This is a genomic window from Photorhabdus laumondii subsp. laumondii (genome assembly GCF_003343245.1).
Taxonomy (GTDB): Bacteria; Pseudomonadota; Gammaproteobacteria; order Enterobacterales; family Enterobacteriaceae; genus Photorhabdus; species Photorhabdus laumondii.
On record NZ_CP024901.1, the window covers coordinates 4382341 to 4440011 of the forward strand.

Consider the following 57671-nt stretch of genomic DNA (forward strand, 5'->3'; position numbering starts at 1 on the left):
CTGGGTGATTTTAGGTAAGGCGGTCCCTTCATTGCGGTACTCTTCCGGTGCCGGTTGTGCGCCAAACCAGCGCATGCCCTGTTGATAAGTCACCCGGGTATCCAGCGTCGCGCTGCCGATAAAGTGATGATGGGACAGCCCCAGCTTCCAGCCCGCGGTTTCCCGGCGCTGAACGTCGATTTCAGTGTTATCAATAAAATTGCGAGACGCCCGACGATAAATTTCACCGTTAAGCAGGGTTTTCTGGTCGGCATTACGGTGCAGCACCCGGCTAAGCTGAACCGCCAGGTTTTGGCTTTTGCCCCGATATTGGATCGCCTGATTCAGCCCGGCTATTGTCTGGGTATAATCGTAATGACTGGCCGTCACGCTCGCCATCCAGTAGCCGAAGGGCAAAGAGTAATAGAGCGTGTCATTTTGGCTGCCTTTCCCGGCAGACGAATGAATATCGCGTCCACCGGAGAGATAAAACAGGTCGCTGAGCGCCAGCGGATTATCCAGAAAGAAGGTGAGTCCGCCCTGATAACGTCCGGTGCTTTTGGAGCCGGTATCATCCAGATACGTGGCGACTCGCCAGTGCCGGGACTGACGCCAGTCCAGCACAATATCGCTCTCCCCCGGCTGCTCTGCCGGGACAATATTCATATCCGCCTGCACGGTGGGGAAACGTTGCAGATTTTCCAGTCCCTGCTCGATATCCCGTAAATCCAGTAATTTTCCTTCACGCGCGGGAAAGGGGGTTATCCGCTGGATATAGTTCCCGCTGTCAGGGGTATAGCGGATATGCCGGATTTTTCCCGGTATCATCACCAGTTTTAAGGTTTGGGTACGCAAATCCTGACGAGGAACCAGAACCCGGCTGGTGACATAGCCGTGATTAATGAGCTGATCTTGCAATTGGGTTATCAGCCGGCTAATGCCTTTATCGCCCAGACAATGGTTTTCGCCCTGTTGGGCGACAAGCCGGAACGGTAACCAGTGCGGGAAATTTTCGGTACCTGCCAGTCTGACGTGGGTAATGGGAAAACACGGAGTTTCCACCGCAAAGGCGGATGATTCCCCGGTTTCCGGTACCGACAGGTGAACCTCCGCAGGCGGCGGGGCTAATTGCGTCTCCAGGGCTTGCTGGCGGGCCTGTTGATGAATGAGTTGTTGATCTGCGATGTCGGCGGCTTGACTACCTGAGACTGCGCTACAAAAAACTATTAATAATACAATACTGCTTTTCATTGACTTGCTATTCCACAATGTTGAAACAGCATTAACCACGAATTTAACTTAGCGATCAATATTTAGTGTTGATTATCAACCGGGCAACTAAAATAGGGAGTTGGTCAAGATAGCAGCAAAAACAAGAGGTTATATGACAAAGCAAAAAACAGGCCAATGTGATTATTTTGTGACAGGATTGTATAAAAAACAGATTAATATTAATCATTTAATAATCAACATTAATAATTTCAAATTAATTTTATTGTTTTATTTTCATTGTGTGATTCGTATCACATTTTTATCTTTTTATTTCTGTATGAAATTACTTTTAATGTGATGATTATCGTAAATTTGTGATTAGGAATTACCTTTTATGATTATGTCAGATGATGACTTTTAGCTCGGTTGGCAGAACTGAGCGCTAATTTACGTCACATTTTTGTCTTATTACAAACGGCAGTAGCTTTTAAAATTTAGGCTTTCGTGATGATAAAATATCTTCTTTTCTCATTTATCATAGATATACGAATATACCCTATGGATTTCAAGATGCATCGCGACGGCAAGGGAACGAATCCCCGGGAGCATAGGTAACGATGTGACCGGGGTGAGTGAGTGCAGCCAACAAAGAGGCAACTTGAAGGATAACGGGTATAGATAGTTCTTAGGCGGTAAGAAAGGATATTTACTGCCGTTTCTTCCTTAAAACGCACAGTAAAGGAGGTTATTGCGTAATAAATCATGCCCGCTTTTTCCGGTAAATACGGCATATAACGATAACTCAGTTCGTCTATTTCCTCTTGTGAGCATCGCTAAAATTTGAGACTTAAACCAGAATACTGCTTTCAGGACGTAAAAATCTTTCTGGTACATAAAGATCATAATTATTAAAACGACAATATTCCTCCAATTGCTGAGCAGACCTAACACCAACCTTTCTGTATATTTGTGCTGTATAGTGTTCAACAGTACGGTAGGAAATATTTAATATTCTGCCAATTTGTTTACTGGTATATTTATGTAAAGAGAGAAAAACAACATCCCATTCACGCGGAGTAAATAAATCAGTCGGTGGCTGAAATATAATGGAGGCAGGGAGTTTTCCATAAAATAGACGGGTTAATGAAAAATCCTGGACTTCCCACCCGTGGAAAATGACTCCGACACATTCGTTTTCATTATTATATAGTGGGTATTTTTCACAAAAATGAGATGATAAGAATTTATCGTTCCCATACATATGTGTTTCAAGCGAACATACTGTTGTTTCGCTCTTCATTACACTTTGATCATGAAGAACGAATTCTTTTGCAAACTCAGCGCCACTCCAAGGAAGTTCATAATCATACCACCCTTCGTAATCAAATGAGTCTGGAAGGTTTTCAAGATGTTTAAGTGCCTTATTGCCATAAATAAAGCATGAATTTTTATCTTTGATCCCCCAAGGCTCATTACTTTGCTTCATTGTATTAATGACTTGAGGTGAAATAATTAGTTTATTATCCATGTTACTACTCCTTTTTTCGCTAGCCTTAAAGTTAGATTCTTGATATTTTATAATCAATTTAACTCTCTACTGCCAATAGTGACAAATCTTGCTGGAATATAAAGATCAAGTTTATTTTCTTTACAGAAATCTTTTAATTCTGCATGTAAAGGCAAATTGAATTTTTGGTAAATTGATTGGATATGATTAATCACATCTTCGGAACTTATCATTAATTCTTCACTAATTTTCTCTTCATCTAATGAACACAGAGTTAGAAAGAGAACCTCCCATTCAAATTGCGTCAGTGTGTCATTAGGTGGGGTGAATGCCAGTGTTGCCGGAGGAGTTTTTTCATAATAGTACGAAACAGAAAAATCTTGAGTTTTATACATATGAAAGAAGATCCCAATGCAATCATTATTCTCATCATAAAGTGGAAATTTATCACAAATATAAGTTTGTTTAATGTTATGCTCCCCAAACTGATGTGTTTCCAGTGAAGTGACGCGTTGCATAGTTTGAATGGTTTTTTGGTCCTGACGATGGAATTCTTCTGCATATTCGGCAATAGGCAAGGGTAATTCCCCCATAGATAGCCCTATAATATCGAAATATTCAGGAAGGTTGAGCAGTTGATAAAAAGCAGGGTTAGCATAAATAAATCTTGACTCGCGATCTCTGGCTCCCCAAGGTTCATCGCTTTTATCCCACATCAGCGTTAATTGTGGTGTAATATGATTGGTTTTTTTTCTTATATTTGACATAGTAACTCCTTAATTATCATTTAGTCATTATCTGAATGAATTGTTTTCTGATGATACAAAAAATAATTTAACTATATAATGTAGTATAACAATTATCCAGCCAAAGACTGTATGTTTATTAATTTTATTATGGTATTATAAATACCAAACAATATAAGGAAAAATATTATTTTTATTGGAGATTATTTAAGTGATTTATTTTTCCAGTTAAAAATTGCACGCACATAATAATTTATTAAGGCTCCCAGTGTTCACTCTTAATCCAGAAAAAAATGGCTCATAGATTTAAAGTATTTTGGTGGAATATAAAGATCATAATGATTTTTTTCGCAAAACAGTTTCAACTCAATAATTGATCCGATTAATAATTTCTCATAGATACTTTGGAAATACTTTTCCAAAGTACGACATGAAATTTTCATTTCATTAGCGATACATTGATTACTGATTCCACGGCAGAATAAAAAGATCACTATCCATTCTTTTTCTGTCAATATATTATTAGGTGGTCTAAGCTTAACAGATATATACCCAAGAAACTTCAAGATGCAGTTTTTAGCACCTGAAAATGGTCGTTAATTCTAGACATCAGCGAGTCCGCTATATCCGGTAGCGTTGTGGTGAAAAATTTGAAGACGTTGTCTCGAAATTCATGTTTATCCGCAAAATAACGGTTATTTCGAACCTGTTCATTCATGACCTTCCATAATCGCTCTATTGGGTTTAAATTTGGGCTATAGGGAGGAAGGTAATGTAACTCAATATTGCTAACATAAGCCCACTCCTTAACAAGATGAGCTTTGTTGTAACCCGCCCCATCCACAATAAGATGAATTTTTTGATGATAGTCAGGATAAGACTTTCTTATTTCATTGAAAAAACAGCAAATGTTGTAGTCATTGATGGTTTGATATTCCTGGAACACCGTACGACCAATGGCATTCAGGTTGAGCGCGCCCAATATATTCAGGCGAGTCCGGCTTCCTGTTGTTTTTACTGTTTTTTTCTCGCCTTTTCGCATCCAGCCATAACCGAGTTTGGTGCCTTGAGTCGGGTGAACAGCATCAAGAAAAAGGATGGGTTCGTCTTTCGCTGTGACTTTAAGATTCTCATAATATTCAATAAATTGTCGCTGTTTTTCTGCGTCGAATTTATGAGGGACGCCACAAGGTTTTTTATAAGAAAAACCCTGACGGTGTAGCCATTTATTCATGCCGGGAATGCTAAAGGTAATATTCCAGAGCTGAGCAACATAGGCCACGATTTCATGGGTGTGATGGAAAAGATGTTGAGATAAGTGATTGATTAAAAAATCAGTTTGTTCTTGAGAAAGCAAACTATCAGACCCCCCATTATCAGATTTAAGTTTACCTTGATTAAGGTAATCGCTGATATGACGGTTAACGGTCATTTCATGAAGACGCAGGGCCTGAGCGATCATCACTGAACTCCAGCCTTCAGAGGCCAGCAGGACCGCTTTGATGCGATCACACTCCCTCTTATCACGGCAGGTGTGATGGAGATGTTCAAGTTCGGCTTTTTGTTCATCGGTAATGAATATTTTCATAGCGAGGATAATGATCTCCATTTCGGATAAAATCAAGCATCTTCAATGATTACGGGTATAGTTGTATCATTTTTAATATAATGATGTACTGAAAAATGATTTATTCTTTTAATGTGACAAATTATTCCAATACATTGATTCTTTTCATCCATCAATGGGTATTTTTCACAGAGACAAGGATTAAGCTGTTGACCATTGCTTTTAAGATGAGCCACAATAATAGATGATACTCGTTGCATAGACTGTAAGACTTTACGATCATGTTCTTCAAAAAAGTGAGCAAGATAATTAAATGGCGTCGATAATTCTTTAACAGAATATCCCATGATATCAGAGTCTTCAGGTAACTTACTTAATTTAACAAATTCTTTATTGGCATATATAAAACGAAGCTTCTTATCTTTTACAAACCATGATTCATGACTTTTGTCCCACATATTTTTTAACTGAGGGGTGATTTGACTCATATATGACCTTCAATAAGGTTGAATATAAATATACCCGTTATCCTTCAAGTTGCCTCTTTGTTGGCTGCACTCGCTCACCCCGGTCACATCGTTATCTATGCTCCCGGGGATTCTCTCCCTTGCCGTCGCGATGCATCTTGAAATCCATAGGGTATAGAAAAACATTTCAACAATCGGCAAAAAAGCGATTCATTTTTGCCACCCTGTTGGGTTCAGGTATAGAAAGTGCATTTAATGACGCTTTCATTCGACCACCAATCTTCCTCCTTTATGGTGGTTACAGCAATGTAGGGTAAATACCTGGCCCAATGGGCAATCCAGCAAAATACCAACCTATAAGCAGCAATATCCAAACGGCAAAAAACACCAGCGGATAAGGTAATACCAACGTGTAATAAGTACCTAGCTGAGCCCCCTTATAGTACCGTTGAAGAAACCCCAAAAAAAGCGGTAGAAAAGGTGACATCGGTGCCAACGGTAATACTGCGGAATCAGAAATACGGAAAATGATCTGTGCAAAGGCAGGGTGAAAGCCAAGCAGGACAAACATGGGAACAAAAATAGGTGCCAGAATCGACCAAATGGCAGAACCACTTGCGATGAACATACACAAAAAGGCAGATAAAAACATTAATCCAATGAAGGCAGGAACACCTGTCATACCCAAGGCTTCTAGCATATCGGTTAGCCCTACCGCCATAAATTTGCCCATGTTGCTCCAGTTAAAGAAGGCAACAAATTGAGCCAGAGGGAAGACCATTATAATGAAGCCAGCCATGTTTTTCATGGGATCAACGAGTAAGTCTGGAATATCATTAGACTTTTTTATCTGTTTTGTGGAAACGCCATATGTAATCGAAACCACGAAGAAAAACAAAATAATGACTGGCACGATCCCTTTTATGAATGGCGATGGAATGATTGAGCCAGTCTGTGGATCACGCAGTAGTGCATTTTCGGGAACAACTAGCAACGCAACAATACCGATGAAAATTAGTGCAGATAGACCGCTCATTAGCAGCCCGCGATTTTGTTGTGGCGTGAGCTTTGCTAACTTCTCATTGTGACTTCCTTTCCATGCTGGAAGGCGTGGCTCAACAAATTTATCCGTTAAGATAGCGCCTGCAATCGTCAGTACAATCACTGATGTTGCCATAAAATACCAGTTATCGATGACACTGACGTGTAAGTTGGGATCAAGCATTTTAACCGCTTCAGTACTGATACCAGATAACAGCACATCGGTAGTGACAATCAATAAGTTCGCCGTAAATCCTGAAGCAACACCAGCAATAGCGGCCAGTAGGCCAGCAACGGGGTGGCGACCAACCGCAATAAAAATTAGCGCGCCTAATGGAGGCATGACAACGAGTGCGGCATCCGAAGAAATATGGCTAAAAAAGGCAATAAATAGCACCATATAGCTGGCGTAACGTTTATTAATACCAGAAGCCATTTTATACATCAGGGTTTGTAACAGACCGACTTTTTCTGCCAGCCCTGCACCAATGACCAAAGCTAATATTGCTCCAAGTGGTGTGAAGTTACTGAAATTTTTAACGATATTAGGCAGGATCCACTGTAATCCTTCGGCGCTAAGTAAGTTTTTAACTCTAATGAACTCTCCATTTGTAGGGTTTTTTACGGCCAAGTCAAACCAAGACAAAATAGCAGTCGCTATCATTAAAACAGCTATTAAATAGATAAATAAAATAAAAGGATTCGGAATTTTATTTCCAACTCTTTCGATCCAACCAAGAATACGTCCTGGGCTCTTATTTACAGAGATAGTTGTTTCACTCATGATTTTTTCCTTTGTGTTTGCTCTCGTTATTATTTTTTGATTATGTAAATGACTGAACGCTAGCTGCTAGCTTGCCGCTGTAAGCAAGCCAGTATTTATCGAAGCAAAGTTATTTCAAAGGTGATGGTTTAATATCGGGCGGAATAGGACACTGATAGGGATGCTCATCCCGTTGGTGTTTGAACTCAGACTGGACCTCTGCTAGCAGAGCAGGGTCTATTAATAATTTAAGTGCGGTGGCGGCCATAATTTTCCCGGCAAGACACATCCCTTTGTGAGCAATGGATGAACGCCCTTGTGCGACTAATTGCCAAGTATGCAGTGGTGTGCCAAAGGCGAAGCAGGGACTGAAACATTGCGCTGTGGGTGTTACCCAACTGACATCACCGACATCGGTAGATCCATACAGTAACTCTTGCGATTCTATATAGGGTAAGACTTCATCTGTCAGTGCTTTTTCCCCTTGTCGCTCACTCCAGCGTTTACCCTCTTCGCCCGCTGTTCGCGCTGCATTGAGTTTGGCATTGCGTAAATCATCTTTTGTCAGTGTTTGATGAATTTTTTCGGCAAATTGGCATTCCTCATCAGTATATTCAGGAATACCAAAGGCTTGAATATACTGATACATCACTCTTTCCATCGTGCGGTTAGGAATATAGTTTGAACACGCCTTATCAAAGCGAATATTCAATTGCGTGCCGGTCATTAAGGCAGCACCTTTAGCAATATCAATGACTCGTTGATAAATATCTTGAGCCTGATCCAGTTGTGGGGCGCGAACAAGGTATAAAACTTCGGCATCAGCCTGTACAACGTTAGGTGACACACCACCGGTATTAGTCACTGCATAATGAATTCGTGCTTCCTGAATGATATGTTCACGAAGAAATTGAACACCCACATTCATCAGACTAACTGCATCTAAAGCACTTCGACCCAAGTGAGGGGAATTGGCGGCGTGTGAAGCAACTCCTTTAAAATGAAATGCTGTTTGGATATTTGCCAGAGACTGGACATTAAATACACTACTGAATGATTCAGGATGCCATGTAATTGCTGCATCAACATCATCAAAAAGACCTTGCCGGACCATAAATGTTTTGCCGGAACCCCCTTCTTCCGCCGGGCAACCGTAAAACCGTACAGTTCCAATTTGTTGATTTTTTTGCAACCAGGCTTTCACTGTAAATGCCGCAGCGAGTGCGGCTGTCCCCAGTAAATTATGTCCACACCCATGACCGTTACCGTTTTTAACCATAGGATTAGGTTCACAACAGCCTGCTTTTTGGCTTAAACCAGCCAGCGCATCATACTCACCAAGTAAAGAAATCACAGGGTGTCCACTGCCATAACTGGCGATAAACGCGGTCTCAATATTGCCTACCCCACGCTGAACAACGAACCCTTCATTTTCTAACGCATTTGCGAGCAGTTCAGCAGAAAAGTTTTCTTCAAAATTGGTCTCAGGGTGTTCCCAAATCTTATCGCTAAGGTAAGTAAAATCACTTTGGCGTTGCTCAATGTATTCATTGATGAATTCAATCAACGAGTTATTCATGATGAACTCCGAAATCAGGTAGGTTAAGGGCGATAGTGGCTAATGTTTTCACTGCGGTAGTCATCACGTTTTCATCAAAGTCAAACCGTTCATTATGATGACCTGCGCTGAGTGCTGTACCGAAAATAAGGTAAGTGGCTTGACCACCATTCGATTTGACGTGTTCCATAAAATAGGTCGCGTCCTCAGATCCGGCAGCTTGCTGACGGCTTTTGACAACAGATGAAAGCTCTGGGATATATTGTTGAGCCTGTTGATAAATGAAATCGACCCATACTGGGCTAGGCTGGCTACTTTGAGCGGCTCCCATTAACTGTATTCCATATTCAACCCCCTGCATTTTTGCCGCGCCTTCAATGATATTGAGAGCTTGACGGTAGACAAATGCATTGATCTCATTAGTTTCACCGCGAGTTTCCACTTTCATTAATGCATAGTCAGGAATAACGTTACGGCCAATGCCTGCCTGTAGCACTCCGACATTAATGCGTGAGCTGCCTTCGCTATGGTGAGAAATAGCATACAGCCCTAAGGTTGCTTGAGCTGCGGCTAACAGTGCATTTTTTCCCGCTTCTGGTTTTGCACCAGAATGGGAGGCCACACCACGATAAGTAACATCGATTTTGGTAGTAGCAAGAAAATTATTACTCCCACAGACCAATTCGCCTTGAGGTACACCAGTGCCGATATGAATAGCGATAAAGAAATCAACATCATCGACAACGCCCGCTTCAACCATTGATTTTGCACCACGAGTTCCTTCTTCCGCAGGCTGAAAAATCAGTTTGATTTTTCCAGTCAGTTGGCTTTCATATTTTTTCAATATACAAGCGAGTCCTAATCCAATCGCTGTGTGACCATCATGACCACAGGCATGCATCATATGTGTATTACAAGAGGAAAAGCCTTCAGCATAAGGGCGGTGCACGTGAGTTTGTTCCTCATTCAGGTCAAGCGCATCCATATCCACCCGAAAAGCCAAGGTTGGTCCAGGTTTTCCGGTATCGAGTGTCGCGACAATGCCAGTAAACCCGCCTGAAAAATGGGGTAGCCATTCAGTCAGAGCGCCCTGTTTAATAGCACGCTGTTCTTGCGCTTGTAATGCCTGTTTTGAAGGTAAGCCCATTCGTGCATCAGCCTTGATAACATCTTTTCCCATTTTCAGGCTATAACCCAGACGGTGCAGCTCATCCACCACAATCGTTGCTGTTCTGAATTCGAACCAGCCTGATTCAGCAAAATGGTGGAAATCGCGACGCCAGTTTCGTAATTGTTCAGCAATTTGCTGAATAGATTCGCTTAATAAAGTGCCCATAATAATTATCTCTTTTAGTTATCGCGGAGAAGAAAATATATTTAGTTTATTTCACCAAGATTGATTTTGTTAAAATATTTATTTAATTTTGATTGAACTAGTTTATTTTTTAAAATTTTATTGTTTTAATAATTTAAAAATATTTTTGTTGAATTTTAAATTTAAATACAGCCCGATTTTTCATTACTGATTTTTAATGTATACAATAAATTTTGTTCAAGTAAGATACAATTATCTTTATCTATATAATTAAAAGTTATCGCAAGAGAGAAAAATGACGACACCAATAAAACTCAATCAACTGCGCGCTTTTGTTGAAATTTACCGTCATGGCAGTATCAGAGCGGCTAGTCGGTTTCTGTTACTCTCACAACCTGCTTTGACCAAATCGATTCGCGAACTAGAAGATTCACTTGGTGCAAAATTATTTATACGCAGTAACCAAGGTATTCATTTGACAGGGTGTGGAAAAAGTTTTTTACAACGCGCCTGTTTGATACTTGAGGAGCTTCGAATTGCACAGGAAGATATTCAACAACGAGTTGGCTTGATCGGTGGTGTAGTCAATATTGGCGTAGCTGGCAGTATTGCACGTACGATTATGCCAAAGGTGATTACACAGTTTCACCGTGATTATCCTACAGTAAAATTAAGAGTTGTTGAGGGACAGTTATTGACTATGCTACCTCAGCTCAGACAAGGTGAACTGAATTTTACCGTGAACACCTATTATCCCGGTAGCTTAGATGCAGAATTGAGCTTCGAAAAATTGATGGAAAAAGAGTACAAAGTGATTGTACGAAAAGGGCATCCAAAAGTGAATGCAACCTCTTTAGACGAATTAATTGATTGTGACTGGACCATGCCAACACCGAAAGGCACCTACTATCGCAGGTTATTTGAGATGTTTACATCGCTGGATAATCCACCTGTCTTTAGTGTCACGTGTGAAACATTAATGGCTTGCATGAGTTTAGTCTCCGAAAGTGACTTTGTGACTATTGTAGCTGTGGATGTGGTTGATGAGACTCTGTTTAACCAGCAATTTGTGGCGTTAAACCTTAAAGAGGAGCTTCCCTTTGCAACTTTTTGCCTTGTTCAACGAAGAGATACAAAGTTAACTCCCGCAGGAGAACATTTGGCTAGACTTTTTCGGATGTATTGTCGTGACTAATTTTTGCACCTGAAGTGGGAATTAGGGAGGAGCTGAGTAGACCCGCCGGTCCGACTGGATAAACTAAATAAGCTTCCATATGGTGGTACACTTATTTTTTCACTCCAGATTGTTGTTGCAACGAAAACGCTTTCTATAAACTCTTCCACATATTTAATTTAAGTAACTGCCACATATACTGACAACAATGATTTCGTGTTACCGCTTCATGTAATAATTACCACAAGCGTTCAATTTTGTTTAGCCCGGTATTGATTGCCCCGTCCTTCCTTAAACGGGTAGTAAAAAAGATCATAGTGTGCTGGTCATGTTCGCTTTTTCCGGTAAATACGGCATATAACGATAACTCAGTTCGTCTATTTCTTCTTGTGAACATCGCTAAAATTTGAGATTCAAACAAAAATACTGCTTTCAGGGCGTAAAAATCTTTCTGGTACATAAAGATCATAATTATTAAAGCGACAGTATTCCTCCAATTGCCGAGCAGATCTAACACCAACTTTTCTGTATATTTGTGCCGTATATACCCAAGAAACTTCAAGATGCAGTTTTTAGCACCTGAAAATGGTCGTTAATTCTAGACATCAGCGAGTCCGCTATATCCGGTAGCGTTGTGGTGAAAAATTTGAAGACGTTGTCTCGAAATTCATGTTTATCCGCAAAATAACGGTTATTTCGAACCTGTTCATTCATGACCTTCCATAATCGCTCTATTGGGTTTAAATTTGGGCTATAGGGAGGAAGGTAATGTAACTCAATATTGCTAACATAAGCCCACTCCTTAACAAGATGAGCTTTGTTGTAACCCGCCCCATCCACAATAAGATGAATTTTTTGATGATAGTCAGGATAAGACTTTCTTATTTCATTGAAAAAACAGCAAATGTTGTAGTCATTGATGGTTTGATATTCCTGGAACACCGTACGACCAATGGCATTCAGGTTGAGCGCGCCCAATATATTCAGGCGAGTCCGGCTTCCTGTTGTTTTTACTGTTTTTTTCTCGCCTTTTCGCATCCAGCCATAACCGAGTTTGGTGCCTTGAGTCGGGTGAACAGCATCAAGAAAAAGGATGGGTTCGTCTTTCGCTGTGACTTTAAGATTCTCATAATATTCAATAAATTGTCGCTGTTTTTCTGCGTCGAATTTATGAGGGACGCCACAAGGTTTTTTATAAGAAAAACCCTGACGGTGTAGCCATTTATTCATGCCGGGAATGCTAAAGGTAATATTCCAGAGCTGAGCAACATAGGCCACGATTTCATGGGTGTGATGGAAAAGATGTTGAGATAAGTGATTGATTAAAAAATCAGTTTGTTCTTGAGAAAGCAAACTATCAGACCCCCCATTATCAGATTTAAGTTTACCTTGATTAAGGTAATCGCTGATATGACGGTTAACGGTCATTTCATGAAGACGCAGGGCCTGAGCGATCATCACTGAACTCCAGCCTTCAGAGGCCAGCAGGACCGCTTTGATGCGATCACACTCCCTCTTATCACGGCAGGTGTGATGGAGATGTTCAAGTTCGGCTTTTTGTTCATCGGTAATGAATATTTTCATAGCGAGGATAATGATCTCCATTTCGGATAAAATCAAGCATCTTCAATGATTACGGGTATAGTGTTCAACAGTACGGTAGGAAATATTTAATATTCTATCAATTTGTTTACTGGTATATTTATGTAAAGAGAGAAAAATGACATCCCATTCCCGTTGGGTAAATAAATGAGTCGGTGGTTGAAATATAATGGAAGCGGGGAGTTTTCCATGATATAAACGTGTTAATGAATAATCTTGAGCTTTCCACAAGTGATAGATAATTCCAAGACAATCACCATTTTCATGATAAATAGGTTGTTTTTCACAGAAATAGGAGGATAAGGTTCTTATTTCTCCCCAAATATGGGTTTCGAGTGAAACATATGATTTTTCTTCTTTCATTACCTTTTGGTCATGATGAATATATTCTTTTGCAAACTCGGCACCATCCCAAGGAAGCTCATCATCATAAAGCCCTTCGAAATCAAATGAATCAGAAAAACCTTTGATGGAGTTCAGCGCTTTATTGCCATAAATAAAACAGGAATTTTTATCTTTTATTCCCCAAGGATCGTTACTGATTGCCAATGTGTTAATAACTTGAGGTGAAATGATTAACTTATTATTCATGTCATCGTTCCTTTATTATATTTTACATAGTGACTACTGAATTATCATTAAGAAATTATCTGAATGAATTGCTACCTTAATTATAATCGAGACAGCTTAACTATATAATACAGCACAACAATCATCCAGCCAAAAAGTGTATTTTTATTAATTTTACGACAACATTATAAGTACTATAAAATATAAACAATGTTATTGTTTTAAACAATAATCATTTATATGATTTATTTTATTAGTTAAGAAGTTTTTAAAAAATTGAACGTACATAACTTCGCAACTCATTAAGATTAATGGTCTTATTAATTCACTGAGCTAACTAAGTTGGTGTCATTCCCTGTAACTGAATAGCTTAAGACATTCATTAAAGTATTTCATCCGCTTTCAACATTTCCAAAAATAACTAAACTTTTTGAATATATTAGCGATCTAAAAAGAACATTTCTGAACATTTAAAGTTCAATTTTGAACAATCAGAGTTCATTTAATAACATTTTTGTCGTTAGACAATTTTCTATTCGGAGAATATTTGGCTGTACTTGGCGGGGTTTAATGTCTTAGTACAGCTATTTTTTAACATTCTGCGCCTGCGCGGACTCAGGGAAAAAGCTGTAGAAATATAAAAATATCAAATTGAAGAGAGAGTATGAATATAGCACCTTGAATAACCAAACTGAGGAGAGAAGAAAGGAATGATTGTAAAAAACGACTGGCACCCAGCGGATATTATTGCGGGACTTAAAAAACGGGGAACGTCGTTATCTGCTATTTCAAGAGAGGCGGGGCTTGCATCATCTACCTTAAGTAATGCGCTGCACCGTCCGTGGCCCAAAGGCGAACGACTTATTGCTGCCGCTTTAAATTGTGATCCTTGCGAAATATGGCCGAGTAGATATTTTAAATGAGTTGTCATTTTCAAAATTAATATGAACTTCTCATATAAAAATCAATGAGAGGATACTCATTACCTGAAGCTTTTCTTGTGGAAAGCTTCAGGTATGAATATAGAATTAATACAGGGCTATTTACCTTTTTATTTTATGATGTTATCTGAACTAAACCACCTATTGCCTTTTCAAGATATTCGCGGGGACAACCTAAGTTTATTCTGATAAATCCTTTCCCATGATTACCAAAACTCGATCCCATTGAAACGGCTATTTTGGCTTTTTGTAATAAAGCACGTTGCAAAGCATCATCATCCAAGTTTAAATCGCGGCAATCCAGCCAAGCCAGATAAGTACCTTCCGCTTTGGTCATTCGACACCAGGGAACAACAGACGTTAAAGCCTGCTCAAACCAACAACGGTTTTCCGCCAGATAATGCTGTAGTTCATCAAGCCATACGTCCCCATATTGATATGCGGCTGTAGCCGCAGTCATCGATAGTGCATTGAATACATCTAGTCCATGCGCATTCAACCGATCGATAAAGGCACGTCGAAGTTCAGGATTGGGAATGAGAAAATTGGAGATACGGAGTGATGAAAGTCCAAATGCCTTACTTGTTGAGGTGGCGGCAATGACATTGTCATGCCATTCACTCCCCAGATGCAGTATTGAGGTGAATTTCCCCCACGGTAAAATTAAATCAGCCCAAATTTCATCGGAAATTACCGTCGTCCCGTACCTTTTACAAAGCATTAATATCTGGAGTAGTTCGTCACTATTCCAGCATCTACCAGTAGGATTATGTGGGTTACATAACAATAACAGAGGCGGTCTGTGTTGCTCCAATATCTGTTCCAGATGATCATAATCAATTTTATAACCTTCCAGACTTTCAAGAAGCGGGTTTTCAATCACCATCCTGCCGTTCATAGTAATAATTTTGGCGAATGAAGCATAATAAGGCCCTTGCACAACGACACCTTCCCCCGGTTTACTGAGCATCTGTATCAGTAAAGCCAATCCGGGTATGACGCCTTCTATTGATGTAAACCAATCGCGGTGCAAGGTCAGTTTATGACGCCTTGAAAACCAGTCTATTGCTGCTTGATAATAGAGATCGTCGCGTTCGCTATAACCAAAAATACCATGTTCAATTCGGGAGTAGAGTGTTTGCAAGACTGCTTCCGGGCATTGAAAATCAATATCAGATACCCACATTGGCAACAGGTCAGTCTTATTTAAGTACAAATCACGACCTAAAAAGTCCCACTTCACAGAGCTTGTATTGTGGCGATCGATTATCTGGTTGAAATCAGGCAATTTCACGTTGGATTTCCTTTTTATTCAGGGAGTTCTCCGGCGTGATTTTTGCGATACCGAAACCAGTAAAGCCATAAATGAGAGCAAAGAAGATGGCAGAATAGCACTGGATAGCCCAAGGCAGTAGCTCAAGCGTACTGACACCCAATGTCGTCGCCATATAAATGCCAGCGGCAGTCCAAGGGATCAACGGTTCTATGACGGTACAACCATCTTCTATTGTTCGTGACAGATTTTTATTATCCAGCCCCATGCGACGATAAGCATCTTTGAATAGCTCAGCCGGGATGAGGAGAGCCAGCTTTCCATTGCAAGTTGCGCCGGTTACCAGAATAGTTGTTGCCAAGGTTGCAGCGATAAGTTGCCCGGTTGTGTGAACAACTTGTAGAAGCCGGTTAATGATGATGGTCAAAGCACCAGTGAGTGCTAAAGCACCAGCGAACGCGAATGCACAAAATGCAAGCAGGATAGTACTCATCATCGAGAACATGCCACCACGATTGAGCAGACGGGAGACATCGCTAACAACTCCGGTAATGTTGTGTCCCTGGTCAGAGAACATCGAGAGATTGAAACCGTCTATCAACGCATTAAGGCCCTGTTTAAGGGTGAGCCCTTGGAGACCTATGCCAAGTACAATAGCTAATGCACAGGCAGCAAGCATGACGGGTATCACCGGACGTTTTGTTATTGCTCCCCATAAAACCAATATCGGTGGCAAAATCAGCAATAAATTGAAGTGATACAGGCTTTCAAGAGATTGCACAATTTCTGTAACTTTTTCCGGTGTTGCCACGTTACCTGTTAAGCTTGTATGACCCACAATAAAATAGACAATAGCGGCTAAAACAAAGCCGGGAATAGTGGTATACATCAAATGTTGAACATGACTGTAAAGATCAGTATCGGCAACGATGGCAGCAAAGTTTGTTGAGTCAGATAACGGTGAAATTTTATCGCCGAAATACGCACCTGAAACAACCGCTCCGGCTGCCGCGGCCAAAGATACATCAAGGCCAGCAGCGACGCCCATCAGAGCAACCCCCACTGTGCCGGCTGACCCCCATGACGTACCGGTACAAACCGAGATAACGCTCGTGATAAAAAAAGCCGCAATCAGTATGTATTGGGGGCTAATCAGTTTTAACCCCCAATACACCATATACGGTATGGTTCCGCTGAACATCCAAGTCCCAATTAGCCCGCCTACGCAAATCAGTATCATGATCACCGGCATCGCTTTAGCCAGCTTTGTCACAATAGCATCGATAATGTCATTCCAACGATAACCTTGCCAATATGCCAAGGTAGCTGCTATTGCTGCTGATATCAGTAATAGGGATTCGATGCGTAAATTCAGTTGACCATATCCAATAACTAACAATAAGAGCATTGCTGCGATTGGCAGTATAGCGAGTCCCAAATTAAGCTTTTTCTTGTCATCCATATTAAAACTCCAGTTTCAGATGGGTTGTTGAAACAGAATAGAATAATGAATTTATTTTGAATGAAATGTGACAGATATTACTTGTTCATGTAATTGGTTTCATAAGATGTGAAATGTGATCTGTATATCGCTTTTACGCTTATTACGACGCTTTTCATTACTCGATTAAAAAAACGGAATCTCTGATAACGAGTTCGGCTGAGAACATATTCATCTGTGGAGTTATTTCTTTTTTGGCACTGAGTTGCAATGCCAGATTAGCCGCCCGCTGAGCCATTCGTTCTATTGGATTATGTACGGTAGTTAAGGGAGGATAAAGATATCGGGCCGGGACAATATCATCAAACCCAACAATCGACAGTTGTTCCGGTAATTTGATTTTCCGTTGATGTAGGGAGCGCATCATACCAGCAGCCATAACATCATTGAATGTTACTGCCGCGGTAAAGCCGATGTCGCTGTCTAAGAGCTTTTCTGCTGCCAGTTCTCCACCCTTTTCATTAAATGGAACACTGATAACCCAATCGCCAGGTACTGTAACACCCGCATTAGCCATTGCTGCATAATATCCCTCCAGACGGAGCCTTCTATTATCAATCGGTAGATTTGCCGTTACACAAGCAATTTTTCGATGGCCGTTTTGAAGAAGATAGTTGGTAGCAATCTGAGAAGCGCTGACATTATCTAACCAAATGCACCGGTTGGCGATAGCAGGGAAATATCGATTGATAATCACCAATCCTGGTGTATGAGCGGCATAACGTAATACATCTACATCACTCATCCTACTAACATGCGCTACTATTGCTTCGCATCCCTGATTAATTAAAAAATCTAAGGCAGATTTCTCAAGTTCAGCTTGATATCCGCCACTACAAACCATCAGTTTTACTTTTTCTTGTCGGGCAACTTTTTCAACCCCGCGAGCTAAAAGCGAAAAAAACGGATCAGCTAAATTACCGGTGAGTAAACCCAACATATTCCCGCACCTTTTCGCTAATGCAAGTGCGGCAGAATTACGATGATAATTGAACTCACGCATAGCTTTCTCTACACGCTCACGAGTGCCCGGTTCGACATAAGCGGTATTATTAATGACACGGCTTACAGTGGCTACGGATACTCCAGCTTGATGGGCTACGTCTTTCATTGTGGTCATGCTCTCACCTCAGCGATTATGTAAAATAAATCATACCCCGACTAATAGAAGCGGTTGGGAGTATGAATTGGATTCTCAATATACCGACAATAAAGATCTTAACAACCAAATCTACGACCTAACTTTGAAAATGAGCTATGAAGCTGATTTGCATCATGGACTTATTAAGTATCATATTCCATCGTTTACCCTGACTAAGTGACAGAATATATGGAACTCAAGGATCGTTCTTAATCCAAAAAAAAATGGTTCATAGATTTAAAATATTTTGGTGGAATATAGAGATCATAATGATTATTTTCGCAAAATAGCTTCAATTCAATAATTGATCCGATCGATAATTTTTCATATATACTTTGGAAATACCCCTCCAAAGTACGACATGAAATTTTCATTTCGTTAGCAATACATCGATTACTGATGCCACGGCAAAATAAAAAGATTACTATCCACTCTTTCTCTGTCAATATATTATTCGGGGGGCTATGCTTAACAGACATAGTTGTGTCATTTTTAATATAATGATGTACTGAAAAATGATTTATTTCTTTAATGTGGCAAATTACTCCAATACATTGATTATTTTCATCCATTAACGGGTATTTTTCACAAAAATAAGGCTTAAGCTGCTGGCTATCGCTTTGAAGATAAGCCCCAATAGATGATATTCGTTGCATCGCCTGTAAAACCTTACGGTCATGTTCTTCAAAAAGGTGAACAAGATGATTAAACGGTGTAGGTAATTCTTTAGCAGTATATCCCGTGACATCAAAGTGTTCAGGTAACTTACTTAATTTGATAAATACTTTATTTGCATACATAAAACGAAGATTCTTATCTTTTACAAACCATGATTCATGACTTTTATCCCACATATTTGTTAGCTGAGGGGTGATTTGACTCATATATGGCCTTCAATAAGGTTGAATATCAATGGAAAAATATTTCAATAATTAGCAAGAATAGCTATTCGTTCTATAGGGAATTCCCTCATAGTCAGAAGTATAGAATAATGAATTTATTTCAAATGAAATGTGAGATGAGTTTGCGGTTCATGTAACCGGTTTCATGAAATGTGAAAATGTGACCTATGTATCGATTTCTGATCTTGCTTATAATCCATTGCCAGATATCAAAAAAATTTTGAAGATAAAGTAAGTGGAACTCGTATAAAATGTTCCGGTTTATCTAAAACACCGGAAATTTAAGGTTATGATTAAGTAACTAGTCCCATTTAAACATTACACTTAATTCTCCTATAATAAAAAATTATTATTAAAAACAGGTAGGTATTCAATATGGAAGATTATTTAGCAGAGCTGTTTTTCATAGCCGTTCTTTAATATGGCCTGCTGAATATTTAGATAATAATAAATCGATAAACCGGAAGAATTATTTCACAACGATAATATCGTAATAATATATTATTAATTATATAAAATATCATTGAGAACATAAAATGCACTTTATATACCTTATAGATTTCAAGATGCATCGCGACGGCAAGGGAGCGAATCCCCGGGAGCATAGAGAACTATGTGACCGGGGTGAGCGAGTGCAGCCAACAAAGAGGCAACTTGAAAGATGACGGGTATATCAAATATCACTCTACAATTCATTAATATATGGAAAAAAGGTTACAAACCGTGGGGTGTAAAAAATGGTTATCCATATTTTATTTACGGTAATTTAGCAACAAAAGAATTTACTTATAATATTGAAAAATTATTTGATTGGAGAAAGTCTTACAATCATGAGCTTCCTTGGAATGGATCTGAATGTGTAAGATAATCAATTAACCAACAAATGTACTTTTTAACTAACAGATTACCAAGTATTACCTATAACCCATTGTTTTAAATACGATAAACAGTAAATTAAAACAATAAACAACAATTCGATCTGCCATAACATATAAAACTAGAAAATTCTTATGAAAAAAGTCAATTTTATTGCTATATCCCAGAAAACACGAGGGAATCCAAAAGTAGAACGTTTATTTAATCTTCAAATTATTAAGGAGTCTTTATGAAGAACTGTACGATATCACCTCAGATTATCAATACAATGGAAATAAGTAATGAACCTTGGGGAATAAAAGATAGTTCTTCATGTTTTATTTATGGTAATAAAGCGTTAAGTTCTATCAAAAATTTCTCACAATCATTTGATTACAGCGGGCTTTATGATCATGAACTCCCTTGGGATGGCGCTGAATTTGCAAAGGAATATATTCATCATGATCAAAAAGTAATGAAAACAGGGAAAAATATATGCTCACTTGAAACACATATATTTGGTAAAGAGCAAATTCTATCATCTTATTTCTGTGAAAAGATGCCTTTTTATCATGAAGATGGAAGTTGTATAGGCGTTATATATCATTGCTGGAGGATAAAGGACTATTCATTAACCCGTCTGTATCAATATCATAATAAACTTCCCTCATCCATTTTACTCCAACCACCGACAGATCTTTTTACTGAGCGTGAATGGGATATTATTTTCCTTTTCTTACAGAAATACACCATAAATCAAATTGGAATAATCTTGAATCTTGATTCTAGTGTAATTGAAAACCATACGGACAGGATATATCATAAAATAAACATAAACTCCACTCTTCAATTAGAAGAATATTGTCGAGTCAATAGTCTTTATCACTATATCCCTGAGAAATTTTTATTAACTTAAAGGGCTTCTTCTGCGGACGCAATTGTCCTTATGACGCTCGTCACTAATCATGCCTGGGGTAAAATAGAATTTTATTAAAACCTCAGGCATATTCAATATGATAAAAAACACCTATTACACCACCACAAATAAATTTTAAATTAAAAAATAAACCATTTGAAAATATATCTAAATAATATCGATTAATTACAAATTAAATAAATAAACTCATTAAAATAGAAAATAAATTATTTTATTAAATTATTTTTAATATATATTTTCACTCTATTAAACCCGTTCATCTTATTCATATTAATTGATAGTAAATTCGATATTAAATATATAAAACATTAAGTTAATTTAAATAAACATCCTATTTAAACCCCTAATAAAAAGATATTAAACAGCATTCTTTCATCTAACAATATAAACAGAAAACCAAGAATTTTTAATTACCATTACAGATGAAATATAAATAAAACTCTTTTTAAATCAATAAGATACCCAATGAATATGGGCATCTTATTGGTAATTTTAAACGAGTTCTGTCATCACTAATTTCGCTATTTCGAAATAGATAATCAGCCCTGTACCATCAATAAACGTGGCAATAAAAGGAGCAGATACAACAGCCGGATCAACAGATAGCCTTTTCAATACCATTGGAATAATGGAAGAAACAATGGCACTCCAGAGGGTGATTGCAATGATGGCCAAACTAACAGCAATCGTCACTTCAATACCGACACCTAATATCCAGGCACGGATAAGCGCGGCAAAACCTATCGTTATTGCAACTAAAAATGAAGTGGAAATCTCTTTACGCAACACAGCCCATAGATTACGCAAACTCACTTCCCCCAATGCCATTGCTCTGACCAAAGTTGAGGTAATTTGCGTCCCGCTGTTGCCCCCCGTTCCTATTAATAACGGAATGAAAAATGCGAGAGAAATTACCGCTTCCAATTGATCTTCAAATGCTTTAAGCACAGCACCGGTATAAGCTTCTGCAACAAATAGTAATAATAACCACCCGACACGCTTACGCCATAATGTTATTGGGCTGGTACTCAGATAAGGCCGCTCCAGAGGTAAAGTTGCCCCCTGCAAATGAGCATCCAACGTATTTTCATCTTCAACCAACTCAGCAATATCCTGCGATCGTAGTACCCCAACCAATTTACCAAAATGGGTAACCGGGACACTATCCATACCACTGTGATTTATCAAATTATAAACATCATGACGCGACTGTTCCGGTGATACGGAAAAATAGCTTTGCCTCATAATATCTGACACAAATAAATCATCGGCTACAGTTAATAACCCTTTCACCGGTAATATGCCATTAAGATAGCCTTCAGCATCAATAACATATAAGTAAGTTGGGATCTGCTCACCTTCAAGCTGATCAATCAAATGACTTTTTACCGACAAAACAGAATCAGCAACAGATACAGAAATGAAACATTGGCTCATATATGCGCTGACCGTTGTCTCTGCATTTTTCACGCGATGTTTCCGCTGCTGATCAGCATTTATTTCATTAATAGAATGATTAGCAATCGCTAATGCATCCATTTTTTCATGGGATGTGACTTTCATGATGTTGGTCCCTATTACTGTTGTGAACTTCAAACAGCACTCACATAGGGGCGAAACCAGATGAGAGAATGCAACGACTATCTCTACGTCTCGGTTTTAGCACTATACAACGTATCCTGAATTATCAGAAAGTTACATGGGGATATACCTTGGTTCGATATATCCTGTCCTAATCTTGGGCGTCTCTCGACGTCGTCAGATCAGCAACCTGTGTTTGTATAGGAGCCTCGCCTAACGAGATACTGCACTTAGAATGCGGCGCATATTGTAAACAAGAGTCGTAATAATTCAAAATTGAAAGTGAGTTTGTTTAATTTTCATTTAAGTTTCATTTAAGTTTCATTTAAGTTTCTGATGATAATAAAAAAAACGGCATAGATTTCCACCTTTTGCCGTTTAATGAGAATAATCCTATGAAGGAATTATTCATTTTTTGATCTCTTAGATTCAATTTTTTCAACTTCAGTAATCAATTGGTCAGCCGTTTTACCATCCAGCAATTTATAAAACTTTTGTTTCGATTTTTCCATGTCACCATTAGAACCTGATTTAACCAAATCATTAAAATCGATACTATTAAACATAGCCGATTGAATTGATTCATCAAACTTCACTTTTTTATCATCAGGTAGCCTATCTCTTACTTTTTCAATGGATGCTTTCAACGCGATTTCATTAGAAGCATCCATTTTAGGTTGGCTATCACAGCCAGCTAATACACATCCTAACAAACAAATTACTAACAATTTTTTCATATTCATCCCCCACCGAATATTCAACAAGGGAATAATAACAGAAGCAATAAACCGTATATACCCGTCATCTTTCAAGTTGCTTCTTTGTTGGCTGCACTCGCTCACCTCGGTCACATCGTTATCTATGCTCGCGGGGATTCACTCCCTTGCCGTCGCGATCCATTCTTGAAATCCATGGAATATATAATTAGCCAAATTGATAAAAAATAGCAAATAAAATTAACTTTCTCATCATGTTATTCCAGAATAATTATCCTTGTGGTTAGCAGCTACGATGCCAAAATACGATCACTTGTTATTTCTTCAACAACATAAAAAACGACTTTCTGCCAAATCGACCAGATGCTTAAAACACCCGACCAACCGACAATATGGCAGATCCAGATACGACTACAGTAACTGCCGATATTCAGACCAATAATGTAGTTGGAACCATCACAATTAGATGAGATCATACTTGCGTTTATCGCCTCGCTTAACCATTTAAAAACCAGCACCGAAAACCAAGGAGAAATAATGGCACTCATCCACTGCACTGCAAAATATATTCTGACTGCCATATTGATATTACTGCCTGTCTTTGCGCAAGCAAAAGTCATTACAGTCAAGGACGTTGCTGGGCGGAAGGTTAAAATTGACGCGCCAGTCAGTCGGGTTATGCTGGCTGACAGCCGGATATTGATTGCCCTGAATATTCTTCACCCTGATAATCCGCTTAAAGGTATTGTCGCCTGGGATAATGCACTAGAAATTAAATCTCCAGATTTGGCAACTACTTATGAGAAAGATTTCCCGCAATTGCGGGATATTCCGGTATTCCCTAACCCTTATCACAGTGATTTTAACGTCGAAAAAGCGCTGACTTATAAACCCGATCTGGTTATTTTTGATATTGGTCTTCAAACCAAGCTCAATGATAGTGGAACCATCATGTTACTGGAAAAAGCGGGCATCCAGGTTATCTTTATCGATTTCCATCAATATCCGCTAACAAATACGATTCCAAGTATGATTTTACTTGGGAAGGTATTCAACGAAGAAGAAAATGCACAAAAATTTATTGAGTTTTATCAAGAGAGGATGAAAATCATTAATCAACGCGTTGGTACGCTAGGTAAAGAACAGCGCCCTCCGGTGTTTATCGAACGCCATGCAGGCATGTTAGGTGCGGAACATTGCTGTAAAACTTTCGGAAATGGCAATTTTGGTGAATTTGTTACTGCCGCAGGAGGTGATAACCTCGGCGCTCGCTGGTTTTCAGGTATAGATGGTGAGGTAAACGAAAAACAATTAATCGTCAGTAATCCTGAATTTTATCTGATGACCGCCGCAAATTGGGATAAAGTTCGCTCTGGAAGTTTCTCTGTGCCATTAGGTTATACCGGCGATTTAAAACAGTCACAGGAACGACTAAAAAAATTACTGACACGCCCCAAATTAAGCGTATTAAGAGCCTTTCGCGAAAAGCAAGTAATAGCACTGTACCACCAATATTACGATACGCCGTTTAACATCATTGCTGTTGAGATCATTGCTAAATTCCTGCATCCGAAGTTATTTGAAGATATCGATCCACAAGCTGACAACCTATATCTGCATAAAACTTTTACCGCCCTTGATGGTAACGGAGTATTCTGGGTCACAGCAAAATAATATTACCTTTCAATCCGTTGGTATATTCCAACGGATATTTAATCACACCCTTTACTTATAATTTCCGTTCGTTAATATACCTAATATTTTATATAACATGCTAATAGACATCTATTATTTTGTCATCTACTATAGTTGATGCTAAAAAAATATAAAACATGACAAGATAAATTCGGGTAAGTAATATAAAGCAAAAATATATTCACATAATGAAATTATACCCTATGGATTTCAAGATGGATCGCGACGGCAAGGGAGCGAATCCCCGGGAACATAGCAAACTATGTAACCTGGGTGAACGAGTGCAGGCAAGGTACAAAAATCAGTCTATACCCTATGGATTTCAAGATGGATCGCGACGGCAAGGGAGTGAATCCCCGGGAGCATAGATAACTATGTGACCGGGGTGAGCGAGTGCAGCCAACAAAGAGGCAACTTGAAGGATAACGGGTATATATGCAGGGAATCATCCGCTCTTTACTAACAAGAATGGAAAATAAAATAACCTAAGTGAGATAGATTCTCGATGTAACTATTCTTAAACCAAAGTACTCGGAGTATGTTAATGAAACGATTACACGATATTGAGAAAGAGATGTTGCCCGTTGAATCCTACAAAATGCTTATTGGTGGGCAATGGGTAGATAGTGTATCCAAAGCAACGACCAAAAGTTATAACCCGGCGACAGGAGAACTCCTGGCTGAATATGCATCCGGTAATGCTGAAGATGTTGATCTTGCTGTCAGCGCTGCAAAAAAAGCCTTCCACGCCTGGAGTCAAACCTCCGCAATCGAAAGACAATCAGCTTTGCTGAAAATTGCTGACTTACTAGAAGCAGAACAAAAACGTTTTGCCATCCTTGAATCACTGGATACTGGCAAACCATTAAATGAATCCCTGTATATGGATTTACCGGCCAGCATTGACCAGTTCCGCTATTTTGCGGGTGTGATCCGTTCCCATACCGATGAAGCTTCAGTTCTGGATACCAATACACTTAGCTTGGTGATCCGTGAACCCATTGGTGTTGTCGGACAGGTAATTCCCTGGAATTTCCCACTACTGATGGCGGCATGGAAACTGGCTCCTGCTCTTGCAGCGGGCAATACCATTGTTATTAACCCGGCAACACTGACATCAATCACTCTGCTTGAATTGGGCAGAATATTGGATAAAGTCCTGCCAGCCGGGGTAGTTAACATTGTTACAGGTCGTGGTTCAGTCGTTGGTCAAGCCATTCTGGATCATGAAGATGTCGAAAAAGTGGCATTCACTGGTTCCACCAAAGTCGGTTATACCGTAGCCGAAGCCGCAGCCAAAAAACTGATCCCTGCAACACTGGAGCTTGGTGGTAAATCAGCCAATATTATCTTCCCTGATGCCAATATGAAAAAAGCAGTAAAATATGCGGCCAAAGCTATTTTGCTGAATCAGGGCCAAGCGTGTGAATCAGGTTCCCGGTTGTTCCTGCATAAAGATATTCATGATGAATTCCTCAAATCGCTGAAAACAGAATTCGAATCCATCCAGGTTGGTGATCCATTGGAAAAAGAAACTCAGATGGGAAGCCAAGTCAGCCAGGAACAAATGGAAAAAATTCTCGAATACGTGGAAATTGCGAAAAAAGAGGGTGCAACCATTTTCACGGGGGGTAAACGCATTACTGAAAAAGGTTATGACGAGGGTTTCTTTATTCAACCAACTATCATTACCGATGTCACTAATGACATGCGAGTCGCACGCGAAGAGATTTTTGGCCCTGTATTGGCCGTGATTCCATTCAGCGAAGAAGAAGACGTGATCAGAATGGCAAATGATTCTGATTATGGCCTGGCTGGTGCTGTCTGGACACAGGATATCGACCGAGCACTACGCGTAGCTAAAGCTGTCAGAACTGGCCGTATGTGGATTAACACTTACCATGAACTGCCTGCTCACGCCCCATTTGGTGGCTACAAAAAATCAGGCATTGGCAGAGAAACACACAAAATGATGTTGGATGCTTACACTCAGGTCAAAAACATCTATATCAAAACCAGTGAAGAATAATCTCAACCAGTGATGAGAAAAGCCTTCCAAACGGAAGGCTTTTATTTAAATTTTGGCTTTAATATCAATACTATCTGCATTCACATCTTTAATATGCTCTTTCGTCAGCCGATAAACAACTGGGCTTAACAATGCTAATGCAATTAGGTTCGGTATTGCCATCATCGCATTCAATGTATCTGCCAATAACCAGACAAAATCCAATGACTGAGTAGCACCTACCATCAAAGCAATAATCCATACTACACGGAAAGGCGTAATAGCTTTTTGCCCAAATAGATATTGAGTACATTTTTCACCGTAGAAACTCCAGCCAAGAATTGTGGTAAAGGCAAATATTACCAGAGCACCCGCGACAATATAGTTGCCACCAGGAATCGCCATCGCGAAAGAAGTCGCTGTCAGTGTCGCACCTGTCTGACCGTTCAACCAACCACCAGTAATGACGATAGTTAAGCCAGTGATGGAACAAACAATAATGGTATCGATGAAAGTCCCTAGCATAGCGATCAACCCCTGACGAATCGGGTTTTGAGTTTTAGCTGTTGCATGAGCAATCGGCGCGCTTCCCAATCCCGCTTCATTAGAGAAAATGCCACGAGCGACACCAAAGCGAATTGCCGCCCACACTGCTGCACCCGCAAAACCACCTTGGGCCGCAACAGGTGTAAATGCAGATTTAACAATCAGAACAAATGCAGCGGGAATTTCACTGAAATTCATTCCCAGAACAATAATCCCAGCAGCGAGATAGGCAACCGTCATAAATGGCACTAATTTACCGGCGACATCAGCAATACGTTTAATCCCCCCGATAAGCACTGCACCAACTAGAATTGCCAATACGATGGCCGTTACCATGGTAGAAACGCCAAAGTTACTTTGCAGCACATCAGCAACCGAATTCGCTTGTACGGTATTACCAATACCGAAACAAGCAATACTGCCAAACACCGCAAACAACGTCCCCAACCAGGCCCACTTTTTACCTAAACCGTTTTTTATGTAATACATGGGGCCACCAACATAGTGACCGTTTTTGTCAACCTCACGGAAACGGACTGCCAGTACCGCCTCTGAATATTTGGTTGCCATGCCCACTAATGCAGTTATCCACATCCAAAACAGCGCACCTGGCCCACCCAATACAACTGCGGTAGCCACGCCAGCGATATTACCCGTTCCTATGGTGGCAGAAAGCGCAGTCATCAGTGCGTTAAATGGTGATATCTGCCCTTCTCCCCGCTGATGATTACGCTCAAATAGTAATTTAAAACCCGTTCCCAATTTACGTATAGGCAGAAAAGAGAGGCGGAGCTGCATGAACAACCCAACCCCCAAAAGACCGACCATCATCGGCACTCCCAATACTACCCCGTTAATAGCACTCAGCCATTCTGTGATTAATTCCATATATTCCCTCGGACATTTCATAACAAAATAACAACATACTCGCAGCAACTTAATAAAGAATATTTATGGAAAATATGCGAGAAAAAATTTCGTAAAAATGGAAAAAGATTTGATACTTGTGAGTGATATCACTTGATAGAATCTTAAGATTAGAATGTTCAAAAATTTATCACGCCTAATACATTAAAAAATGTTTAGGTATAAACCGCTATCTTAATCAAAATAATTTACTGGAATATTTAATTATTTAAACTAATTAAAACAAAATATTATTCTTTATACTCCGTTTTTTGTTAATTAATGGACTGATTAATATTATTTTTAAAAACGATTTTTTAAGAAACAGATCATTGAGTATACCCTATGGATTTCGAGATGCATCGCGACGGCAAAAGAACGAATCCCCGGGAGCATAGATAACGATGTGACCAGGGTGAGAGAGTGCAGCCAACAAAGAGGCAACTTGAAAGATAACGGGTATAGACATTATCAGCGATTTTTCTGAGAATATCTTGCTCACTCTACCTATCATGCTTTTCCTTTTAAACAAACCACTCTCCGGAATGTATTTATTACATCAGCAAAAAGAACAATAAAAAATATATGTGATATTTTTCTATCATCATAAAACTACCGAATCTTTTTCGAGCCGCCTCACAATAATTGAATAACCTCATTGTTTTATTGTTCCACTCAACTCATTTTATCAGCCTGAGTTAATGAATAAGGAGATAACCTCATGGTGGAACAACAATATTTCATTGGTGTTGATGTTGGCTCCGCCAGTGTCCGTACTGCGGTTTTTGACCAATGCGGCAAACGGCATGCATTCTCCGCTCGCCCTATCCAGCAATTTCATCCAAAAGCTGATTTTGTTGAACAATCTTCTGCTGACATCTGGGCGCAAGTATGTGCAACAGTAAAAGAAGCTGTTGCACTGGCAAATATTAATCCTATTGATGTTAAATCAATCGGCTTCGATGCCACCTGTTCACTCGTTGCGGTAGCAGCAGAGGGATGCTCTCTTTCTGTGGCCGAAAATGGCAATCCTGAACACGATATCATCATGTGGATGGATCATCGTGCCATAAAAGAAGCCATCACGATAAATCAAACCAATGACCCTGCACTCTGCTATGTAGGCGGTGAAATCAGCCCTGAAATGGAACTACCGAAAATCTTATGGTTAAAAAACTACTTTCCTCAACGTTATCAGGATATATGGCGTTTCTTTGATTTAGCTGATTTTCTGGTGTGGAAAGCCACTGGCGCTGATGTAGCCAGTACCTGCACGCTTACTTGCAAATGGAACTATCTGGCTCATCAAAAACAGTTCAGCGAAAAACTACTCTATGATGTGGGGTTAGAAGATTTAACAAATAAAGTTCCATCTACCATCATTGAACTTGGCGAAAAAGCAGGTTACCTGACTGCTGAGGTGGCTAAAGATTTTGGGCTGCACACAGGAATCATCGTCGCCGGTGGTATTATTGATGCTCATGCCGGCGGATTGGCACTGACTGGTGCCTATCCAGAGGGCAGCTTGGTTATTATCAGCGGTACCTCAAACTGCCACATGATTGTCAGTCCTCATCCTGTCATGGTTCCGGGGGTTTGGGGCCCCTATTTCGGCGCAATGCTACCCGGTTACTGGCTCAACGAAGGTGGACAAAGCGCCGCCGGCGCATTAGTTGAATGGTCAATTCGTCAACACAATAGCTGGCCGGAGCTGGCAGCCGAAGCCGAGGAATCTGGTCATCATTACTACCAGCTACTGAATGAAGCGGTTACACAGTTAGAAAAACAAGAGATATACCCGACCGCACAGCTTCATATTTTAAGTGACCATCATGGTAATCGTTCACCAAGAGCAAACCCTAATGCCAAGGGAATGGTAAGCGGGCTGACGCTGGCAAATGGTCGTGATGATCTGGCCCGTCATTACTTGGCAACACTGCAATCTATCGCCTATGGTACCCGCCATATTATTGATGCATTAGTAGAAGCAGGACACCAGATAAACAGACTGGTTATGTGTGGTGGCGCAACTAAAAACCCTCTATGGTTACGTGAATATGCCAATGCCACTGGGCGAGAGATCCATCTCACTCAGGAAGAGGATGCTGTCAATCTTGGCTCTGCTTTGCTAGGTGCCGTTGCTTGCGGTTCCTTTGCAAACTTCGCTCAAGCAGCAAAATCGATGGTACGTGACGGCAACATTATCAAACCGGAAAAAGAGACATTTTTATTTCATCAAGCCAAATATCAGGTCTATCTGCAAATGTACCGAGATCAACAGCAATATAACGAAATCATGCAAACCGGTAATTAGCCCAGTGAGTACAGCCAACAAATAGGCAATTTGAAAGGTAACGTTCATCGCTTTCTGGCGAGAAGCGTAGCAAAATTTAATTTTATTCTATTACCATTTTCATCTGTTTTATGAAGATGACCAGGGTTTTCATTATATTTAATGATTTCCCAGTCAGAATAATAATTCTCCAATTCACCTGGCATGAGGAAACTTTTGAATGGCAATAATGAATATGGTGCAAAATCTGTTTCAATCGGGCAAACAATCAGATTAATACCACCTTTATTCGTCTGTTTTTGCATATTGTAAATAATATCGGTGATTTTTTCCCGTTGTAGAAACATCAGTACCACAGTTGAAATAATTAAATCATATTTTTCGGTGATATTGTGAGAGTTGATATCATAAACAGCCGTACGGATATTTTTAAATTGCTGTTTTTCTTTAATAACATTAATTGTGTTAATACATTGCTGACTAATATCCACGGCTGTAACGTCATAACCTCTTTCTGCCAGATAGAAAGTATTCCGGCCATGACCGGCCCCCAGATCTAATGTCTTACAAGGAGAAATAATATTTGCCAAATATATAATTTCAGAGTGAGGTAATGACAAATTATTTTGTTTATAAAACAGATATTGTGGTTCACATAAAAAAGAGAGCTGGCATTTAATATCATCACTTACCCATTTAATTTTATGCCAAATCTGTGGCTGAATAATGGGAGGCTGCTTTTGTACATTAAAATATGCAGTTTCTTCCTGATCACCATCGAAAATCACAAATTCCAGTTCACCTTCAAAGATCTCAAGACAAGCATAAGTCCCCTCTTTTGTGTTATGCCTTTCAGTGAACATTTCAGGAAGGGTATTTTTCTGCCAGATGGGTATTCGTTTATAACAAATGAGGTCACTCATAGAAGGTTCCTTGACCATAAATTACATTTAAAATGCATCTTATAATGACATTCTACAACTGTAAAGCTATAAAATCATCAGAAGAAAAGTCTCTGGGTTTCACCATAGCTATGCTTGTAAGATAAAAGGAAAAATGATCCACTCTCCGTTAAATTGAACGAACTGACTCACTATTAAGAAACATAGGAAAGAAAATAAGCGCTCATTGATAAAATTTCTCCGGCCTTATAAGCCGGAGAAAAGGCGATCAATCCTTATAACTGTATTGATAACATCCGCTAGAATCATAATAGAGACCAGACTTCTTCTCTACCGCGTTTAGCAACACACCTTTAATATGAATGCCATTTTGTCTAAACCGGCGAATAGTCACATTAACTTCTTTAACCCTTGTTTTATGATAACGTGCAATTAACAATGAAGTTCCTGCATATCTCCCAATAATCGCAGCATCAGTGACAGCCAAAATAGGAGGAGTATCTACCAAGACATAATCATAATGCTCTTCTGCCCAAGATAATAATTCTTTCAGTCTATTATGCATAAGTAATTCTGACGGGTTTGGCGGAATAGCACCTCGGTTGATAAAATCAAGCTCAGTAAGATACGTTCTGGTAATAATCCCTTTTAATTGATGTTGACCTGCCAAATATTCAGAAAGCCCCAGAGATTGAGGACTTTCCAATACTTTATGTAAACGGCCTCTTCTCATATCTGCATCGATTAAAAGCACGCGTTTATTACTTAATGCCAATACAGCGGCAAGATTTACTGAAATAAAAGACTTTCCTAATTCAGGAGCAGAACCTGAAAGAAGAATAATTTTATTTGCAGATTCCATCATTGAAAAATGCAAGGTTGTTCTAAGGCTACGCAATGCTTCAATAGCTAAATCAGTAGGATCTTGAATAGCTAATAACCGCAATTTCTGACGATGAATTCGCTTTTTCTGTTGTTGGTCAAGTTTGATCTGAGTCTCAGAGAGTGGAATAGTGGCGTAAACGGAAACACCTATCTCTTCCAATTGTTCGGGACTTTCGATTCCTTTACGAAACATGACTCGTATGCAAATCAACCCAGCAGACAATATAAATCCCAATACCATCATCGATGCAATAATCAGTGACTTCTTCGGTTTTACCGCTGAACTTTCTACAATAGCTTCATCAATAATACGCACATTACCCACTGTCCCCGCTTTCACGATATTCAATTCTTGCTGTTTATTGAGTAACTGCACATAAATTTCTTGGTCAACTTGAACATCTCTGGTCAAACGTAAAATTTCCTGCTGTGTTTTAGGTAACCGTTTGATTGACTGATTCAGCTCCTTTTTGGTATCAACCAAAGTTTTACGTTTATCAAGCAACGCAACATAAGCGGGATGTTGTTTGGTATACAATTGCTGTAATTCAGCTTCTTTGAACGTCAATTCATTAATCTGTTTCTCAATTTGGACCAATGTCTCCAAAGCCGATTTTGCTTCAAGTGATAAATCGATAGATTCATTCGCTTGACGATATTGATTAAGCAACTCTTCAGAACGATTGAGCTCAATTTTAACTTTAGGCAAATGATTTTTTAAGAAATTAAGACTACTTTCAGCCTCTTCCGTCTTTCTTGTCACATTTTGTTGCAAGTAATTTTTACCAATACTATCCAGTATCAATTTTATTCTTGCACGATCATCACCTTCTATTTCAAGCAAGATAATACCGGTATTATTACCTTTTTCTTTTACCCGCAAAGCCTGTTGCAGCCCGCGAATAACACCCAATTGCCCCCGTTTAACCAACGTGAAACTTTGCCCTGGAGAAGCTGAAATATTTGAGATAAGCAAATTTATGCCATCGGTATCAAATACTTTGTTTACTTGCCCGTGGAAAACCTGATCGTCAAAAAACAACCGATAATTTTCTGCATCGTCAACATATATTTTTATCCCTTCATTAATATATTCAGGTGATATTGTAAAATGTTTAATAACAATATTAGGCTTTGGCATACCACGAAGACGGGCAATGCCCTTACCTATCACAGGAAAATAGTCCGCTGTAACCTGAACATCCAAATTTAGATCCTTTACCGTCTTTCCTAATATCATTCGGGAAGTTAACAACTCCAATTCTGCCGATGTATCTGACGGTTTTCCAGAAAGCATATCCGACATGTCGCCGATTAAAGGTAATGCACTACTTCTCTTTTCAACCTGCAATAAAGCATTTGCCTTGTATATCGGAGTCGCAATCAAGGAATAACAAAGGCCAATAACGGTGAACAATAGGGTGATTCCACCAATCACCCAGCGATAATCGAATAAGGCACTAAGAAGACGGCCTAAATCAATTTCATCACTATCCGTATGAGTGTGACTTGATTTATCTGATGTAGTCATAAAAAGCCTATAATTACTTTATTAATAAGCAGCAAACCCATAATATAAAAATACTTATAAGTTATAATTTCCCTAACCAACTATTAGTACTCTTAAATAATAACTGATACACATATTCATAAACCTCGATATCAGACTTATAAGGATCGGGGATGACCATTTCATTTAACCAGTGACCTAAAAGCATTGTTTTCCCCCTTGCCCCTAGATTTATCCTATTTACAGCCTCAATATGTTTTTTTTCCATAACCAAGATCAAACTTGACTGCTGGCATAATTCACTGGTTAGTTGACGCGCTATATGCCCTTCTAAGGATAATCCATGTCTAGCCGCAACCCTACTTGAGAATTCATTTGCAGGTTTACCAATTAAAGCCGATATTCCCGCAGAATAAATCTCTTTCTGAGGAAATAGTTGCCGCAATAAACGCTCTCCCGTTGGCGATCGGCAGATATTACCCACACAAACAATCAGAATAGAATTGAACATTAATTCGGCCACTTACGAATCCACTTAGTTGTTTCAGTCAGGCTATTAATGCTTGATATCGTTGGCACCAACTGATTGATAACCCGATTCCAGCGAACAACTGGCGCACTGGTAACATAGACAATATCATAAGGTTGCAAATTGAACTCAGTTCCCAGGACTAACGCCGTCGCATCCTTAGCATTGAGCTGATAAATATTGGCTATTTTCCCCTTATTATCAGGTACATTACGCAGCGAACGGATAACAAAGATGCCATTAGCATCACTTGATAATTGATCTATACCTTCAGCATTACCCAATGCTTCGGTCAACGTCATCCCACTGCGATCCATACGTAGAGTGGTTTGTTTTCTGACTTCCCCCATAACAAACACTTTCAAATCATCATTACGAGGAATGTATAAGATATCGCCAGAATAGAGCAGACGATTTTGCTTCAGATCACCATTTTGCATCAAATCTTGGAGAGAAATAATCGTTTCTTTTCCCTTATGAGTCAAAATGATCCTCCTCCAATCAGCGTTTTCGGTTAAGCCGCCAGCATGGTTAATCGCATCAATAATGGTTAAAGGAACGTTAGTGATAGGTTGTTGAGCAGATCGGGCAACTTCACCTGTTACATAGGCTTTTTGTGAACGAAAAGCAGCAATATTGACATCAACTTGAGGTGATTCGATGTACTTCGATAACTTATCAGTAATCATCGTACGCACCTGAGTGACCGTTTTTCCTTTCACATGAAGTTTACCAACATAGGGATAAAAAATCGTCCCATCAGAATGCACCCAATTACCCGTATCACTAGCACTACGATATTGTCCTGCCGGTATTGTCAATTCAGGATGATCCCAAACAGTAACCATAATGACATCCCCCACACCAATACGGTATTCATACTGTTGTAATTCTTTATCTAACTCAGGATTAGGACGTGCAATAGCAGAATTCACCCGTAAATTTTCAATTAATTTTGGTGTTACCGGATAAACGTTTACCAAATTATTAATATCATAGTTACTATCATCATCATTGATTATTTCTTTATTATAAACAGTAAGACCACTCCCAGGCATAACAGTACAACCACCTAATAGCATAGAACCGGACAATGCCAGAACTATAATTAATTCCTTAATATTCATCAGAAATTTATCCTTAAAAAATAATAAACAAAAAAGAATACAGAAAATAGTATTAATTATAATCCCCCTCACAAAACTAGATTATAATATAATAAAATATAATATAATATAAAGATTTTGCTTAAGGGCCGCAAGATTCCAGGCTACTGGTCATATCACTTGGTAAAAACAATAGAAATCAACTTAATAGCTTTGAAAAATTCAGATTATTAAATAATAGTAGTAGTAAATTCATTAATTATTTTATTATTTAATATATCTTATAAGATATTATTACAAACAGAAAGTAAGAGCAGACCTATCAAATAAAAGACAGTGAGGATATTTATCAGAATTTATCAAGACCAAGATACATGCTCTCGATGACATTGTGAAGAAAACAGATACCTACTTACATCAAATCCGTGTTCATATCATCGACTTTGGTGCTTGAAATGGTGACAAAAAATAAAAAAATAGACAATCAATTCATCAAACAACTCCAATTATAAAACCCTAAGTTTAATCATATTGTAAATAATAGCTCGGTAGTATCGGATATTTTTAGATTGTTTTAACTTTAAAGATCACCACTTTGTACTTTTCACGTTTATCAACTACCATTAGCAGTTGTTTTATATCGCAGTAGAAGATCTGAAAATTGGACATATTCCACAAAAACTTTATCAACTGGGATTACCATGAAAAAATCTACTATACTAAGAATCGCCAGGCCCACTGACAATTTAACTCAAATTGCTGAAATGTACCGCCGAGGTTTAGGATTTATTCTCCTGGAGCAATTCGAAAATCATGAAAATTTTGATGGCATCATTCTCGGGCATCCAAATCATCTCTGGCATCTCGAATTTACGCATCATCGTGGCACAACAGTAGGAAGATCCCCCACACAGGACAATTTATTGGCCTTCTATATACCAGACCATTCAGAATGGTTAGATCAGATATCATTAATGGAAAATGCTGGCTTTATTGCAGTCCCCTCTTACAACCCATATTGGGATATTGAAGGTAAAACATTTGAAGATATTGATGGTTATCGGGTTGTATTACAAAACACAGTATTCCTTGCTTGATTATTAATCGATCTTAAGCATACTTGCCCTAATAACCAACCCACACCTACGTTGTTTTACATTACGCAATAACATTATCAAAACTCAGCTATTGACACTGAGTTTTGATATATTCTTGCAAGTATTTCGTTTGCTGTTCGTTCTCAACAATCATTCTTCGGAGATCGAAATAATCTTGTTCAGTTGCTGGGTTAAGTCGTGGGGTGTCTGCATGGCCCACGCTGCCGGAGGAGCCGGCTTGGCCTTGATGACAGGTGGCTGCGATGCGCAACCGACGATGACCAGCGGCAACATCATTGCGCAGAACATCAATTTCAGATTTGGCATTAGCAAGTTCCTTTGTATGCTGATTATCCAGTTTAGACAGGAGCCTTATTCGCTCCTGCTGATTAACGATTTCATTCTGCTGCTCCAGCAACTCACTCTGTAGCTTAACTGTCGTATCAAGCTGTTTGGTATACTTACCGTAATAGTGATAAGCCAGAAGCGAGGCAAGCGCCAGAGCAATAACAGTATAACCACGAGAGTTAAACTTCATAATATCGCTCTACAAAAGTGAAAATGCTTTATCAATGACCTCATTGCTATAAGGTTGACTACCATTTTCCATGGTAATAATGGACTTAATAAGCTCTGTCATAAATACTTTATTAAATACATCAACAACCTGATCGCAAGTCACTCCCGTACCTTTACATACGTGGTTAATATAGGCATCAGTATTATTTTCATTAGTAGGAGCCCATCGTGAAATGATCTCTTTCACTGTTTTAAGGCCATATTTCCGATTGTAATTATGCAAAATTTTAATCATCGCCCGAAGACCATATTCAGGACCAACAAACTGACAGAAAGATTTATCAGTACGCTGTGATGCAGGCATCAGACCTTGCCAGTCATCACCCCAACGAATATTACCTGGGTTATTATTTCGAATACCTCTGCTCATAATTCACTCCTATTGTTTATTACCTGTTTTGTTATTAACAACTTTTCTTAAGATCTGACCAAAATAGTCAGTGCCCAGATAACCAATAATGACACTGCTGATGTAAGCCAAATCCGTGCTCATACCAAAAAAATTCAACGCATCACGGATAAACCAAGCAATCATGGCACACATAATAGAATCCATAATTGTCGTCCAAAATTTACCACCGTTATATCGACCCCTGAGATAAGCCATTGCGGCAGCCAGCGCCGCACCTATACCTTGTTCTTTGACTGACAGCAGCCATAACCATAGCTGCATCCAGATGTCAGGCTGTTTATCCATGTATTTCATCCTTCACTCCCACTCACATAAATGGGAATCCATAGGCTGCCGTGTAGCCTTAATTTTGAGTTAATAGGAATACTGCGAAATCAGTAGAATAAGAAAAGGCCACACATAGCGCAGCCTTAAATTTTATAAGGTGATTACTTACATTTAATATAATACCAAGCTCATCAACAAATTCTGCGGGTGTATCATTATGTGTAAGGGAATGATAATAATTAACAAATAGATATATATCCTATGGATTTCAAGATGGATCACGGCGGCAAGGGAGCGAATCCCCGGGAGCATAGATAACTATGTGACCGGGGTGAGTGAATGCAGCCAACAAAGAGGCAACTTGAAAGATGACGGGTATAGAGCATTGTAGTCACTCATCCATGAACCTCCTTAATATTAAGACTAAATTACAACGTATAATAAACCATAGTTCATGGTAATTATGCACACCTGGTAATAAATCTCTCAAAGCAATTTGGTTAATAAAACGTTTAGCAAGCAATTTTTTTAAGCTTGGATCGTGTATCTTTTTTCTATACAAAATAAAAAAACTACCAACCTCTCGAATTGCATGACGACTAAGAGATCTTTTTAACGATTTCTCACCTTTAATTTCTTTTGAGATTTTAATAATTGAATTAACCACAGTAATATAACTATCAGCTCGATGATATAATTTTTTACTTTCTCTTGAGCGAGTTATTGATTGCAAATTATGTCGATAACAATACAATTGCTCCTCACAAAAGCCGATTCGATTCGCTATAAGTGACAAATTAATTGTCCATAAGATATCTTCATGAAAGATATTTTCCATAAAACTCATTTGGTTATTTATAATTAATTCTTTTTTAATAAGTTGTAACCAAACAAAATGTGGCCATTCTCTACATTCAACGCAATATTTTATCCACTCTTTACCTGTTAATACTCTACCATAAGGTTGTCTACGTGTTATTCTTCTATTTCCTTGTGAGAATGGATCTTTTGTAAAACTAACTCCATTGCCAATTAACACATCTAATCTCTGTTCAATAGCGTGATCAAGCCATTTTCTTAATATTTGTGGTTTTAGCCAATCATCACTATCAACAAATAAAATCCACTCACCTCTCGCATATTTTATGCCATAATTTCTAGCTATTGAAACACCACGATTTTCTTGATTAAAGATCCGTATTCTATTATCTTTTCTTTCATATTCTTTAATGACTTCTAAGCTATTATCTGTTGAACCATCATTAATAATAATGACTTCAAAATTAACATTTTCTTGTGCAAAAATTGAATCTAACAAATAGGTTATATTATTCTCATCATTAAAAACAGGGATAATAATAGTAATATCAAACTGAAACATCTACCATCCTTTTAATGAGTTAGTTGTTTTTGATAAAAATACCATTTTCATAATAAAAATGCCCCTTTTCCCCATTGCTATTCACATACCATACAATGTTTTAAGTATCAGTTATAGATGGGATTGAAAATTTCTACCAAAATAGTAAATCATTAAGTACGATAATGATAAAAATATGCATTGGGAATTTAGGTATTACTATCTCCTGTAAAGATAGTAACAGTATCAAAAATCTATTGGAACAGTTTAAATAAATCGGTAAATGTAGCAGATAAAATTAAAAATGATATTAATTTAAAATGGCTTATGTAATCTATATTAAAAATACAATTAAATACTTTTAGGATGAAAAAGTAAAATATAATCAAGCATAAGAAATAGAAAGAAATAACAGAAGAGGAAGTGAAAAATATTAACTATCTTTACCAATCCCAATAATATGACAGACGTGAGGTTTATCATACCCTAATTGGCAAATAATATTATTATATACCCTATGGATTTCAAGATGCATCGCGACGGCAAGGGAGTTAATCCCCGGGAGCATAGGTAACTATGTGACCGGGGTGAGCGAGTGCAGCCAACAAAGAGGCAACTTGAAAGATGACGGGTATAAACACTATTGTGAATATTATCTCTATCTAATTTATAATTAAATTATTTAAGATAATATAAGAGGAACTATTCAACTAATTGTAAAATAAGCGATTAAAATATTAATGCATTATCCTATAGATATTTAACATTGAAAATATATTAAATTATACCGGAAAATAAAATATTACATGAAATTATTAGGTATAAAGCCATGTGATTTAAATAGCATTTAAAAATTTAAAAGACAATATTATCCCTTATTTATTAATGCGAAAATATTTAGCATTCTGGATAACATGGCAAGGGAGACAATTGCACTACAATTCTTTTTCCTGCAATGATGCGTTGTTGGCTTTTCGCCTGCACTGCCCGTTTCCCATCCCAACGTAGACGAGCTCTTAAAAATAACTCACCATGAGAAAACTGCGGATTCAACCGCATAGAAAAAGTGACGGGTAGCATATCCAAACGATAATGCATCTCACCTACTGTCAACACTTTTCCTTCAACCACCGTCAACAATGACACCTCAACGTTTGCCGTTCTGGGTAGAGAGGCCCGCATGGTCACATCCCCCTCAATCAGACGTGATGCTTCATGCTCAATAGCCTCACTAACACAACCAGTCATCAGCAAACACAACAAGACCAACCCTATTTTGGTCATGTTAGGCTGATCCTACGTTGTGACAACGGAGTATGCTGCCCATCCAACAAGCGCTGTAGTGTTGTCTCATGTTCAAGCCCCATGGCAAGACCTCTACTCAGCATCGTAGAAAGCGGCTCATGAACGTTTTGTGGTATATACCCTGACGTAACCCGACGACCACAACAAAGGCTACCATTTTCATGGGGAACATTTGTTAAATGAATGGGTAACGAATTCTCAATTTTCATACTCGCATTCCCAAAGATTCGTTCTGTTGAGAGCCAATCGGAAGTTGAGCTTGCAATAATTCCTGCCAAAACTCAGCATGATCCAACATACTTGAAAGACTCTCTTCAAAAACAGCCTGATTCAGCCGACTTGCTGACATTTGCCGATAAAGCTGCACCATCAGCGTTGACTCATCAAAACCAAAGTGAAGATCAAACTGATACCAATGACGATTAAAGCTGGCTAATTGACGGAAAATCCCCTCTCCGACCGCAGTGATATCAGCGACATCTATCTGTAAAACGAGCTGGTCACGTTCAGGAATTAAGATCAAAGAGAGGTGAAGGTGCTCATCAAAACAGAGAGCAGCCACACCTTCATGATTTAAAGCTAAGTGCGGCAAGCCGAATTTAGCAGCAAATTCAGCCAAAACTTGATTGACGATGGCTATCACATCCATGGGTTACTCCTACTAGAGAGGGCAATCAGACCAACTTGAATTACCAAGTAGTCAAACAAACGGGTTACCCCCGCAGAAAAGGGACTCAGTTTACTACCATCGCCTTTTACGCCTCTGTCACTCAAGGGCAATTCTTTTAATAAAAAGGTCACCCCAGTGATTATCAAAAACCAAACACCGGAATATAGGAAAATGCTTTTTTTCCTTAACACATTCTGCCTGTTAAGGACTGAAATCTTAATTTGATATTTTCGTTTTTCTATACCTTTGGTGGTGTTAGTGGATTTTAAAAACGAGATCAAATAACGGTATCCATTGATAAGAGCGCACCTCTCGGTACGCCCAAGCTTATTATATAACACTGATCTATTTTACCAGCATTACACCACGCCAGTCGCCGCGCGCAATGCCTGAACATGATTCTGATAGAGTTGTTGCAATAATTGCAAAACATCTTTCATGAAATTATTATTCAATGAGATTTGGTCTTCACTCTTCTGTTTTTCATGTTGGGCAATAGATGAACCCACTTCATGTTCCTTGGCTTTAGCCTGAGAAAGTCCCTGTTCTACCTGCACAGAATTATTGGACATACCCTCTAAAGATTTCATCACTGAGGTTAATAACTGCTGATTGCTGTTACGACTTTCAAAAACCAAGGTAAGAGATTTCAAAGTGCTCTTGTCAGCATCTTGTGCTACATTCCATACTTTACCAATTGCTGCCCGATCCGCATCGCTACTCTTGCCCAACTGTTGCAACTTAGACTCGATTAATTTGTTACGACCAGCAATATTGCTTTCCAACGTCTTCTGCTGCTTAACCGCCTGACTGTTTTTAACGGAAGAAAAACTACCTATCAGCCCTGAACCAAGCGTCATTAAGCCTGAAACCACTGCCATGGCAATCATCAATTTGGCACCATGTCGCATCTCATCCACTTGTGATTTTTGAGCATCAATGGACGCTTTATTCTCAGTGTCACGCTGCAAAATACCCAGTTCACGCATCCTCTTTGCAATCTCAAAAAGTAGCGACATCATATCCAGCGTGTTATTTAATTCTTGTCCGACATTTCCTAAACGACTGGGATCGAGGCCCTGTTTCGGTACAATCAATTCAACCTTATCCGTGAGCCTCGTTTTTTCCGGCTGTTGAATAGCAGCTTCATGTGCTGTCGGTGTCGACACAAAGTTGTCAGTTCCAACTTCAACACCATTACTGGAAGTAACCCCTTGACTACTGGCGTTATCATTAATTTTCATCTTTTTATTCCCTAAATTTCCTGTGGTCGGCTGGCAAGGTTATTTATCATGTCTCCCCGGGCATTAAGCATCTGGAAAATCATTTCCATCACATTTTGGAAAGACTCTACCAGGTGGGACAACTCCTCTTTGAGCCTGTCCATAACAGCTTGGAATGCGGTCAATTCGCTACGTGAAAGTTGCACGTCAGCTTGTCGGTTAGCCGCTTTACTCTGGAAGGCCGCATTGGTAGTTTGAGCAGCGCCATTAGTAACATCAACTCCCGAATCGCCCACCTGCATAGCCACTCTCAAGCCCCGAGACGTGGTATTTGCTGCTGTACCCGCGGCTTTTGCAGAAAATTCCGCTGCCTTTACTGCCATCTTAGCCGTCATCTCAGCCACTTTACTGCCCATTTTAGCGCCCATTTTCGCAATCAAACCGGCAGCAGAACCACCGAAACTGACTGCCGCCGCCGCCACCGCCATCGTAATCTCAATCGCTGTTATGACTGGCCCTAGCCATTTCATGGTTTCCTTGCTGATTAAACCATCTTGAGCTGCTTGTTGTAGTCCCTGAGAGACTACCCCCATCACTCCTCCGACAATCAGCAAAGCACCGGCTACCGCACCAACACCGGTAGCAACCATAATCGCGCCGATCACAATTGAAGTAATTGCACTAATCCAGCCAAAGATCTTAGAAAACAATCCAGATTTCTGCGCCTCTTTGGCAGAATTTTCAGCTTCTTTAATCTTCTGCTGGTTCTCTTCCATTTTCTGCAAGCTTTGCTGACGTGCTCGCTGGATATCCTGGATTTTGAGACTCGTCTGAATACGATCAAGCTTGCTGGTCAGCTCGCCCAGATTAATCTCTATTTCCTCAAGTGAGTGCAACACCAGAGAGGTCAACCACGAAGTTGCTGTCAGCTTTGCTGTCAGTTCCTTTATCAGACCTGTTGCCTGCTTAGCCTCTTGCATAACCGATTTAAGCCTGGCCATTTGTTCTTGATCAGGGTGAGTATTCACCACCGTCAATGGCGCTGGCAATGATACCCCTCGTGACTTAGCGGCATCAGAAGACAACGAGCTACCCGCCTGGCTGGGCGTAACGTGCTCCGCGCTTTTCGAAGGTGTAGTTGCGAGGATTTCACCAACCGGAGAACTATTGACCACCGGTTGAGGAATTTTAGATTCACTAACTTGAACCATTTTCCTGAGTCCTTTTTATTGTAATAGCTTCTAACATTGCACTGGAACTGGCAGCCAGAGCGGCCTGTTCCGGCGAAGCTGCCGCAAGTTGTTGAGCCGAGTAGAAGCCACTCTCAGCCCCATCAAGTTCTCCTAATTGCAGGAGACATTCGGCAGCATGAAATGGAAAACGGGGCTCATTAATATCAAGCATCGCTCCGTAGCTATAGCTTTGAACTGCCTGCTCCAGTTGCCCCATTGCCTGACGGCATGCCCCCAATCCAAGGAAGAATCGGGAATCATAGTGATCCAACATACACAAAGCCTGGAATATCTTATGTGCATCCTGCCATTTGCCTGACTGATACTGGTTAAACGCTAATGAGTAAAGTTGCTCCAACGTATCACTAGAAATATCCTTCAACATGGCAAGAGTGCCACCATCATGAAGAAAAGATTCCAGCTCTTGTGCATATTGGTCAGAAGTGGTTGATGTTTCTTGATGCTCCATAATCATTCCTTAAATTGCGCCGAGAATATTACGTATAATGCTGTCATATTTTTGAATAAAACGGTTTAACGCCTCAATAGCCGCGTTATAACGGGAACTAGCCTCATTTAAACGTGTTGTTTTTTCCTGGACAGTATTGTTTAGTGGACTTACACGATCGTTAACTGAAGTCGAAAAGTTGGCTAGGCGATTATTTTCCTTATCATATTCGTAAGAATTCTCCAGACCTGCCATAGCTCCACTCTGTTTATTAGAACTTTCCAAAAATGTCTTAATGGAGATTTCAGAACCAGAAGATATCTTCCTTAGCAGCTTATATTCAGCACTTTTCTCAAAAGTGGGCTGATCGCTAAAACCATACTTCTTATGGTCCAGCAAATTGAAAGAGTTATCATCAATCTTAAGCTCCCCATTAGCCGCTAATTTCGCATTAATCTCCGATTGAATAACACTGTAAATTTTTAACTCTGCGGTCAATGTCGCCAGTTCATCACGCAACTCAAGTCGTTTTTTATCATGACCTGACATAACCGAAACAAAAATATCGATTACATCATCATCAAGACGATCCGGTGTTAAATTAAAATGAACCGCAGCCAAAAAATCTTTTAATGTCCACGTTTTTAATGTTGAGCTATTCAAGAAAGATTCAAGATTATTAATTCCATTTTTTATTTGGCTATCTAAGTGACCACCCTCGACAACCGCGTCGGCTGGCAGGAAATAGGCAATCAGTTTTTTCAAGAGCTCCTTATTTTCAGTAACAACACTAGAATCAGATGTAATCTTGATCCCCTTATCAAAAATAAGATTAACCAATCTATCAAGCTCCGAAGATCCAGAACCTTGTAGTTGAGCTAGCGAAACCTTTTCTAGATCTGCCAAGAAAAGCTGTGGGTCATTTTGATATGGCCTAATTTCCACCTTCAAACTCCTTATACAATAATGCCACGCATACGAGGTGGGCGACGAAGACGCTTTCCCTCTTCCAGAGAGGGAGGTTGGTTGCTTCGTAAGCGATTAACTTCTGTCAGCAACTCTTGCTCAGCATTCTGAACCAGAGTAACGTCAGTATGACCAAACAGTTCTGTACCCACATTGGGGTTGATGCCAAGAGACTGCCACATCTCCTGCAATAGTTGCAGTCTGTGATCACTGTCTTTGATGGCTGCTTCAGCAGCTTGCAGTACTTTGGCGTTAGGTTCCTCTTGCATCCATGACTCCTATAATAAAGAGAGATATTGATTCTTCCTGTCAACGTTGGACTTTTTTTTGTTGTTTTCTCATTTGATGTAGCGATATAACGCAACTGGCTTCTAACTCGAACCAGCCAGGCACCACCTCATTTGCGCCTGTCCAGCGATGGTAAAAGCGGGCCAAACGTTCATCATTAAGGGGAGAGTCAACCAAAGTATTAACTTGACCATAAAGCCGGCTACCCGGCCCAAGCATGGCCATCGTTGCTGTTGCCAACAGATAAAGAGGCGCAAATGGATTCGCAAGCCCTCGACGCTGCCGGGTACGGCGTAACATCACGATCCAAACTCGCGGCGCATCATAACGCCAGGCAATTTCACAGCCTTCATACCACACACGCCAGCCAAGAGGGATTGGGCTATTCCCCATACAGTGAGGCTGTACTGAATAACCTTGCTCCTCAAACCAAGGGGTGAGCGGATCACGGTTCATAGACACACTCTACCAAGCGGTTGGATGTTGATCTGTTGGGTCAACTCTTGATACGAAAGCACTGGCAAGCCGTGGTGATCACCTTCAATTAACTTACGAACATAACGGCGAATATCCATTGATACGATCAACACCGGTTTATTCTGCATCTGTGTTAAATCACCCACGGTTTTCTTCATCTGTTCAAGGAAACTTTGCGTCACCGCTGGGTCCAGCGCCAAGTAGCTACCCGCGCTCGTTTGGCGAATACCTCCCCGGATCTGCTCCTCTACCTGTTGATCCAACAGATAAGCAGGCAAGATATTGTTGCCATTAGCATACTTGTAACAGATGTAACGCTTGAGACTACTGCGAATATATTCCGTTAATTGCACCACATCTTTTTCCTTCTGCCCCCACACCACCATAGCTTCGAGAATCGTACGTGTATTACGAATAGAGATGTCCTCGCCGACCAACCGCTGCAATATCTCAGTCATCCGCTGCAATGGAATTATACGCATAGCCTCCTTGACCAATTCCCCATAACTCCCTTCCATCTGCTCCAGAAGATAACGGGTTTCCTGCACGCCAATAAAATCTTCGGCATACTCCCGCAACACATGTGACAAATGCCAGGTGATCACCTGAGACATGGATAAAGCCGCCAGCCCGGATTTCACCAAACGTTCCTGATGTGCTTCCGCTACCCACAAGGTAGGCTGGTTAGGTAATAGAGGTTCCCCTTCTTCATAAGGGATAGCCAGTAATTCCAACTGACTGACTGGTTCCTGCACCAGTAAATGCGCTGAGCGCAGCCGACCACGGGCAACGGGCACCTCTTGTAGCTGGATCAGGTATTCTCCTTCCTTCATCCCTTCATTAAAGCGCAAATGGATACCCGGAAATGGTACGCCCAGATCCAAATAGAGGGCGCGTCGTACCCGTATTAATTCATCATTCAGTGAAATAGCTTCCAGCTCAGCCTGTAATCCCGCATCCACATCAATAAGTAAAGGAACCGTCATAGCAAATTCCTCTTTCTCACTCAGTTTTCCAGCTTTGGCCTTACTGCCGCTCTTGGCTTTAGATTTGGCCGCCGGTGCGCCTGCTCCTTGGGCTAACAGGCTAGGAAGATCCGCTTGTTGGCTGGCGTTAGCTTGGCGCTGACGCTGGAACAGCAAATAGCCACCACCCGCCACCACCAGTGCAAGTATTAAGAAAGTTAATGTAGGGAATCCAGGAATAAGGCCAAATACCACCAATAAAACACCGCCAATTAATAGTGCCTTTGGTTGAGCAACGACCTGATCACCAATCTCACTACCTAGATCAGAGGCGTCTTCCGACGAAACTCGGGTAACAATGATGCCTGCCGTAATCGCAATCAATAGGGCAGGAACCTGAGAGACCATACCATCACCAACAGTCAAAATGGCATAGAGCTGCAATGCATCGGACGCTGACATTCCTTTTTGGGTGACGCCTATGGTTATCCCGCCCAAAATGTTGACAAAGATGATGAGAAGACTCGCAATCGCATCACCCTTAACAAATTTCATCGCACCATCCATTGAACCAAACATCTGGCTCTCTTTTTCGATAATGCTACGCCTCTCCCTCGCTTCATTGACGTCAATAACACCAGCACGCATATCTCCGTCGATACTCATCTGCTTACCCGGCATGGCATCAAGGGAAAAACGAGCACTAACCTCAGCTACGCGCTCCGAACCTTTGGTTATGACGATAAATTGTACAATAGTGATGATCAGAAAGATCACTATCCCGACTATCAGGTTGCCACCGACAACGAAATTACCAAAGGTGTAGACTATTTTACCGGCATCTGCTTGCAGTAGGATCATCCGGGTGGTACTAACGGAAAGCGCCAAACGAAATAGCGTGGTCACCAGCAAGACCGCAGGAAACGCGGAAAACTGTAAAGGGGAATTGATATAGACCGCCATCATCATGAGCACAACAGAGATGGTCATATTAATGGCGATCAAAATGTCCAGCAGGATAGGCGGAAGCGGCAAAACCATCATGAAGACCACGGCTAGCAACAATATTGCCAACATGATGTCTTTACGTTCACCAATCAGCCGCAATAACTCAAACCCACGGTTCATAATAGAGCCCCTTGAGCGAGATAACGCTGATAAGCACTGCGTGCTTCTTCCAGATTCCCTTCCTGTTGACAAGCACGGCTAACACAGAGCCAGAGGGCGGCGCTTTGTTCACCCTGTTCTTGTAAGAGAGTGCAATGTTCTTTTGCCATGCTCCCCTTTTGCAGTTTAAGTAATGAAACTACCAAGGCACGACGCCCTTCTTTATGTTCAGGATGCAAAGCCAGTAATGCATCTAATAAAATACGCGCTCGGTCAGGATGACCGTATTGAAGTTGAAGCCAGCCGAGCAGCAACAGAGCGCTCTGCTGTTTAGCACTGAGAGTCATGGTCATACCTTGTGCAACAGGTGCAGAGCCATCTGCAACAACTGTTCATCTTGATTCATGTTTTCCAACAGGGAGACAGCATGCTGTACCCTGATGTCATTACCTTGTTGCAAAATTGTACGCAGACCACTAACCGCCTGACGAAAATCATGTGGACGCAACAGAGCGTGAAACCCATCTTGCGGGCAGGCAAAAGCCAACAAAGCCTGATCAGCTTTGTTGGCCGGATAAAGACGTGCGGCGTGAGTCTCAACGGATTGACCATCGGGCAATAACGCGTAGCGATCGGGTAAACTAACCTCTATCTCTTCCCGACTGATCGCCGTTAGTTGCTCAATTCCTATATGGGCGGCAGCGATTTTGCTCACGAAGCGAGCACCTCACGCTGTACTCTTAGCAAAGAACGAAATGCCTGATGCAGCAAGGGCAAGGTTATATGTCGTTCATCTAGTGTCACAAACAATAACAGACGATCTTCTCCCAGCCAGCCACAACGCAAGGGCAGTTCGGGTCCCTGACCACTGAAAGTGAGTAGCATCGCTTTCACCATTGCCTCTTTTCCCTGATGCCAGGGAATTTCACGACCCAGCCAAAGTGTTAATGCGCCACCATAGCGCTCAATTTGCAACGTACCAGAATACTCAAAATCAATTTGGATCAAGGGGCTAGAAGCATCAGACATCTCCATACCCAAATCCTGACAAAACTGGAGTAACTGCGGCTCTATCCAGTTCATGATGCTCCCTCTCCCGACCACAATTCGTCTTCTTCTCTCTCAATTGCTGCATCCAGCGCCAGTTGACACGCATTCAGCAGGTTTTGGCGCTGCTCTTCATCACTGAACACTTCCACCGGAATCAAGCGAATTAATCGCTTCAACTCCCGGTAGAAATGAATTTGAGTTTGGCTATCCTGCAATCCCAAAGCATGACCGAGTATTTCAACATCTCGCACATTGGCCCAACGTTTCTCAACCAGAGAAACGACATCCCCCATAAGGTCAGAAGGCCCGTATGCCATGATTTTCCCCCTCTACCACGCTTTTCCATAACTGTTCAACTTGAACCGATAAACTGTTAAGCAAACGGAGTTTATGCATGTCACTCATCACACGTTCCAACTTAATAGGATCAAGTTGCCGCTGTTGGCTGTCCAGATCAGCACTCAACGCTTTCATGATGAATCCTGTTACTTCCATCAGGGAACTACTCTTGAAATTGGATTGAATATCCCGCCAGGCAGCCGACAACCCTTGATAATCCATCACGGCATCACGATAGATATTGCGTAATGCTTGCAAGTTGCCAACCCCATTTCTAGCTGCTGCCGTGGCATCAGGCGTAATGCGGGCTCCCAACTCGATAGCAATTCCCTGCTCTTGCGCTAAACGTGATAATTCTTGTTCAACCAATGTCAATATGGCATGTGCCTCTGGCCTGCCTGCCAGCGCATCACGGGCCTGACTTAGCGCATAAAATTGCTCACTCACCTCTCCAGAGAAACTTTCCAGATAAGCCTGTAGTTGAGCAATATTAGTCAACTGAGCACTATTTAAGTGAGAGATCAATGCCTTGACTTTTTGTTGGCGCTCTAAATCTGGCACCTTCTGCAAATATTCACCCACCAGTGCCTCAATTTCTCGCACCCTGGCATGTCCATCGCTAACTTTACGTTTGGAAAGTGGCATATCCTTGCGTTCCGAAAATGCAAAAGTCATCTCTTCGGCCGCATCAGCAAAAGACTGGGATGCTGATACCAGCACGACTTTCTCTCCCTGAAACTGACCTACCTTAGCCTGTTCCTGTTGTGCGGTAACCCCGGCACCCAGTTCTGATAAAGTTATCGAATGAAGATGATTCTGGATAATATCCATAGTCTACCCTGTCATATCAGAGTTAATAATGAACAAATTATAAAGGTACCGTCCCAGTGCCTATGCCAAAATCAGTCGTGAATTTTTAGCAAAAACCGCCGTAACTCAAGGAAGAGCCGATTGCTCTGATATAAAACGTATATACCCTATGGATTTCAAGATGGATCGCGGCGGCAAGGGAGCGAATCCCCGGGAGCATAGATAACTATGTGACCGGGGTGAGTGAGTGCAGCCAACAAAGAGGCAACTTGAAAGATAACGGGTATAAAACATGAGCAACACACTGTGAATAAAATAGGAAATCTCACCGATAAAGCAGAGAACAGCCAGGTAAACTCCAACCATTTTCTAAAAACTCCCGACTCAGGTTGCAATCCCTTCCTCCTCCCCTTCTTTATAGTATTCGTAGCAGAGGTTATATAAACGATCATGAAGCTTTCCCTTGACCATATTCCCGGCAAAATGCGCCACGCCATTAATGAATGCCGGCTAATTCAGATTCGTGGCCGGGTTACTCAGGTCACGGGTACACTCCTTAAAGCCGTTATTCCTGGTGTGCGGATAGGCGAACTTTGTCACTTACGCAATCCTGACAACACACTGTCGCTTTTGGCGGAGGTGATTGGATTCCAACAACATCAAGCCTTGTTGACTCCACTTGGTGAAATGTTTGGTATCTCTTCAAATACTGAAGTAAGCCCAACCGGAGCCATGCACCAAGTTGGCGTGGGTGATTATCTGTTAGGGCAAGTCCTTGATGGGCTAGGTAATCCATTTTCCGGCGGCCAATTGCCGGAACCACAAGCTTGGTATCCCGTTTATCGGGATGCGCCGGCTCCGATGAGTCGTAAACGGATTGAACACCCGCTTTCACTCGGTGTACGCGCTATTGATGGCTTACTCACTTGTGGCGAAGGTCAACGTATGGGGATTTTTGCCGCAGCGGGTGGCGGAAAAAGTACCCTGCTATCTACGCTGATTCGTAGCGCCGAAGTTGATGTTACCGTGCTGGCGCTCATCGGTGAACGTGGCCGTGAAGTACGGGAATTTATCGAATCAGATCTCGGTGAAGAGGGACTAAAACGTTCCGTGCTGGTGGTAGCGACCTCAGATCGCCCGGCAATGGAGCGAGCTAAAGCAGGGTTTGTCGCCACATCAATCGCTGAATATTTTCGTGATCAAGGCAAACGTGTACTCCTACTGATGGATTCAGTGACCCGTTTTGCCCGAGCGCAACGAGAAATAGGTTTAGCTGCCGGCGAGCCGCCAACCCGACGAGGTTATCCCCCATCAGTGTTTGCCGCTTTGCCACGGCTAATGGAACGTGCTGGTCAATCCGACAAAGGTTCGATTACCGCCCTCTATACCGTCTTGGTGGAAGGCGATGACATGACAGAGCCTGTGGCAGACGAGACTCGTTCTATCCTTGATGGTCACATTATTTTGTCACGCAAACTGGCGGCGGCTAACCACTATCCAGCTATCGATGTGTTACGTTCCGCCAGCAGGGTGATGAATCAAATTATCACTCCTGAGCATCAGGCTCAGGCCGGCCTGTTGCGCAAATGGCTAGCTAAATATGAAGAAGTTGAGCTTTTGTTGCAGATTGGAGAGTACCAAAAAGGGCAAGATCCCGTTGCTGACAATGCCATTGCACACATTGAAGCAATACGTAACTGGTTACGCCAAGGCACCCATGAGCCAAGTGATCTACCGCAAACCTTAGCTCAATTACAGCAGATAACAAAATAATGATTAGCCGTTTACAACGCATAAAAGCCTTGCGAGTCGAACGCGCTGAAAAACATTTTTCCTTGCAACAAATGAAGCTGCAAACGGCCCGTCAACACCATCAGCAGGCTTTGCAAACCTTGCAAGATTACTGTCAATGGCGAATAGAAGAAGAACAACGGCTTTTTGCATTGTGTCAGGGCCAACCTATTGACCGCAAAGGTCTTGAACGCTGGCAACAACAAGTTGCCCTGTTACGCGAAAATGAAGCGCAATTGGAAAAGCAAGTGGCTGAAATGACTGAAAAAGTGGAGCTGGAACTCCGCCAATTAAAAGAGTGTCAACGTGTTCTGCACCACACACGCCAGCAGCAAGAAAAATTTAATGAATTGGGTCGTCAGCAACAAGAGGCGATCCGGGCCCAAGGTGAATACCAGGAAGAGCTGGAACAAGAAGAGTTCCATCGCCAGGAAAGAGTGTAAAACAGAAGAGTATGAACCCACTGACAGCTATCGGCAGAAAAGATGTCTCCTCCCTCCCAACGTCGTCACCCGCAGAGGCAGACGCAGATTTGCAACGCCGTTTCGAGCAAGCTATCACCTCTCATGCCGCCAACACGCGCCAGTCAACCACACGGCAGACGGAACAACCGTTAACCAATACAACGGCAAACCATGAACCAGCGGATCAACATGCCACACATGACTCAGATGAGGAGCTTCCACTATTCGACTCTCCCCAACCGGCAATTGATGATCTGCGCAAGCAAGCCTTACCATTGACAGGCCATGACATGCCTGCACCACATCAAAATCAGAAAAAAAACTTATCGGCCCCCGCTCACCGCCTTAATGAGATCGCTAACGAGATAAAGGAATCGCTGTCAGCACCCGGAGTCCCAACACGTCAGTCAAACCTGAATGCCTTGTCTGATTCTGACCTAAAGCCGGTTGATATCACGGTAACTTCTAATCCTGACACAGCAATGATGCAGACAACACCTGGCCGATCCCCATCTCAGCCAGACACACAACACAGCGCCATTCCTCACCAACAGACAGACCCGACGTTACCTATACCTGCCCGCAATGCCAACGAAATCAACCCTGCGGAAGGAAAAACACGAGATGAAATCGAAACATCCCATTTGTTGGTATTAAAACCAAAAGAGTCCGACTCTCAATCCTCTGACTCTGGTGGATCAGACGGAAAAACACCTTTCTTCCCACAAACCCAATTCCTGCCGGGGGAGCGCATCCTCGCCACGATGCAAGCAACTTCAACCATATCTCCCCTTTTGGAAGTGTTGATCGACAAACTGAGTGTGGAGATCAGTATCGAACTAACCCAACAGCCGCGTCCGGCGACATTACATCTGACACTTCCTAACTTGGGAGCACTTGAGATCCAACTCACCAGCGAGCATGGCAAACTTCAAATAGAAATTTTAGCGAATCCCGCCGCTCAACAACTCCTGAAACAAGCACGTTTTGAACTGATTGAACGTTTACAGCTTCTTTACCCAACACAAACTGTCGAACTCTCCCTTCCGCCCCAAACGGATAGTGAACATGGATCACGTCAACGTCGCAGCGTATATGAAGAATGGAAAAAAGATGCATGAATAGCCTGACCTTATCCAAAGTTTCATTGGAAGAATTAACGCTGCATCAGGCCCTGAGTCGCCATCAGCAACAATTTAGTTGGGATAATAGCCATCTCACCCTAGATGTGATCTCTCCTCCCCAAACGTTAGACAAGGTACTGATCGCCCATTGGCAGGGACAAACTTTTTCCTTTTACTGCCATGCAGCCGAGCTAGCGCTGTGGCTCGCACCTGATCTACAACAAGCGGACCTCACATCACTCCCTCAAGATCTGCTGTTAGCACTACTGGAATATCAGAGCAAAATGCTACCCACTCTGTCATGGTCAGCACTGAGTACCACGTCAGAACGCCGCCCTTTGTCAGCTTGCTTACGACTCCGCCTTGAACGGCCAGGGGCCACATTGCCGCTCTGGTTACCAGAACCATCCCCCTTAATTGCCATATTGCCAGAACGTCAACCTAGAGAATGCCTGCCTATTCCATTACGACTTTCTCTGCAATGGGGAGCAATAATCCTGACTTTAGATGTGTTTCGTACTCTGGAATCAGGGGATGTGCTGCTACTGCCCCCACAGCAACAACCAGATGACCCTTTATTAGCGTATCTGGAAGGACGCCCTTGGGCCTACTTTAAATCCCATGACCATAAATTGGAGTTAATCACTATGCACACACTCTCTCCTGACAGTTCTGACAACACTCTGCCAGTAACAGATCTAAACGATCTGGAGGTTCATGTCAGTTTCGAAGTGGGCCGTCAGACCTTGGACCTACAGACACTCACCAGCCTGCAACCCGGCTCATTACTCGATCTTGGTGTTCCTTCAGACGGTGCAGTTCGTATTCTTGTCAATCAAAAATGCCTGGGTTCAGGGCGGTTGGTGGATATTGAGGGACGTCTGGGAGTAAGAGTCGAACATCTCTCCGTGGAGAAACAATCATGATCCAACTACCGGACGAATTAGATCTTATCATCGGTCTGGCTTTGCTGGCTCTGCTGCCCTTTATTGCCGTGATGGCAACCTCTTTTCTCAAACTGGCGGTGGTATTTTCCTTACTACGTAACGCGTTGGGCGTACAGCAGATCCCACCCAACATGGCTATGTACGGTTTGGCAATTATCCTCACTATCTATGTGATGGCTCCGGTGGGTTTCGCCACTCAAGATTACCTGCGTCAAAATGAAGTTTCATTCAGCAATGCGCAGTCAGTAGATAAATTTGTGGAAGAGGGCCTGACACCTTACCGAAATTTTCTCAAACAACATATTAAACCCAGTGAACGCACTTTCTTTATCGATAGTACCCGACAAATTTGGCCAAGCCAGTATGCCGATCGGCTAGAACCAGACAGCCTATTGATACTGTTACCTGCCTTTACCGTCAGTGAATTAACCCGGGCTTTTGAAATTGGGTTTCTTCTTTATCTACCATTTATTGCAATCGATCTCATTATTTCCAACATTCTGCTGGCAATGGGGATGATGATGGTTTCTCCAATGACTATCTCACTTCCTTTCAAATTACTGTTATTTGTCCTGCTTGATGGCTGGACACGCCTGACACATGGCCTTGTTATCAGTTATGGAGATTGAATATGAGTAATGCTGATATTTTACATTTCACTAGCCAATCTCTCTGGTTAGTGTTAATCCTTTCCCTGCCACCGGTACTCATGGCTGCGGCAGTGGGAACATTGGTCTCGTTGATCCAAGCACTCACCCAAATACAAGAACAAACATTGGGTTTTGTTATCAAATTAATTGCAGTCATTATCACCCTGTTCGCTACCGCTACCTGGCTTGGCAACGAACTCTACAGCTTCGCCAATATGACCTTTCTTAAGGTGCCACAGATCAAATGACCCTACCTGAGCTCCAGCAGCAAATACTTGCTTATACCCTGTTGTTACCACGCATCATGAGTTGCTTTGTGATATTTCCTGTGCTCAGCAAACAGATGCTAGGTGGTGGGTTAATCCGCAACGGCGTGGCCTGCTCGCTGGCCCTTTATGCTTATCCAACAGTAGCAGGCAGCCAGTTGCCCACATTAAGTAGCTTGGAATTGACGCTGTTGCTCGGTAAAGAAGTCCTGCTTGGTTTGCTCATTGGCTTTATCGCTTCTATCCCATTTTGGGCGATGGAAGCCACCGGTTTTATTATAGATAACCAACGGGGAGCAACAATGGCTTCAGTGCTCAACCCTGCCCTGGGAAGCCAGACCTCCCCAACAGGTCTGTTATTGACTCAAACGCTGATCACACTCTTTTTTTCCGGCGGCGCTTTTCTTAGCCTGCTCGGAGCCCTATTTCAGAGTTATAACAGTTGGCCGGTAACACAGTTTTTCCCCAAAATTACCAACCAGTGGCTCCACTTTTTCTATGGTCAGTTTAGCTATCTACTACAGCTCTGCGCTTTAATGGCAGCCCCTTTGCTAATCGCCATGTTTCTGGCAGAGTTCGGGCTGGCACTGATTAGCCGTTTCGCTCCTTCTCTCAACGTTTTCGTATTGGCAATGCCGATCAAAAGCGCAATTGCCAGCCTGTTACTGGTTATCTATATCCAGTTATTGATGCATCATGCCTATGATAAGGTGCTGTTAATGCTCTCCCCAGTACGCATGTTAATCCCTATTCTGGAGGCACCATGAGCGGAGAAAAGACTGAAAAACCTACTCCCAAGAAACTTAGAGACGCCCGGAAGAAAGGCCAAGTAACCAAAAGTAACGAAGTTGTCTCCACCTCGTTAATCTTGGGGCTAATCGGCATGATAATGGTCATGTCTGAATACTATTTGGAGCATCTGAGTAAACTGATGCTGATCCCGGCTAATCTGCTAGAGAAACCCTTTCCCCAAGCCTTCAACCATGTGGTTGAAAACTTGATGCAAGAGCTGGTCTACCTCTGCCTGCCAATTCTAAGCGTTTCCGCTTTGCTATCGCTGGTATCACACTTTGCTCAATATGGTTTTCTACTTAGTGGACACTCCATCAAACCTGATATTAAAAAGATCAACCCTGTTGAAGGTGCTAAGAGAATCTTCTCTATCAAGAGTCTGGTGGAATTCATCAAATCGATACTTAAAGTAGGACTGCTCTGCACCTTGGTTTGGATTACTCTGGCAGGCAATCTACAAGCACTACTGCGGCTGCCGGAGTGTGGAACAAGATGTATTGTTCCTGTACTCGGCATAATGTTAACCCAGCTCATGACCGTATGCGGCATCGGGCTTATCGTGATTTCTATTGCCGATTATGCTTTTGAACACTACCAACATATTAAACAGCTTAGAATGAGTAAAGACGAGATCAAACGGGAGTATAAAGAGAGTGAAGGCAGCCCAGAGATCAAAAGCAAACGACGCCAATTTCACCAAGAATTACAATCAAGCAATATGCGCGCTAGCGTCAAGAATTCATCAGTTATCGTCGCCAACCCAACTCACATTGCGGTAGGTATCCGTTATAAGAAAGGAGAGACACCGTTACCCCTTATTACACTCAAGTTCACCAATGCGCAGGCCCTACAAGTTCGGCGTATTGCCGAAGAGGAAGGTATTCCGGTGTTACAACGCATTCCGCTGGCCCGAGCACTTTATCAAGATGGCCTGATAGACCAATATATTCCTGCTGATCTCATCCAAGCTACCGCAGAAGTTTTGCGCTGGTTAGAACAGTGGCAAGATCGCCCGCCGGAGCCGTAATCTGTCCTCAAACAGCACTTTTTGACAGTCAAACTGCATATATGAACTGAGTATTGGCATTTAACATACCTTGCCAATGCTCAATTGCAACAAACGAAATACAATTTATATTTGTCTCTTAAGCGTTACGATTTAATTACATAATAACAACAAATTTAATATAAATTAAAATTACTGCTAATAACCTAACATTGCTTAAACAATATTATAATAAACAATCCAATTAGGTTAGGTGAGTTTTCTGTTTTTATCGATTGATCAAATAGCTGAAACCAGATTGAATTTAT

General features: G+C 41.1%; 57 protein-coding genes, 2 pseudogenes and 1 riboswitch (1 of these 60 running past the window's edge). Of the genes and pseudogenes, 16 read left to right on the forward strand and 43 right to left on the reverse strand.

What is annotated here, in order from left to right; translation table 11 throughout:
* The 9 genes from PluTT01m_RS19120 to PluTT01m_RS19165 all read right to left on the reverse strand — a co-directional run.
* Positions 1–1230: the 5' portion of a ShlB/FhaC/HecB family hemolysin secretion/activation protein gene (locus PluTT01m_RS19120; protein ID WP_011147863.1), read on the reverse strand. It extends 435 nt beyond the left edge of the window; the window shows 1230 of its 1665 coding nt (coding positions 1–1230); its start codon is at positions 1228–1230; its stop codon lies beyond the left edge, outside the window.
* An 808-nt stretch (positions 1231–2038) separates the two neighbouring features.
* Positions 2039–2719 (reverse strand): helix-turn-helix transcriptional regulator, encoded by a 681-nt coding sequence (locus PluTT01m_RS19130; protein ID WP_011147864.1) that lies wholly within the window; start codon positions 2717–2719, stop codon positions 2039–2041.
* 53 nt (positions 2720–2772) lie between these two features.
* Entirely contained in the window at positions 2773–3465 is a 693-nt protein-coding gene (locus PluTT01m_RS19135) for a PAS domain-containing protein (RefSeq protein WP_011147865.1), read from the reverse strand.
* Between the two features lie 257 nt (positions 3466–3722).
* Complete coding sequence (locus tag PluTT01m_RS19140) at positions 3723–4010, reverse strand: helix-turn-helix transcriptional regulator (RefSeq protein ID WP_332370319.1); 288 nt, start codon at positions 4008–4010, stop codon at positions 3723–3725.
* Positions 4007–5032 carry an IS630-like element ISPlu19 family transposase gene (locus PluTT01m_RS19145; RefSeq protein ID WP_011144720.1) on the reverse strand — a complete coding sequence of 342 codons (1026 nt, stop codon included), beginning with the start codon at positions 5030–5032 and terminating at the stop codon, positions 4007–4009. Before PluTT01m_RS19145 ends, PluTT01m_RS19140 begins: the two co-directional genes overlap by 4 nt.
* Positions 5033–5064: 32 nt before the next feature.
* Positions 5065–5499, reverse strand: coding sequence for a PAS domain-containing protein (locus tag PluTT01m_RS19150; protein WP_082303134.1), 435 nt, complete (start codon positions 5497–5499; stop codon positions 5065–5067).
* 277 nt (positions 5500–5776) lie between these two features.
* Positions 5777–7303 (reverse strand): p-aminobenzoyl-glutamate transporter, encoded by a 1527-nt coding sequence (gene abgT, locus PluTT01m_RS19155; RefSeq protein WP_011147866.1) that lies wholly within the window; start codon positions 7301–7303, stop codon positions 5777–5779.
* Positions 7304–7412: 109 nt separating this feature from the next.
* Entirely contained in the window at positions 7413–8861 is a 1449-nt protein-coding gene (locus PluTT01m_RS19160) for a M20 family metallopeptidase (RefSeq protein WP_011147867.1), read from the reverse strand.
* Positions 8854–10176: a M20 family metallo-hydrolase gene (locus PluTT01m_RS19165; protein ID WP_011147868.1), complete on the reverse strand. Its 1323-nt coding sequence runs from the start codon at positions 10174–10176 to the stop codon at positions 8854–8856. The genes PluTT01m_RS19160 and PluTT01m_RS19165 overlap by 8 nt, the downstream gene beginning before the upstream one ends.
* A gap of 274 nt (positions 10177–10450) precedes the next feature.
* Here PluTT01m_RS19165 and PluTT01m_RS19170 point away from each other — a divergent pair, with 274 nt between their 5' ends.
* Positions 10451–11350 carry a LysR family transcriptional regulator gene (locus PluTT01m_RS19170; protein WP_011147869.1) on the forward strand — a complete coding sequence of 300 codons (900 nt, stop codon included), beginning with the start codon at positions 10451–10453 and terminating at the stop codon, positions 11348–11350.
* A gap of 392 nt (positions 11351–11742) precedes the next feature.
* On the opposite strand, the pseudogene PluTT01m_RS27715 reads toward PluTT01m_RS19170, so the two are convergent.
* The 3 genes and pseudogenes from PluTT01m_RS27715 to PluTT01m_RS19185 form a co-directional block, all read right to left on the reverse strand.
* Positions 11743–11841 (reverse strand): annotated as a pseudogene (locus PluTT01m_RS27715) (helix-turn-helix transcriptional regulator); the annotation flags it as partial.
* Between the two features lie 46 nt (positions 11842–11887).
* Complete coding sequence (locus PluTT01m_RS19180; protein WP_011144720.1) at positions 11888–12913, reverse strand: IS630-like element ISPlu19 family transposase; 1026 nt, start codon at positions 12911–12913, stop codon at positions 11888–11890.
* Positions 12914–12967: 54 nt separating this feature from the next.
* Positions 12968–13522: pseudogene (locus PluTT01m_RS19185) on the reverse strand (helix-turn-helix transcriptional regulator); the annotation flags it as partial.
* A gap of 692 nt (positions 13523–14214) precedes the next feature.
* On the opposite strand from PluTT01m_RS19185, the gene PluTT01m_RS19190 reads away from it, so the two are divergent.
* Positions 14215–14424 carry a helix-turn-helix domain-containing protein gene (locus PluTT01m_RS19190; protein WP_041381091.1) on the forward strand — a complete coding sequence of 70 codons (210 nt, stop codon included), beginning with the start codon at positions 14215–14217 and terminating at the stop codon, positions 14422–14424.
* Between the two features lie 133 nt (positions 14425–14557).
* Here PluTT01m_RS19190 and PluTT01m_RS19195 read toward each other — a convergent pair whose 3' ends face one another.
* The 4 genes from PluTT01m_RS19195 to PluTT01m_RS19210 all read right to left on the reverse strand — a co-directional run bounded on the left by PluTT01m_RS19195 (position 14558) and on the right by PluTT01m_RS19210 (position 19241).
* Entirely contained in the window at positions 14558–15736 is a 1179-nt protein-coding gene (locus PluTT01m_RS19195) for a MalY/PatB family protein (RefSeq protein WP_011147872.1), read from the reverse strand.
* Entirely contained in the window at positions 15723–17177 is a 1455-nt protein-coding gene (gene nhaC / locus PluTT01m_RS19200; RefSeq protein ID WP_011147873.1) for a Na+/H+ antiporter NhaC, read from the reverse strand. The genes PluTT01m_RS19195 and nhaC overlap by 14 nt, the downstream gene beginning before the upstream one ends.
* A gap of 157 nt (positions 17178–17334) precedes the next feature.
* Positions 17335–18336, reverse strand: a complete 1002-nt coding sequence (locus tag PluTT01m_RS19205; protein WP_011147874.1) for a LacI family DNA-binding transcriptional regulator — start codon at positions 18334–18336, stop codon at positions 17335–17337.
* 230 nt (positions 18337–18566) lie between these two features.
* Positions 18567–19241 carry a helix-turn-helix transcriptional regulator gene (locus tag PluTT01m_RS19210; protein WP_011147875.1) on the reverse strand — a complete coding sequence of 225 codons (675 nt, stop codon included), beginning with the start codon at positions 19239–19241 and terminating at the stop codon, positions 18567–18569.
* A gap of 679 nt (positions 19242–19920) precedes the next feature.
* On the opposite strand from PluTT01m_RS19210, the gene PluTT01m_RS26255 reads away from it, so the two are divergent.
* Positions 19921–20127 carry a hypothetical protein gene (locus PluTT01m_RS26255; protein ID WP_041380308.1) on the forward strand — a complete coding sequence of 69 codons (207 nt, stop codon included), beginning with the start codon at positions 19921–19923 and terminating at the stop codon, positions 20125–20127.
* Between the two features lie 237 nt (positions 20128–20364).
* Positions 20365–21030 carry a PAS domain-containing protein gene (locus tag PluTT01m_RS19215; RefSeq protein ID WP_011147876.1) on the forward strand — a complete coding sequence of 222 codons (666 nt, stop codon included), beginning with the start codon at positions 20365–20367 and terminating at the stop codon, positions 21028–21030.
* Between the two features lie 513 nt (positions 21031–21543).
* Here PluTT01m_RS19215 and PluTT01m_RS19220 read toward each other — a convergent pair.
* The 3 genes from PluTT01m_RS19220 to PluTT01m_RS19230 all read right to left on the reverse strand — a co-directional run bounded on the left by PluTT01m_RS19220 (position 21544) and on the right by PluTT01m_RS19230 (position 23896).
* Entirely contained in the window at positions 21544–22614 is a 1071-nt protein-coding gene (locus tag PluTT01m_RS19220) for a magnesium transporter (RefSeq protein ID WP_011147877.1), read from the reverse strand.
* Positions 22615–22688: 74 nt separating this feature from the next.
* Positions 22689–22860: riboswitch (M-box (ykoK) riboswitch) on the reverse strand.
* 176 nt (positions 22861–23036) lie between these two features.
* Positions 23037–23369 (reverse strand): DUF6694 family lipoprotein, encoded by a 333-nt coding sequence (locus PluTT01m_RS19225; protein ID WP_011147878.1) that lies wholly within the window; start codon positions 23367–23369, stop codon positions 23037–23039.
* A 269-nt stretch (positions 23370–23638) separates the two neighbouring features.
* Positions 23639–23896, reverse strand: coding sequence for a hypothetical protein (locus tag PluTT01m_RS19230; protein WP_041380310.1), 258 nt, complete (start codon positions 23894–23896; stop codon positions 23639–23641).
* Here PluTT01m_RS19230 and PluTT01m_RS19235 point away from each other — a divergent pair.
* Together PluTT01m_RS19235 and PluTT01m_RS19240 are read left to right on the forward strand one after the other, a co-directional pair.
* On the forward strand, positions 23886–25022 hold the full coding sequence (locus PluTT01m_RS19235; protein WP_011147879.1) for an ABC transporter substrate-binding protein: 1137 nt from the start codon (positions 23886–23888) through the stop codon (positions 25020–25022). The two genes, PluTT01m_RS19230 and PluTT01m_RS19235, sit on opposite strands and share 11 nt — an antisense overlap.
* Positions 25023–25587: 565 nt before the next feature.
* Positions 25588–27072, forward strand: a complete 1485-nt coding sequence (locus PluTT01m_RS19240; protein WP_011147880.1) for an aldehyde dehydrogenase family protein — start codon at positions 25588–25590, stop codon at positions 27070–27072.
* 45 nt (positions 27073–27117) lie between these two features.
* Here the strand turns inward: PluTT01m_RS19240 and PluTT01m_RS19245 are convergent, their stop codons facing one another.
* Positions 27118–28485 carry an alanine/glycine:cation symporter family protein gene (locus tag PluTT01m_RS19245; RefSeq protein ID WP_011147881.1) on the reverse strand — a complete coding sequence of 456 codons (1368 nt, stop codon included), beginning with the start codon at positions 28483–28485 and terminating at the stop codon, positions 27118–27120.
* A gap of 742 nt (positions 28486–29227) precedes the next feature.
* On the opposite strand from PluTT01m_RS19245, the gene PluTT01m_RS19250 reads away from it, so the two are divergent.
* Positions 29228–30817, forward strand: a complete 1590-nt coding sequence (locus tag PluTT01m_RS19250; RefSeq protein WP_041381095.1) for an FGGY-family carbohydrate kinase — start codon at positions 29228–29230, stop codon at positions 30815–30817.
* Positions 30818–30861: 44 nt separating this feature from the next.
* On the opposite strand, the gene tehB is transcribed toward PluTT01m_RS19250, so the two are convergent.
* The 4 genes from tehB to PluTT01m_RS19270 form a co-directional block, all read right to left on the reverse strand.
* Complete coding sequence (tehB, locus tag PluTT01m_RS19255) at positions 30862–31719, reverse strand: SAM-dependent methyltransferase TehB (protein WP_011147883.1); 858 nt, start codon at positions 31717–31719, stop codon at positions 30862–30864.
* A gap of 247 nt (positions 31720–31966) precedes the next feature.
* The gene (locus PluTT01m_RS19260; RefSeq protein WP_011147884.1) at positions 31967–34114 is read right to left on the reverse strand and encodes a polysaccharide biosynthesis tyrosine autokinase; all 2148 of its coding nucleotides are present in this window, start codon (positions 34112–34114) and stop codon (positions 31967–31969) included.
* Positions 34115–34175: 61 nt separating this feature from the next.
* A complete protein-coding gene (locus PluTT01m_RS19265; RefSeq protein ID WP_011147885.1) occupies positions 34176–34604 on the reverse strand; it encodes an arsenate reductase/protein-tyrosine-phosphatase family protein in 429 nt (142 codons plus the stop codon).
* Positions 34604–35749 (reverse strand): polysaccharide export protein, encoded by a 1146-nt coding sequence (locus tag PluTT01m_RS19270; protein WP_011147886.1) that lies wholly within the window; start codon positions 35747–35749, stop codon positions 34604–34606. Before PluTT01m_RS19270 ends, PluTT01m_RS19265 begins: the two co-directional genes overlap by 1 nt.
* A gap of 680 nt (positions 35750–36429) precedes the next feature.
* On the opposite strand from PluTT01m_RS19270, the gene PluTT01m_RS19275 reads away from it, so the two are divergent.
* On the forward strand, positions 36430–36825 hold the full coding sequence (locus tag PluTT01m_RS19275) for a VOC family protein (protein WP_011147887.1): 396 nt from the start codon (positions 36430–36432) through the stop codon (positions 36823–36825).
* Positions 36826–36913: 88 nt separating this feature from the next.
* Here PluTT01m_RS19275 and PluTT01m_RS19280 read toward each other — a convergent pair whose 3' ends face one another.
* From PluTT01m_RS19280 to sctW, 19 genes are all read right to left on the reverse strand, one after another.
* Complete coding sequence (locus PluTT01m_RS19280) at positions 36914–37363, reverse strand: lysis protein (protein WP_011147888.1); 450 nt, start codon at positions 37361–37363, stop codon at positions 36914–36916.
* Between the two features lie 9 nt (positions 37364–37372).
* Positions 37373–37774 (reverse strand): hypothetical protein, encoded by a 402-nt coding sequence (locus PluTT01m_RS19285; RefSeq protein ID WP_011147889.1) that lies wholly within the window; start codon positions 37772–37774, stop codon positions 37373–37375.
* Between the two features lie 9 nt (positions 37775–37783).
* Positions 37784–38110, reverse strand: coding sequence for a phage holin, lambda family (locus PluTT01m_RS19290; protein ID WP_011147890.1), 327 nt, complete (start codon positions 38108–38110; stop codon positions 37784–37786).
* 364 nt (positions 38111–38474) lie between these two features.
* Positions 38475–39464, reverse strand: coding sequence for a glycosyltransferase (locus PluTT01m_RS19295; RefSeq protein WP_011147891.1), 990 nt, complete (start codon positions 39462–39464; stop codon positions 38475–38477).
* Between the two features lie 876 nt (positions 39465–40340).
* Positions 40341–40727, reverse strand: coding sequence for a YscW family type III secretion system pilotin (locus PluTT01m_RS19305; RefSeq protein WP_011147892.1), 387 nt, complete (start codon positions 40725–40727; stop codon positions 40341–40343).
* Positions 40724–40957 (reverse strand): T3SS regulon translocated regulator ExsE family protein, encoded by a 234-nt coding sequence (locus PluTT01m_RS19310; RefSeq protein ID WP_011147893.1) that lies wholly within the window; start codon positions 40955–40957, stop codon positions 40724–40726. Before PluTT01m_RS19310 ends, PluTT01m_RS19305 begins: the two co-directional genes overlap by 4 nt.
* Positions 40954–41397, reverse strand: coding sequence for a type III secretion system chaperone (locus tag PluTT01m_RS19315; protein ID WP_041380314.1), 444 nt, complete (start codon positions 41395–41397; stop codon positions 40954–40956). Before PluTT01m_RS19315 ends, PluTT01m_RS19310 begins: the two co-directional genes overlap by 4 nt.
* A gap of 380 nt (positions 41398–41777) precedes the next feature.
* A complete protein-coding gene (locus PluTT01m_RS19325) occupies positions 41778–42662 on the reverse strand; it encodes a YopD family type III secretion system translocon subunit (RefSeq protein ID WP_011147896.1) in 885 nt (294 codons plus the stop codon).
* 11 nt (positions 42663–42673) lie between these two features.
* Positions 42674–43852 carry a type III secretion system translocon subunit SseC family protein gene (gene sctE / locus PluTT01m_RS19330; RefSeq protein ID WP_011147897.1) on the reverse strand — a complete coding sequence of 393 codons (1179 nt, stop codon included), beginning with the start codon at positions 43850–43852 and terminating at the stop codon, positions 42674–42676.
* The gene (locus PluTT01m_RS19335; protein WP_011147898.1) at positions 43839–44342 is read right to left on the reverse strand and encodes a SycD/LcrH family type III secretion system chaperone; all 504 of its coding nucleotides are present in this window, start codon (positions 44340–44342) and stop codon (positions 43839–43841) included. The genes sctE and PluTT01m_RS19335 overlap by 14 nt, the downstream gene beginning before the upstream one ends.
* 9 nt (positions 44343–44351) lie before the next feature.
* Complete coding sequence (locus PluTT01m_RS19340; protein ID WP_011147899.1) at positions 44352–45266, reverse strand: virulence-associated V antigen; 915 nt, start codon at positions 45264–45266, stop codon at positions 44352–44354.
* Between the two features lie 11 nt (positions 45267–45277).
* Positions 45278–45556, reverse strand: coding sequence for an LcrG family type III secretion system chaperone (locus PluTT01m_RS19345; protein ID WP_011147900.1), 279 nt, complete (start codon positions 45554–45556; stop codon positions 45278–45280).
* Positions 45557–45596: 40 nt separating this feature from the next.
* On the reverse strand, positions 45597–46031 hold the full coding sequence (locus PluTT01m_RS19350; protein WP_011147901.1) for an LcrR family type III secretion system chaperone: 435 nt from the start codon (positions 46029–46031) through the stop codon (positions 45597–45599).
* Positions 46028–48145 carry a type III secretion system export apparatus subunit SctV gene (gene sctV / locus PluTT01m_RS19355; protein ID WP_011147902.1) on the reverse strand — a complete coding sequence of 706 codons (2118 nt, stop codon included), beginning with the start codon at positions 48143–48145 and terminating at the stop codon, positions 46028–46030. Before sctV ends, PluTT01m_RS19350 begins: the two co-directional genes overlap by 4 nt.
* Entirely contained in the window at positions 48142–48471 is a 330-nt protein-coding gene (gene sctY / locus PluTT01m_RS19360) for a type III secretion system chaperone SctY (protein ID WP_011147903.1), read from the reverse strand. Before sctY ends, sctV begins: the two co-directional genes overlap by 4 nt.
* Before the next feature lie 2 nt (positions 48472–48473).
* Positions 48474–48839 carry a YscX family type III secretion system protein SctX gene (gene sctX, locus PluTT01m_RS19365; protein ID WP_011147904.1) on the reverse strand — a complete coding sequence of 122 codons (366 nt, stop codon included), beginning with the start codon at positions 48837–48839 and terminating at the stop codon, positions 48474–48476.
* A complete protein-coding gene (sycN, locus tag PluTT01m_RS19370) occupies positions 48836–49207 on the reverse strand; it encodes a type III secretion chaperone SycN (protein WP_011147905.1) in 372 nt (123 codons plus the stop codon). Before sycN ends, sctX begins: the two co-directional genes overlap by 4 nt.
* The gene (locus PluTT01m_RS19375; protein ID WP_011147906.1) at positions 49204–49491 is read right to left on the reverse strand and encodes a TyeA family type III secretion system gatekeeper subunit; all 288 of its coding nucleotides are present in this window, start codon (positions 49489–49491) and stop codon (positions 49204–49206) included. Before PluTT01m_RS19375 ends, sycN begins: the two co-directional genes overlap by 4 nt.
* Positions 49472–50344, reverse strand: a complete 873-nt coding sequence (gene sctW / locus PluTT01m_RS19380; protein WP_011147907.1) for a type III secretion system gatekeeper subunit SctW — start codon at positions 50342–50344, stop codon at positions 49472–49474. Before sctW ends, PluTT01m_RS19375 begins: the two co-directional genes overlap by 20 nt.
* A gap of 429 nt (positions 50345–50773) precedes the next feature.
* Between sctW and sctN the strand changes: the two genes are divergently transcribed.
* The 8 genes from sctN to sctU are packed head-to-tail and all read left to right on the forward strand — an operon-like array spanning position 50774 to position 57384.
* The gene (gene sctN / locus PluTT01m_RS19390) at positions 50774–52096 is read left to right on the forward strand and encodes a type III secretion system ATPase SctN (RefSeq protein ID WP_011147908.1); all 1323 of its coding nucleotides are present in this window, start codon (positions 50774–50776) and stop codon (positions 52094–52096) included.
* Positions 52096–52557: a type III secretion protein gene (locus tag PluTT01m_RS19395; RefSeq protein ID WP_011147909.1), complete on the forward strand. Its 462-nt coding sequence runs from the start codon at positions 52096–52098 to the stop codon at positions 52555–52557. The genes sctN and PluTT01m_RS19395 overlap by 1 nt, the downstream gene beginning before the upstream one ends.
* Before the next feature lie 11 nt (positions 52558–52568).
* Positions 52569–53699 (forward strand): type III secretion system needle length determinant, encoded by a 1131-nt coding sequence (locus tag PluTT01m_RS19400; RefSeq protein ID WP_011147910.1) that lies wholly within the window; start codon positions 52569–52571, stop codon positions 53697–53699.
* Entirely contained in the window at positions 53696–54628 is a 933-nt protein-coding gene (sctQ, locus tag PluTT01m_RS19405) for a type III secretion system cytoplasmic ring protein SctQ (protein ID WP_011147911.1), read from the forward strand. Before PluTT01m_RS19400 ends, sctQ begins: the two co-directional genes overlap by 4 nt.
* Positions 54625–55278 carry a type III secretion system export apparatus subunit SctR gene (gene sctR, locus PluTT01m_RS19410; protein WP_011147912.1) on the forward strand — a complete coding sequence of 218 codons (654 nt, stop codon included), beginning with the start codon at positions 54625–54627 and terminating at the stop codon, positions 55276–55278. The genes sctQ and sctR overlap by 4 nt, the downstream gene beginning before the upstream one ends.
* A gap of 2 nt (positions 55279–55280) precedes the next feature.
* A complete protein-coding gene (gene sctS, locus PluTT01m_RS19415; protein ID WP_011147913.1) occupies positions 55281–55547 on the forward strand; it encodes a type III secretion system export apparatus subunit SctS in 267 nt (88 codons plus the stop codon).
* Positions 55544–56332: a type III secretion system export apparatus subunit SctT gene (gene sctT, locus PluTT01m_RS19420; RefSeq protein ID WP_011147914.1), complete on the forward strand. Its 789-nt coding sequence runs from the start codon at positions 55544–55546 to the stop codon at positions 56330–56332. Before sctS ends, sctT begins: the two co-directional genes overlap by 4 nt.
* Complete coding sequence (gene sctU / locus PluTT01m_RS19425) at positions 56329–57384, forward strand: type III secretion system export apparatus subunit SctU (RefSeq protein WP_011147915.1); 1056 nt, start codon at positions 56329–56331, stop codon at positions 57382–57384. Before sctT ends, sctU begins: the two co-directional genes overlap by 4 nt.
* The last annotated feature ends 287 nt before the right edge of the window (positions 57385–57671 follow it).

Coding starts and splice junctions, on each gene's coding strand:
- PluTT01m_RS19130 (WP_011147864.1), bottom strand. CDS start 2,719: ATGGATAATAAACTAATTATTTCACCTCAAGTCATTAATACAATGAAG.
- PluTT01m_RS19135 (WP_011147865.1), bottom strand. CDS start 3,465: ATGTCAAATATAAGAAAAAAAACCAATCATATTACACCACAATTAACG.
- PluTT01m_RS19145 (WP_011144720.1), bottom strand. CDS start 5,032: ATGAAAATATTCATTACCGATGAACAAAAAGCCGAACTTGAACATCTC.
- PluTT01m_RS19150 (WP_082303134.1), bottom strand. CDS start 5,499: ATGAGTCAAATCACCCCTCAGTTAAAAAATATGTGGGACAAAAGTCAT.
- abgT (WP_011147866.1), bottom strand. CDS start 7,303: ATGAGTGAAACAACTATCTCTGTAAATAAGAGCCCAGGACGTATTCTT.
- PluTT01m_RS19160 (WP_011147867.1), bottom strand. CDS start 8,861: ATGAATAACTCGTTGATTGAATTCATCAATGAATACATTGAGCAACGC.
- PluTT01m_RS19165 (WP_011147868.1), bottom strand. CDS start 10,176: ATGGGCACTTTATTAAGCGAATCTATTCAGCAAATTGCTGAACAATTA.
- PluTT01m_RS19170 (WP_011147869.1), top strand. CDS start 10,451: ATGACGACACCAATAAAACTCAATCAACTGCGCGCTTTTGTTGAAATT.
- PluTT01m_RS19180 (WP_011144720.1), bottom strand. CDS start 12,913: ATGAAAATATTCATTACCGATGAACAAAAAGCCGAACTTGAACATCTC.
- nhaC (WP_011147873.1), bottom strand. CDS start 17,177: ATGGATGACAAGAAAAAGCTTAATTTGGGACTCGCTATACTGCCAATC.
- PluTT01m_RS19205 (WP_011147874.1), bottom strand. CDS start 18,336: ATGACCACAATGAAAGACGTAGCCCATCAAGCTGGAGTATCCGTAGCC.
- PluTT01m_RS19210 (WP_011147875.1), bottom strand. CDS start 19,241: ATGAGTCAAATCACCCCTCAGCTAACAAATATGTGGGATAAAAGTCAT.
- PluTT01m_RS26255 (WP_041380308.1), top strand. CDS start 19,921: ATGACGGGTATATCAAATATCACTCTACAATTCATTAATATATGGAAA.
- PluTT01m_RS19215 (WP_011147876.1), top strand. CDS start 20,365: ATGAAGAACTGTACGATATCACCTCAGATTATCAATACAATGGAAATA.
- PluTT01m_RS19220 (WP_011147877.1), bottom strand. CDS start 22,614: ATGAAAGTCACATCCCATGAAAAAATGGATGCATTAGCGATTGCTAAT.
- PluTT01m_RS19225 (WP_011147878.1), bottom strand. CDS start 23,369: ATGAAAAAATTGTTAGTAATTTGTTTGTTAGGATGTGTATTAGCTGGC.
- PluTT01m_RS19235 (WP_011147879.1), top strand. CDS start 23,886: ATGGCACTCATCCACTGCACTGCAAAATATATTCTGACTGCCATATTG.
- PluTT01m_RS19230 (WP_041380310.1), bottom strand. CDS start 23,896: ATGAGTGCCATTATTTCTCCTTGGTTTTCGGTGCTGGTTTTTAAATGG.
- PluTT01m_RS19240 (WP_011147880.1), top strand. CDS start 25,588: ATGAAACGATTACACGATATTGAGAAAGAGATGTTGCCCGTTGAATCC.
- PluTT01m_RS19245 (WP_011147881.1), bottom strand. CDS start 28,485: ATGGAATTAATCACAGAATGGCTGAGTGCTATTAACGGGGTAGTATTG.
- tehB (WP_011147883.1), bottom strand. CDS start 31,719: ATGAGTGACCTCATTTGTTATAAACGAATACCCATCTGGCAGAAAAAT.
- PluTT01m_RS19260 (WP_011147884.1), bottom strand. CDS start 34,114: ATGACTACATCAGATAAATCAAGTCACACTCATACGGATAGTGATGAA.
- PluTT01m_RS19265 (WP_011147885.1), bottom strand. CDS start 34,604: ATGTTCAATTCTATTCTGATTGTTTGTGTGGGTAATATCTGCCGATCG.
- PluTT01m_RS19270 (WP_011147886.1), bottom strand. CDS start 35,749: ATGAATATTAAGGAATTAATTATAGTTCTGGCATTGTCCGGTTCTATG.
- PluTT01m_RS19275 (WP_011147887.1), top strand. CDS start 36,430: ATGAAAAAATCTACTATACTAAGAATCGCCAGGCCCACTGACAATTTA.
- PluTT01m_RS19280 (WP_011147888.1), bottom strand. CDS start 37,363: ATGAAGTTTAACTCTCGTGGTTATACTGTTATTGCTCTGGCGCTTGCC.
- PluTT01m_RS19285 (WP_011147889.1), bottom strand. CDS start 37,774: ATGAGCAGAGGTATTCGAAATAATAACCCAGGTAATATTCGTTGGGGT.
- PluTT01m_RS19290 (WP_011147890.1), bottom strand. CDS start 38,110: ATGAAATACATGGATAAACAGCCTGACATCTGGATGCAGCTATGGTTA.
- PluTT01m_RS19295 (WP_011147891.1), bottom strand. CDS start 39,464: ATGTTTCAGTTTGATATTACTATTATTATCCCTGTTTTTAATGATGAG.
- PluTT01m_RS19305 (WP_011147892.1), bottom strand. CDS start 40,727: ATGACCAAAATAGGGTTGGTCTTGTTGTGTTTGCTGATGACTGGTTGT.
- PluTT01m_RS19310 (WP_011147893.1), bottom strand. CDS start 40,957: ATGAAAATTGAGAATTCGTTACCCATTCATTTAACAAATGTTCCCCAT.
- PluTT01m_RS19315 (WP_041380314.1), bottom strand. CDS start 41,397: ATGGATGTGATAGCCATCGTCAATCAAGTTTTGGCTGAATTTGCTGCT.
- PluTT01m_RS19325 (WP_011147896.1), bottom strand. CDS start 42,662: ATGAAAATTAATGATAACGCCAGTAGTCAAGGGGTTACTTCCAGTAAT.
- sctE (WP_011147897.1), bottom strand. CDS start 43,852: ATGGTTCAAGTTAGTGAATCTAAAATTCCTCAACCGGTGGTCAATAGT.
- PluTT01m_RS19335 (WP_011147898.1), bottom strand. CDS start 44,342: ATGGAGCATCAAGAAACATCAACCACTTCTGACCAATATGCACAAGAG.
- PluTT01m_RS19345 (WP_011147900.1), bottom strand. CDS start 45,556: ATGCAAGAGGAACCTAACGCCAAAGTACTGCAAGCTGCTGAAGCAGCC.
- PluTT01m_RS19350 (WP_011147901.1), bottom strand. CDS start 46,031: ATGAACCGTGATCCGCTCACCCCTTGGTTTGAGGAGCAAGGTTATTCA.
- sctV (WP_011147902.1), bottom strand. CDS start 48,145: ATGAACCGTGGGTTTGAGTTATTGCGGCTGATTGGTGAACGTAAAGAC.
- sctY (WP_011147903.1), bottom strand. CDS start 48,471: ATGACTCTCAGTGCTAAACAGCAGAGCGCTCTGTTGCTGCTCGGCTGG.
- sycN (WP_011147905.1), bottom strand. CDS start 49,207: ATGAACTGGATAGAGCCGCAGTTACTCCAGTTTTGTCAGGATTTGGGT.
- PluTT01m_RS19375 (WP_011147906.1), bottom strand. CDS start 49,491: ATGGCATACGGGCCTTCTGACCTTATGGGGGATGTCGTTTCTCTGGTT.
- sctW (WP_011147907.1), bottom strand. CDS start 50,344: ATGGATATTATCCAGAATCATCTTCATTCGATAACTTTATCAGAACTG.
- sctN (WP_011147908.1), top strand. CDS start 50,774: ATGAAGCTTTCCCTTGACCATATTCCCGGCAAAATGCGCCACGCCATT.
- PluTT01m_RS19395 (WP_011147909.1), top strand. CDS start 52,096: ATGATTAGCCGTTTACAACGCATAAAAGCCTTGCGAGTCGAACGCGCT.
- PluTT01m_RS19400 (WP_011147910.1), top strand. CDS start 52,569: ATGAACCCACTGACAGCTATCGGCAGAAAAGATGTCTCCTCCCTCCCA.
- sctQ (WP_011147911.1), top strand. CDS start 53,696: ATGAATAGCCTGACCTTATCCAAAGTTTCATTGGAAGAATTAACGCTG.
- sctR (WP_011147912.1), top strand. CDS start 54,625: ATGATCCAACTACCGGACGAATTAGATCTTATCATCGGTCTGGCTTTG.
- sctS (WP_011147913.1), top strand. CDS start 55,281: ATGAGTAATGCTGATATTTTACATTTCACTAGCCAATCTCTCTGGTTA.
- sctT (WP_011147914.1), top strand. CDS start 55,544: ATGACCCTACCTGAGCTCCAGCAGCAAATACTTGCTTATACCCTGTTG.
- sctU (WP_011147915.1), top strand. CDS start 56,329: ATGAGCGGAGAAAAGACTGAAAAACCTACTCCCAAGAAACTTAGAGAC.